General features: G+C 71.7%; 52 protein-coding genes, 1 pseudogene and 1 riboswitch (1 of these 54 running past the window's edge). Of the genes and pseudogenes, 23 read left to right on the top strand and 30 right to left on the bottom strand.

From position 1 onward, the window contains the following. From ACWGE1_RS07875 to ACWGE1_RS07865, 3 genes are all read left to right on the top strand, one after another. Positions 1–230, top strand: partial view of an alpha/beta hydrolase gene (locus ACWGE1_RS07875; protein WP_453419672.1) — the final stretch only. The gene continues 505 nt to the left of window position 1, outside the view; the window shows 230 of its 735 coding nt (coding positions 506–735); its start codon lies beyond the left edge, outside the window; its stop codon occupies positions 228–230. A 71-nt stretch (positions 231–301) separates the two neighbouring features. Beyond that, positions 302–673: a cupin domain-containing protein gene (locus ACWGE1_RS07870; protein WP_453419671.1), complete on the top strand. Its 372-nt coding sequence runs from the start codon at positions 302–304 to the stop codon at positions 671–673. A gap of 291 nt (positions 674–964) precedes the next feature. Then, complete coding sequence (locus tag ACWGE1_RS07865; protein ID WP_453419670.1) at positions 965–2,020, top strand: LuxR C-terminal-related transcriptional regulator; 1,056 nt, start codon at positions 965–967, stop codon at positions 2,018–2,020. On the opposite strand, the gene ACWGE1_RS07860 is transcribed toward ACWGE1_RS07865, so the two are convergent. Beyond that, the gene (locus tag ACWGE1_RS07860; RefSeq protein ID WP_453419693.1) at positions 2,017–3,054 is read right to left on the bottom strand and encodes a hypothetical protein; all 1,038 of its coding nucleotides are present in this window, start codon (positions 3,052–3,054) and stop codon (positions 2,017–2,019) included. The genes ACWGE1_RS07865 and ACWGE1_RS07860 overlap by 4 nt on opposite strands. Before the next feature lie 102 nt (positions 3,055–3,156). Further along, positions 3,157–4,131, bottom strand: coding sequence for a LysR family transcriptional regulator (locus ACWGE1_RS07855; RefSeq protein WP_453419692.1), 975 nt, complete (start codon positions 4,129–4,131; stop codon positions 3,157–3,159). Between the two features lie 62 nt (positions 4,132–4,193). On the opposite strand from ACWGE1_RS07855, the gene ACWGE1_RS07850 reads away from it, so the two are divergent. Next, positions 4,194–5,477 carry an MFS transporter gene (locus tag ACWGE1_RS07850; protein WP_453419669.1) on the top strand — a complete coding sequence of 428 codons (1,284 nt, stop codon included), beginning with the start codon at positions 4,194–4,196 and terminating at the stop codon, positions 5,475–5,477. 90 nt (positions 5,478–5,567) lie between these two features. Further along, a complete protein-coding gene (locus tag ACWGE1_RS07845) occupies positions 5,568–6,260 on the top strand; it encodes a L,D-transpeptidase family protein (protein ID WP_453419668.1) in 693 nt (230 codons plus the stop codon). On the opposite strand, the gene ACWGE1_RS07840 is transcribed toward ACWGE1_RS07845, so the two are convergent. Further along, on the bottom strand, positions 6,257–7,669 hold the full coding sequence (locus tag ACWGE1_RS07840) for an MFS transporter (RefSeq protein ID WP_453419667.1): 1,413 nt from the start codon (positions 7,667–7,669) through the stop codon (positions 6,257–6,259). The genes ACWGE1_RS07845 and ACWGE1_RS07840 overlap by 4 nt on opposite strands. 142 nt (positions 7,670–7,811) lie before the next feature. Between ACWGE1_RS07840 and ACWGE1_RS07835 the strand changes: the two genes are divergently transcribed. Beyond that, positions 7,812–8,810, top strand: a complete 999-nt coding sequence (locus ACWGE1_RS07835) for a sigma-70 family RNA polymerase sigma factor (protein WP_453419666.1) — start codon at positions 7,812–7,814, stop codon at positions 8,808–8,810. Here ACWGE1_RS07835 and ACWGE1_RS07830 read toward each other — a convergent pair. The 12 genes and pseudogenes from ACWGE1_RS07830 to ACWGE1_RS07775 all read right to left on the bottom strand — a co-directional run bounded on the left by ACWGE1_RS07830 (position 8,706) and on the right by ACWGE1_RS07775 (position 22,175). After that, a complete protein-coding gene (locus tag ACWGE1_RS07830) occupies positions 8,706–9,044 on the bottom strand; it encodes an STAS domain-containing protein (RefSeq protein ID WP_453419665.1) in 339 nt (112 codons plus the stop codon). The genes ACWGE1_RS07835 and ACWGE1_RS07830 overlap by 105 nt on opposite strands. A gap of 138 nt (positions 9,045–9,182) precedes the next feature. Continuing rightward, positions 9,183–10,460 (bottom strand): thymidine phosphorylase, encoded by a 1,278-nt coding sequence (locus tag ACWGE1_RS07825; RefSeq protein WP_030009876.1) that lies wholly within the window; start codon positions 10,458–10,460, stop codon positions 9,183–9,185. 104 nt (positions 10,461–10,564) lie between these two features. Further along, on the bottom strand, positions 10,565–10,963 hold the full coding sequence (locus tag ACWGE1_RS07820; RefSeq protein WP_453419664.1) for a cytidine deaminase: 399 nt from the start codon (positions 10,961–10,963) through the stop codon (positions 10,565–10,567). Further along, on the bottom strand, positions 10,960–12,222 hold the full coding sequence (locus ACWGE1_RS07815; protein WP_453419663.1) for an ABC transporter permease: 1,263 nt from the start codon (positions 12,220–12,222) through the stop codon (positions 10,960–10,962). Before ACWGE1_RS07815 ends, ACWGE1_RS07820 begins: the two co-directional genes overlap by 4 nt. Then, positions 12,219–13,334, bottom strand: coding sequence for an ABC transporter permease (locus ACWGE1_RS07810; RefSeq protein WP_453419662.1), 1,116 nt, complete (start codon positions 13,332–13,334; stop codon positions 12,219–12,221). Before ACWGE1_RS07810 ends, ACWGE1_RS07815 begins: the two co-directional genes overlap by 4 nt. After that, entirely contained in the window at positions 13,331–14,989 is a 1,659-nt protein-coding gene (locus ACWGE1_RS07805; RefSeq protein WP_453419691.1) for an ABC transporter ATP-binding protein, read from the bottom strand. The genes ACWGE1_RS07810 and ACWGE1_RS07805 overlap by 4 nt, the downstream gene beginning before the upstream one ends. A gap of 232 nt (positions 14,990–15,221) precedes the next feature. After that, positions 15,222–16,283 (bottom strand): BMP family lipoprotein, encoded by a 1,062-nt coding sequence (locus ACWGE1_RS07800; RefSeq protein ID WP_453419661.1) that lies wholly within the window; start codon positions 16,281–16,283, stop codon positions 15,222–15,224. A 230-nt stretch (positions 16,284–16,513) separates the two neighbouring features. After that, positions 16,514–17,758, bottom strand: a complete 1,245-nt coding sequence (locus ACWGE1_RS07795) for an amidohydrolase (RefSeq protein WP_453419690.1) — start codon at positions 17,756–17,758, stop codon at positions 16,514–16,516. A 137-nt stretch (positions 17,759–17,895) separates the two neighbouring features. Continuing rightward, positions 17,896–19,071: a hypothetical protein gene (locus ACWGE1_RS07790; protein WP_453419660.1), complete on the bottom strand. Its 1,176-nt coding sequence runs from the start codon at positions 19,069–19,071 to the stop codon at positions 17,896–17,898. Between the two features lie 54 nt (positions 19,072–19,125). Next, positions 19,126–20,034 (bottom strand): N-acetylneuraminate synthase family protein, encoded by a 909-nt coding sequence (locus tag ACWGE1_RS07785; RefSeq protein WP_453419689.1) that lies wholly within the window; start codon positions 20,032–20,034, stop codon positions 19,126–19,128. A gap of 438 nt (positions 20,035–20,472) precedes the next feature. Beyond that, positions 20,473–20,841 (bottom strand): annotated as a pseudogene (locus tag ACWGE1_RS07780) (acylneuraminate cytidylyltransferase family protein); the annotation flags it as partial. Further along, positions 20,838–22,175 carry a DUF6716 putative glycosyltransferase gene (locus tag ACWGE1_RS07775; protein ID WP_453419659.1) on the bottom strand — a complete coding sequence of 446 codons (1,338 nt, stop codon included), beginning with the start codon at positions 22,173–22,175 and terminating at the stop codon, positions 20,838–20,840. The gene ACWGE1_RS07775 and the pseudogene ACWGE1_RS07780, both read right to left, overlap by 4 nt. A gap of 176 nt (positions 22,176–22,351) precedes the next feature. Here ACWGE1_RS07775 and ACWGE1_RS07770 point away from each other — a divergent pair, with 176 nt between their 5' ends. Together ACWGE1_RS07770 and ACWGE1_RS07765 are read left to right on the top strand one after the other, a co-directional pair. Beyond that, on the top strand, positions 22,352–23,347 hold the full coding sequence (locus ACWGE1_RS07770) for a glycosyltransferase family 2 protein (protein WP_453419658.1): 996 nt from the start codon (positions 22,352–22,354) through the stop codon (positions 23,345–23,347). Next, positions 23,347–24,732, top strand: a complete 1,386-nt coding sequence (locus tag ACWGE1_RS07765) for a polysialyltransferase family glycosyltransferase (protein ID WP_453419657.1) — start codon at positions 23,347–23,349, stop codon at positions 24,730–24,732. The genes ACWGE1_RS07770 and ACWGE1_RS07765 overlap by 1 nt, the downstream gene beginning before the upstream one ends. 76 nt (positions 24,733–24,808) lie before the next feature. Here ACWGE1_RS07765 and leuE read toward each other — a convergent pair whose 3' ends face one another. Together leuE and ACWGE1_RS07755 are read right to left on the bottom strand one after the other, a co-directional pair. Continuing rightward, positions 24,809–25,459: a leucine efflux protein LeuE gene (leuE, locus tag ACWGE1_RS07760; protein ID WP_453419656.1), complete on the bottom strand. Its 651-nt coding sequence runs from the start codon at positions 25,457–25,459 to the stop codon at positions 24,809–24,811. A 45-nt stretch (positions 25,460–25,504) separates the two neighbouring features. Further along, complete coding sequence (locus tag ACWGE1_RS07755) at positions 25,505–27,085, bottom strand: acyl-CoA mutase large subunit family protein (protein ID WP_453419655.1); 1,581 nt, start codon at positions 27,083–27,085, stop codon at positions 25,505–25,507. A 182-nt stretch (positions 27,086–27,267) separates the two neighbouring features. On the opposite strand from ACWGE1_RS07755, the gene ACWGE1_RS07750 reads away from it, so the two are divergent. Continuing rightward, positions 27,268–28,146 (top strand): L,D-transpeptidase family protein, encoded by an 879-nt coding sequence (locus tag ACWGE1_RS07750; protein WP_453419654.1) that lies wholly within the window; start codon positions 27,268–27,270, stop codon positions 28,144–28,146. A 282-nt stretch (positions 28,147–28,428) separates the two neighbouring features. On the opposite strand, the gene ACWGE1_RS07745 is transcribed toward ACWGE1_RS07750, so the two are convergent. Both ACWGE1_RS07745 and ACWGE1_RS07740 read right to left on the bottom strand, forming a co-directional pair. Continuing rightward, the gene (locus ACWGE1_RS07745) at positions 28,429–29,430 is read right to left on the bottom strand and encodes a hypothetical protein (RefSeq protein ID WP_453419653.1); all 1,002 of its coding nucleotides are present in this window, start codon (positions 29,428–29,430) and stop codon (positions 28,429–28,431) included. After that, positions 29,430–30,173, bottom strand: coding sequence for an RNA polymerase sigma factor (locus tag ACWGE1_RS07740; RefSeq protein WP_453419688.1), 744 nt, complete (start codon positions 30,171–30,173; stop codon positions 29,430–29,432). Before ACWGE1_RS07740 ends, ACWGE1_RS07745 begins: the two co-directional genes overlap by 1 nt. Before the next feature lie 340 nt (positions 30,174–30,513). Here ACWGE1_RS07740 and ACWGE1_RS07735 point away from each other — a divergent pair, with 340 nt between their 5' ends. From ACWGE1_RS07735 to ACWGE1_RS07715, 5 genes are all read left to right on the top strand, one after another. Beyond that, positions 30,514–31,146 (top strand): 2-oxo-4-hydroxy-4-carboxy-5-ureidoimidazoline decarboxylase, encoded by a 633-nt coding sequence (locus ACWGE1_RS07735; RefSeq protein WP_453419652.1) that lies wholly within the window; start codon positions 30,514–30,516, stop codon positions 31,144–31,146. 152 nt (positions 31,147–31,298) lie between these two features. Then, on the top strand, positions 31,299–31,679 hold the full coding sequence (sdhC, locus tag ACWGE1_RS07730; RefSeq protein ID WP_384534635.1) for a succinate dehydrogenase, cytochrome b556 subunit: 381 nt from the start codon (positions 31,299–31,301) through the stop codon (positions 31,677–31,679). Positions 31,680–31,684: 5 nt separating this feature from the next. Next, entirely contained in the window at positions 31,685–32,167 is a 483-nt protein-coding gene (locus tag ACWGE1_RS07725) for a succinate dehydrogenase hydrophobic membrane anchor subunit (RefSeq protein WP_030663932.1), read from the top strand. Positions 32,168–32,190: 23 nt separating this feature from the next. Then, on the top strand, positions 32,191–33,945 hold the full coding sequence (sdhA, locus tag ACWGE1_RS07720; protein WP_314248350.1) for a succinate dehydrogenase flavoprotein subunit: 1,755 nt from the start codon (positions 32,191–32,193) through the stop codon (positions 33,943–33,945). Further along, the gene (locus ACWGE1_RS07715) at positions 33,945–34,703 is read left to right on the top strand and encodes a succinate dehydrogenase iron-sulfur subunit (RefSeq protein WP_189733159.1); all 759 of its coding nucleotides are present in this window, start codon (positions 33,945–33,947) and stop codon (positions 34,701–34,703) included. Before sdhA ends, ACWGE1_RS07715 begins: the two co-directional genes overlap by 1 nt. 84 nt (positions 34,704–34,787) lie before the next feature. Here ACWGE1_RS07715 and ACWGE1_RS07710 read toward each other — a convergent pair whose 3' ends face one another. Continuing rightward, positions 34,788–37,208 carry a DUF4132 domain-containing protein gene (locus ACWGE1_RS07710; protein ID WP_453419651.1) on the bottom strand — a complete coding sequence of 807 codons (2,421 nt, stop codon included), beginning with the start codon at positions 37,206–37,208 and terminating at the stop codon, positions 34,788–34,790. Further along, positions 37,208–37,600, bottom strand: coding sequence for a hypothetical protein (locus ACWGE1_RS07705; RefSeq protein WP_453419650.1), 393 nt, complete (start codon positions 37,598–37,600; stop codon positions 37,208–37,210). Before ACWGE1_RS07705 ends, ACWGE1_RS07710 begins: the two co-directional genes overlap by 1 nt. Before the next feature lie 226 nt (positions 37,601–37,826). On the opposite strand from ACWGE1_RS07705, the gene ACWGE1_RS07700 reads away from it, so the two are divergent. The 4 genes from ACWGE1_RS07700 (at position 37,827) to ACWGE1_RS07685 (ending at position 40,473) form a co-directional block, all read left to right on the top strand. Next, complete coding sequence (locus tag ACWGE1_RS07700) at positions 37,827–38,405, top strand: hypothetical protein (RefSeq protein ID WP_453419649.1); 579 nt, start codon at positions 37,827–37,829, stop codon at positions 38,403–38,405. A 482-nt stretch (positions 38,406–38,887) separates the two neighbouring features. After that, entirely contained in the window at positions 38,888–39,292 is a 405-nt protein-coding gene (locus ACWGE1_RS07695) for a hypothetical protein (protein WP_453419648.1), read from the top strand. Between the two features lie 24 nt (positions 39,293–39,316). Continuing rightward, on the top strand, positions 39,317–39,733 hold the full coding sequence (locus ACWGE1_RS07690) for a thiol-disulfide oxidoreductase DCC family protein (RefSeq protein WP_453419647.1): 417 nt from the start codon (positions 39,317–39,319) through the stop codon (positions 39,731–39,733). Between the two features lie 11 nt (positions 39,734–39,744). Next, positions 39,745–40,473 carry a TetR family transcriptional regulator gene (locus tag ACWGE1_RS07685; RefSeq protein ID WP_453419646.1) on the top strand — a complete coding sequence of 243 codons (729 nt, stop codon included), beginning with the start codon at positions 39,745–39,747 and terminating at the stop codon, positions 40,471–40,473. A 27-nt stretch (positions 40,474–40,500) separates the two neighbouring features. Here the strand turns inward: ACWGE1_RS07685 and ACWGE1_RS07680 are convergent, their stop codons facing one another. The 3 genes from ACWGE1_RS07680 to ACWGE1_RS07670 all read right to left on the bottom strand — a co-directional run bounded on the left by ACWGE1_RS07680 (position 40,501) and on the right by ACWGE1_RS07670 (position 43,730). Next, positions 40,501–42,057, bottom strand: coding sequence for an ABC transporter substrate-binding protein (locus ACWGE1_RS07680; RefSeq protein ID WP_453419645.1), 1,557 nt, complete (start codon positions 42,055–42,057; stop codon positions 40,501–40,503). A gap of 123 nt (positions 42,058–42,180) precedes the next feature. Then, positions 42,181–43,440: a metallophosphoesterase gene (locus tag ACWGE1_RS07675; RefSeq protein WP_453419644.1), complete on the bottom strand. Its 1,260-nt coding sequence runs from the start codon at positions 43,438–43,440 to the stop codon at positions 42,181–42,183. Continuing rightward, positions 43,437–43,730, bottom strand: coding sequence for an SCO4848 family membrane protein (locus tag ACWGE1_RS07670; RefSeq protein WP_453419643.1), 294 nt, complete (start codon positions 43,728–43,730; stop codon positions 43,437–43,439). Before ACWGE1_RS07670 ends, ACWGE1_RS07675 begins: the two co-directional genes overlap by 4 nt. Between ACWGE1_RS07670 and ACWGE1_RS07665 the strand changes: the two genes are divergently transcribed. From ACWGE1_RS07665 to ACWGE1_RS07655, 3 genes are all read left to right on the top strand, one after another. Further along, positions 43,669–45,087: a D-alanyl-D-alanine carboxypeptidase gene (locus ACWGE1_RS07665; RefSeq protein WP_453419642.1), complete on the top strand. Its 1,419-nt coding sequence runs from the start codon at positions 43,669–43,671 to the stop codon at positions 45,085–45,087. The two genes, ACWGE1_RS07670 and ACWGE1_RS07665, sit on opposite strands and share 62 nt — an antisense overlap. 507 nt (positions 45,088–45,594) lie before the next feature. Further along, a complete protein-coding gene (locus tag ACWGE1_RS07660; RefSeq protein WP_453419641.1) occupies positions 45,595–46,503 on the top strand; it encodes a hypothetical protein in 909 nt (302 codons plus the stop codon). A 57-nt stretch (positions 46,504–46,560) separates the two neighbouring features. After that, on the top strand, positions 46,561–46,989 hold the full coding sequence (locus tag ACWGE1_RS07655) for a hypothetical protein (protein WP_453419640.1): 429 nt from the start codon (positions 46,561–46,563) through the stop codon (positions 46,987–46,989). Between the two features lie 75 nt (positions 46,990–47,064). On the opposite strand, the gene ACWGE1_RS07650 is transcribed toward ACWGE1_RS07655, so the two are convergent. The 4 genes from ACWGE1_RS07650 to ACWGE1_RS07635 form a co-directional block, all read right to left on the bottom strand. Further along, entirely contained in the window at positions 47,065–48,000 is a 936-nt protein-coding gene (locus tag ACWGE1_RS07650) for a YihY/virulence factor BrkB family protein (protein WP_453419639.1), read from the bottom strand. A gap of 190 nt (positions 48,001–48,190) precedes the next feature. Next, on the bottom strand, positions 48,191–48,823 hold the full coding sequence (locus ACWGE1_RS07645; RefSeq protein ID WP_453419638.1) for a 2'-5' RNA ligase family protein: 633 nt from the start codon (positions 48,821–48,823) through the stop codon (positions 48,191–48,193). A gap of 97 nt (positions 48,824–48,920) precedes the next feature. Continuing rightward, positions 48,921–49,934, bottom strand: coding sequence for a tryptophan--tRNA ligase (gene trpS, locus ACWGE1_RS07640; protein WP_453419637.1), 1,014 nt, complete (start codon positions 49,932–49,934; stop codon positions 48,921–48,923). 199 nt (positions 49,935–50,133) lie between these two features. After that, positions 50,134–51,402 carry a serine hydroxymethyltransferase gene (locus ACWGE1_RS07635; protein ID WP_453419636.1) on the bottom strand — a complete coding sequence of 423 codons (1,269 nt, stop codon included), beginning with the start codon at positions 51,400–51,402 and terminating at the stop codon, positions 50,134–50,136. 34 nt (positions 51,403–51,436) lie between these two features. Next, a riboswitch (ZMP/ZTP riboswitch) is annotated at positions 51,437–51,527 on the bottom strand. Between the two features lie 131 nt (positions 51,528–51,658). Here ACWGE1_RS07635 and rocD point away from each other — a divergent pair. Further along, positions 51,659–52,864 (top strand): ornithine--oxo-acid transaminase, encoded by a 1,206-nt coding sequence (gene rocD / locus ACWGE1_RS07630; RefSeq protein WP_453419635.1) that lies wholly within the window; start codon positions 51,659–51,661, stop codon positions 52,862–52,864. An 82-nt stretch (positions 52,865–52,946) separates the two neighbouring features. Here rocD and ACWGE1_RS07625 read toward each other — a convergent pair whose 3' ends face one another. Together ACWGE1_RS07625 and ACWGE1_RS07620 are read right to left on the bottom strand one after the other, a co-directional pair. After that, positions 52,947–54,149: a glutathionylspermidine synthase family protein gene (locus ACWGE1_RS07625; RefSeq protein ID WP_453419634.1), complete on the bottom strand. Its 1,203-nt coding sequence runs from the start codon at positions 54,147–54,149 to the stop codon at positions 52,947–52,949. 8 nt (positions 54,150–54,157) lie between these two features. Continuing rightward, positions 54,158–54,460, bottom strand: coding sequence for a hypothetical protein (locus ACWGE1_RS07620; RefSeq protein ID WP_030712669.1), 303 nt, complete (start codon positions 54,458–54,460; stop codon positions 54,158–54,160). Between the two features lie 104 nt (positions 54,461–54,564). Between ACWGE1_RS07620 and ACWGE1_RS07615 the strand changes: the two genes are divergently transcribed. Continuing rightward, complete coding sequence (locus ACWGE1_RS07615; protein ID WP_453419633.1) at positions 54,565–55,398, top strand: hypothetical protein; 834 nt, start codon at positions 54,565–54,567, stop codon at positions 55,396–55,398. Positions 55,399–55,493 lie beyond the last annotated feature (95 nt).

Below are 55,493 nucleotides of genomic sequence, written 5' to 3'. Positions count from 1 at the left end.
CGCGGGCGAAGAAGGCGAACCGGTCGACGTGCCGGTTCGAGGTGCATTCGGACGGGCACGGGCTGCGCGAGCACCAGCCCGAAGTGGTGGCGCTGGCCGTGGACTTCGTCCTCGGCGCGGTGTTCTCGGGGCGGTACTCACGGCCGGTGACGGACGCCCTGGCCGCGCCCCCGCCGCTGGGCCTGCGGATGCCGCTGGCCTCGGGCTTCGGGAGGTCGCTGAGGAGGTGAGCCGCGGGCGCGGCGCGCGTACCGTGGGGAGTGGACTCGGGATGTCGCTCTTCCTCCGGAGGCGACCGGTCATGGGCGGATTGGTGCACAGGAATTTCGACGAGCCCGACGAGACACGCCCCTTCGAGGCCAGGACGGGCCGGCTGGACGTGCTCAACACCGAGGGCGGGGCAGTGGGGCGCGCGGTCTTCGAGCCGGGCTGGCGCTGGTCGCTGCACATCAAGCCGCTGGCCGGCACGGACAGCTGCCAGGCCTCTCACACCGGGTACGTGGTGAGCGGCCGGATGAAGGTGGTCATGGACGACGGGGAGAGCGCCGAGATCGGCGCGGGCGAGTTCATCCGGATCGCACCGGGGCACGACGCCTCGGTCGTGGGTGACGAGCCGTGCGTCGTGCTGGACTGGACTGGCTACGGCGATTTCGCGAAGCCGGGCTCCGGCTGACGGGCCCGGGCTCCGGGGTCGCGCCAGTCCGTCCGTACCTGCCGCTCCGCCCCCTCACGGTCGGACGGCACCGATGGATCTGGCGCGACCACCACGGCGGGCGCGGGCTCAGCAGGACACGGGCCCCCGTTCTCGCCTGGGTGTCCGCTGCTGCACCGCGCTCCCCCTCTCGCGCCGTGCAGCCACTGTGCCCGGCCGCCGGGTGCCGAGGGGGCCGTTCAGGCGTCGTCTTGCCGCCTTGCGGGAACCCGAGGGGTTTACGAATCGGGGCAACCCGGGACGGATATGCCTATGCCTGCCGAGGAAGCCGGGGCCGCCGGAGCTGCCGGAGCTGTCGGGGAGCTGAGTCCCGCCGCCCGGCGCCTGTACGCGTACGCCGTCGAGCGGCACGCCTTCGACACGGCCGAGGCCACCGCGGCCCTGGGCGTGCGGGCGGCCGCCGCCATCACCGAGCTGGCCGCCGCACACCTGGTCCAGCGGGCCCCGGGCGACGACCCGGACCACTGGAGCGCCGTGGCGCCCCGGGCCGCGGCGGCCCGGGCCCTGGCCCCGCTGGCCCTGCTCGCACGGGAGACCCACGACGAGATGGACCGGCTGCGCGGGCGGCTGGAGGCGCTGGTGCCCGCGTACGAGGCCGGGACCGCGCACCGGGACCTGAGCGGGTCGGGCCGTCTGGAGCTGGTCACGGACCTCGGCGCGGTACGGGCGCTGATCGCGGAGCTGGCCGAGGCGTGCGAGCGGGAGCTGCTGACCTCGCAGCCCGGCGGGGGCCGCCCGGTGGAGACGCTGGAGGAATCGATCGGGCGGGACGAGTCGCTGCTGGCGCGCGGGGTCCGGATGCGCACGATCTACCAGCACACGGCGCGCTACTCACGGCCCACGGCCGCGTACGTCGAGCGGGTGACGGCACTGGGCGCGCAGGTGCGGACCCTGGGCGACGGGCTGATGCGCATGCTGATCTTCGACGACCACACGGGCCTGATGGCGGTGCCGGACCGCAGCGGGGCGGCGCTGGTGGTGCGGGAGCCGAGCGTCGTGCACTTCATGACGGCGACCTTCGAGCGCTCCTGGCTGGGCGCGGAGCCCTTCCCCACGTCGGTGGGCCCGGAAGCGGCCCGGTCGATCTCGGACGAGCTGCGGCAGACGATCGTCCGGCTGCTGTCGGAGGGGCTGGAGGACAGGGTGATCGCCCGCCGCCTGGGCATGTCGGAACGGACCTGCCAGCGCCACATCGCCGAGATCATGCGCGCGGTGGGCGCCAAGTCCCGCTTCCAGGCGGGCTACTTGCTCTCCTCGCACCCGGCCCCGGACCCGGCCCCGGACCCGGCCCCGCCGGACACCACCTAGGTCCTGGCGTACCGGTCGTAGTAGGCGCGCAGCTCCGGACGGCGGATGCCGGGGAGGTGCGCCAGGGTGTCCCTGAACGCCCCGGCGTGGGGCCGGAACCCGCGCCACGGGCGCAGCGGCAGGGGGTAGTCGTCGCGCAGGACCCCTTCCGGCAGCCTGCCGGAGGCGGGCAGCGGCGAGGTCTCCCGCGGGAGTACGAGGTGGGCCCAGACCCCGATGTCCAGCGGTACCACGGGCGCCGCGCCGTGCGGGGGCCGCCACGGCTCCCCCGTGACCGGGTGGCGGGGTACGACGAGGACGTCGGCGCCGGACCGGAGCACGGGCGTCCCCGGCCCGGCCAGGATCGTGGTGAGGACCGGGGGTCCGGCGGGCAGGCAGCCGGCGACGGCGTCGCCGAGCAGTTCGGAAAGGGGGCCGGGCAGCGCCACCGGGCGGCCCTCGCAGGCCACCACCAGGTGGGCGAGCGCCACGGGGACCGCGGCCTCCCAGCGGCGGCTCCAGGACCCGTCGAGCTCGACGGGCGGCACGGCGTACGACTCCAGCTCCAGCTCGTCCCAGCCGGGGACCGGGACGGCGGGCAGGCCCGAGGGCACGCGCCGCACGGCGTCGGGCTGCAGCCACACCGCCTGCCACAGCCCGCAGTCGTCCATCCGCGTCGCCACGGCGCGCCCGCAGCCCTCGCAGGCCAGATTGGGTCCGTCCCTGCCGTCGATGCCCATGCAGTAGCCCGCACACTTCTCGGGGATCAGGGCCATGCCCCGGGAGTCGCCGGGCGCGATGACGACCGCGCCCCGCGGCCCGAAGGACACGGAGTGCTGGGGCAGGTACACCCCCTGCCCGGCCGCCAGTTCCTCCCCCACCTCGTCCCACGGCCGCCGGGGCAGTCCGGTGGGCCGGGGTTCGACGGCGTACGTCGCCGGTTCCATCAGCGGGGGGTGCAGTTGCTCCCACGCCCCGTAGTGGGTGTGGACGGGGAGGGCGACCCGGGAGACCGGGGCCGTCAGCTCCGCACCGCACCCGGCGCACGCGAACACGTCCAAACAGCATCCCCCTCGACCCCGGCAACCTCGGTGATTCTGCTCGCCGGAGCTGCGGACGGCCATCGGTTTTCGCTTGGCGGACCGGCAGGACGCCCCCTAGGGCAGTGGCTCCAGTTCGGGGATCAGACGGCCGCGGCGGGAGAGGAGGAAGCGCTTGAACTCGGCGACCGGCGGGGTGTCGGGGTGGCCGTCGAGCCAGGCGACGCCGATCTCGCGGACGGCGCGCGGGGCGGTGACCGTCAGCTCGACGACCCCGGGGCGGGCCACGGCCGGGGGTGGCAGGAGAGCCACGCCGAGGCCGGCGGCGACCAGGCCGCGCAGGGTTTCGGCCTCCTCGCCCTCGAAGGCGACCTTCGGGGTGAACCCGGCCTCCGCGCACAGGTCGTCGGTGATGCGGCGCATGCCGTAGCCGGGCTCCAGGGTGACGAAGGTTTCCTCGGCGGCCTCGGCCAGGCGGATGCGCTTGCGGGTCGCGAGCCGGTGGTCGTCTGGAACCACCAGCCGCAGCCGCTGTTCGTCGAGGCGGCGGGCGACCAGGTCGGGGGCGTCGGGCAGCGGGGAGGTCAGGCACAGGTCGAGTTCGCCGGCCCGGAGCTTCTCCAGCATGGCCTCGCCGTAGTTCTGGACGAGAGAGAACCGGATCCGCGGGTGGTCGGCGCGAAAGGCCCGGATGAGGCCGGGTACGGTCTCGGACCCCAGGGTGTGCAGGAAGCCGAAGGCCACCTTGCCGGCGGTCGGATCGGCGTCCTGCTGTACGGATTCGGCGGCGCGGCCGATCTCCGTCAGGGCCTGCTCGGCCGAGGCGAGGAAGGTGCGGCCCGCCGTGGTGAGGGCGACCGTACGGCCCTTGCGGGCGAACAGCGTGACGCCGAGGTCCTGTTCGAGCCGGACCATGGCGCGGGAGAGGGTGGACTGCGGGACGCCCAGCTCGTGGGCGGCGCGGGTGACGTGCTCGTGGCGGGCCACGGCGGCGAAGTACGCCAGCCGCGGGGCCAGCAAAGTTGTCACGGCCATGTCTTCTACGTAACGGTTCATCGACATCCACGCTTCTGAGCTGGGTTGATGCATCAGTGGATCGATTATCGCGATTCTGTGCATTGGACGCATGAAAAAGCGGGGCCTACCGTCGAAGCATGCCTCCCGTTCATACCGGGGCACCCGTCATCCCGGGTGCCTCCACCCCGTCGTCCCCCGCACCGCAGCCGCTCTCCCCCGGCCGGCCCGGCTACCGCCGGATGAGCCTCGCGCTCTTCGCCGCCGGACTCGCGACGTTCGCCCTCCTCTACTCCACCCAGGCGCTGTTGCCCGCGATCTCCGCCGGCTTCGGAGTGACGGCGGGTCAGGCCAGCTGGACGGTGTCCGCGGCCACCGGCGCGCTCGCGCTGTTCGTCCTGCCGCTGAGCGCACTGTCCGAGCGGTTCGGCCGCACCCGGATGATGACCTGCTCGATGGTGATCGCCGTCGGCGTGGGCCTGCTGGTGCCGTTCGCGCCGAGCGTGGAGTGGCTGGTGGCGCTGCGCGCCGTGCAGGGCGCGGCGATCGCCGGGATCCCGGCCTCGGCGATGGCGTACCTGGCGGAGGAGGTCAGGCCGAAGGCCCTGGTGGGTGCGATCGGCCTGTTCGTGGCGGGGAACTCCATCGGCGGTATGAGCGGCCGGCTCGTCACCGGCTGGGCCGCGCAGCTGTGGGGCTGGCGGGCGGGCCTGCTGGCCGTCGCCCTGATGTCGCTGGCGTGTGCGGTGGCCTTCCTGGTGCTGCTGCCCCGGGCGCGGTTCTTCCGCCCCGCGTCGCTGAACCCGCGCGCGGTGGGCCGTACCGTCGCCGGTCATCTGCGCGATCCGCTGCTGCTGCGGCTGTACGGGATCGGCGCGCTGTTCATGACGGTGTTCGGCGCGGTCTACACCGTGATCGGCTACCGCCTGGTCGACGAGCCGTTCTCGCTCGGGCAGGGCGTGATCGGGTCGATCTTCCTGATCTACCTGGTCGGTACGGTCTCCTCCGCCGCCGCGGGCAAGCTGGTGGCCCGGGCGGGGCGGCGCGGCGCGCTGTACCTGGCCGTGACCACCACGGCGCTGGGCCTGCTGCTGTCGCTCTCCGATTCCCTGGCGGCGATCGTGCTCGGCCTGGTCCTGATCACCGCGGGCTTCTTCGCGGGGCACGCGGTGGCCTCCGCCGCGGTCAGCCGGACGGCGAAGACGGGCCGGGCGCAGGCCTCCGCGCTCTACCAGTCGGCGTACTACCTCGGCTCCAGCGCCGGCGGCACCCTGGGCGCCCTCGCCTACCACGGGGCCGGGTGGGCCGCCACGGTGGGCATCGCCCTGCTGGCGGTGCTCGGCGTCGTGTCGATCACCCTGTACGGGTCGCACGCGGCGCGCGCGGAGCGGCGGATGCCGGCATCGGCCGTGGGCGCGCGCTGACGAAATCTACGCTCCCGCAGGAGGCAACCCCTGCTTGTTTTCCGGGCATTGAACACGGAGAACAACGCATGCCGAGCAGGGGAGGACCGGATGGGGATCGGGACGCGGGCGGCGGTACTGGGCGGGGCGGCGGCGCTGGCCCTGCCGCTGGTGGTCGCGGGCGGCGGGGCGGCGCAGGCCGCCGCCCCCTGCAACCTCACCACCGGGCCGTACCAGCGGCAGGTCGAGCAGTTCCTCGGGCGGCCGGTGGACGGGAAGCAGTCGGCGGCCGACTGCACGGCGATACGGTCGTTCCAGGCGAGCCACGGGATCACCCCCACCCAGGGCTACGCCGGGCCGCTGACCTGGCAGACGATGAGCACGATGCTGGCCCAGCGGGCCGCCGGCACCACCCCGAACAAGGCGGGCGACTGCCCGGTGAACCGGGGGCGGATCGCCTGCGTCGACCTGACGCGCCAGCTCAGCTGGATCCAGGACGGGGCCACCCTGAAGTACGGGCCCGTCCCGGTCCGCACCGGGAAGGACGGCACGGAGACCCGGACCGGCCTGAAGAAGATCTACTACCGGAACATCGACCACTGGTCGACGCTCTACAACGTCTCGATGCCGTACGCGCAGTTCTTCGACGGCGGCATCGCCTTCCACTCGACCACCAAGAGCATGTGGAACCCGCCCGGTTCGGGAGGCTGCGTGAACATGCGGCCCGCCGACGCCAAGGCGTACTGGAACATGCTGGGCAACGGCGAGGACGTCTACGTGTACGGCCGCAAGCCCGGCACCTAGCCGGTGCGGGCGGCGCCCTCGGCCGGGGCCGCGGATGCGGCACGCAGGTCGTCCAACCTCCGCAGGCTGGAGCGGCGTTGGACGAGGGACAGTCCCGCCACCCCCACCCCGAGGACCAGCCAGCCCGCCGGGCCGGCCGCCATCACCGCGCCGGTGAGCAGCAGCGGGCCCGCGGACTTCTGGACGGACTGGGCCATGCCGGCCACCCCCAGGTACGAGGCGCGCGCCTCCTGGGGTGCGAGGGAGACGGCCAGTTCCCAGGAGCTGACCGAGCGCATCAGTTCCGCCGCGGTGGCCAGCACCGCCGCGGCGAGCAGGGCGGCCGAGGCGGCCCATGCCCCGCCCCCGGGCGCTGCGGCGAGGAGGACGCAGCAGGCGAGCGTCAGCAGCCCGTACAGGGCGACCGCGCCGGTCGCCCCGCGGGCGTCGCGGACCCGCGCCGAGACCCGTAGCTGCAGGGCGACGACGAGCACGGTGTTGATGACGAGGAAGGCCGGGATCAGGGCGTGCGGGGCCGCGGTGTGGCTGACCAGCCACAGCGGCAGGCCGATGCCGAGGATCGAGTCGTCGAGGTTCATGGGGATGTCCAGCAGGACGAACCGGAGGTAGCCGCGGTCCCGCCAGGGGCTCCGCCCGGCGGCACCGGCATCCCCGGCCGCATCGCCCTCCCCGGCCGCCGGATCGCACTCCTGCGCGCCGGGCGGCGCGGCCACCAGTCCGTGGCCGCGCGGCTCGCGGGTGCGCCACACCAGGACCGCGGCCACGAGGAACGACAGCGCGTTGGCGAGGATCAGCACGTGGTAGGCGCCCCGGGTGCCGACGGCGAGCCCGATGGCGGCGAGGCCCGCGCCCAGCGCGTAGCCGGCGTTCGCCGAACTGCGCGACAGCGCCTGGTAGGTGGAACGGCGCTCGCCCGCGACGCGGGTGGCGAAGAGCATCTCCAGCGTCTTGGCGGCCCGGTCTCCCAGGTGGGTGACGGCGAACAGGAGCAGCAGCACGCCGAAGTCGGTGACCACCAGCAGCACGCAGAGGGCCCCGAGGCGGATGAGGTGGCAGCCGATCAGCAGGGCGCGCACCTGGAAGCGGTCCGCGAGGTGGCCCGCCAGCGGCGATCCGGCGATGCCCGCCACCCCGGCCGCGCCCAGCAGCAGGCCCAGCCGTCCGGCGTCGAGGCCGACGACGAAGGTGAAGTAGAGCACGGAGGACGCGGCCCACACGCCGGTACCCGCGCGGTCCAGCGCCTGGGTGAGCAGCATGATCCGCGCGTCACGGCCGCCGGGCGGCCGGCGCAGCTGCGCCAGCAGTCCGGCTTCCCCCTGCCGCGTCTTCCGGATCTTCGCGCCGCTCCGCATCCCAGTCCCCCGTATCGACCGCGCCCACCGTCCATATATCTCGACGTCGAGATACATGACGGAAGCCTGCCGCAAATTAATCTTGACGTCAAGAAACTTGATATCGACATACATGGGTGTTCCGGCGCTTCCGGCTGCCGTTGTCGGACCCCTCGGGTAGGTTCCGAAGGAGCGGGAACCACCAGGGGGATGAACGGACATGAGCGACCTCGTCACTGATGTGGACCTCGACACGGCGATGGACCGGTACCGGGTCGAGCTCACCGGCTACTGCTACCGGATGCTCGGCTCGTCCTTCGACGCCGAGGACGCGGTGCAGGACACGTACATCCGCGCCTGGCGCAGCTACGACAAGTTCGAGGGCCGCTCCTCGCTGCGGTCGTGGCTGTACCGGATCGCCACCAACGTCTGCCTGGACCTGCTGAACGCCGGGAACAGGCGGGCCCGCCCGATGGACCTGACCGCCCCGCAGCACCAGGCCTCCGCCGTGCTGAACGAGCGCCCCGAGGTGACCTGGCTGGAGCCGGTCCCGGACGGCCGCGTGCTGCCGCAGACCGCCGACCCCGCGGAGATGGCGCTGGCGAAGGAGTCCGTACGGCTGGCCTTCGTCGCGGCGCTCCAGCACCTGCCGGCGAAGCAGCGGGCGGTGCTGATCCTGCGCGAGGTGCTGGCCTGGAAGGCCGACGAGGTGGCCCGGCTCCTGGAGACCACGACCGCCTCGGTGAACAGCGCCCTCCAGCGGGCGCGGGCCACCCTGGCCGGGCAGTCGCTGCGCGAGAGCGACCCGGTGGATCCGCTCGACGCGGACCAGGCGAAGCTGTTGGAGCAGTACGTCTCCGCCTTCGAGGCCTACGACATCACGCGGCTCACCACGCTCCTGCACGAGGACGCGGTGCTGTCGATGCCGCCGTTCGACCTGTGGCTGCGGGGCCACGAGGACATCGCGGCCTGGCACCTGGGCCAGGGCATCGGCTGCAAGGGCTCCCGGCTGGTTGCGACCACGGCGAACGGCATGCCGGCCTTCGGCCAGTACCGGCCGCGCGAGGACGGGCGGCCCGGGCACACCCCGTGGGCGCTCCAGGTCCTGGAGATCTCAGACGGCAGGATCGTCGGGCTCAACGCCTTCCTCGACACCGCGCGGTGGTTCCCGCTGTTCAGGCTCCCCGAGCAGCTCGACGAGGCCCACGAGGTGCAGTAGGGCCCGCAGGGCGGGCGGCGCCCCGGTCACCCGCAGCGGCCGCCCCCGGGCGGCCAGCCGCAGCCTGGCCAGCACCTGCACGTCGGCCAGCCCGGGCGCCGTCACCGCGGCGGCGTCGCAGACCACCGCGCCCGCCCCGCCGTCGTACAGCCGGGCCAGCCGGGCGCACAGCAGCGCGGCATCCTGCGGGGCGGCCGGTCCGGGACCGGGCAGCACGAGTCGTCGGATCTCCACGAGGGGGTGACTCCCCCGCCCGCCGGAACTCATCGGCGGACCCGCACGCACCATGAACGGCTCGTCACCGGTCCCGGCATGCGGAACGGGACCGGCGGGGGTCCGCCGGTCCCGTTCGCGCGAAAGGGAAGCCGCAGGTCAGGCGATGCGGTCCAGGACGATCGGCGTGGCGGAGAAGGCCGTGCCCGCCGGGGCGATGTCGTACGTGCCCGCCAGGGAGGCGAGGGCGTAGTCGAACTTCTCCGGGGTGTCCGTGTGCAGGGTCATCAGCGGCTGGCCCGCCGTCACCGTGTCGCCCGGCTTCGCGTGCAGCTCGACGCCGGCGCCCGCCTGCACCGGGTCCTCCTTGCGCGCACGGCCGGCGCCCAGACGCCAGGCGGCGACGCCGACCCCGTACGCGTCCAGGCGGGTCAGGACGCCCGACTCGGGGGCGGTGACCACGTGCTGCTCGCGGGCGACCGGGAGGGTCGCGTCCGGGTCGCCGCCCTGGGCCGCGATCATCCGGCGCCAGTGGTCCATCGCGGAGCCGTCGGCCAGGGCCTTCGCCGGGTCGGCGTCCTTGATGCCCGCCGCGTCCAGCATCTCCTTGGCCAGCGCGATGGTCAGCTCGACCACGTCGGCGGGGCCGCCGCCGGCCAGGACCTCGACGGACTCGCGGACTTCGAGGGCGTTTCCGGCGGTCAGGCCCAGCGGGGTGGACATGTCCGTCAGGAGCGCGACGGTCTTGACGCCGCTGTCGGTGCCGAGGCCGACCATGGTGCGGGCCAGCTCGCGGGCGTCCTCGATGTTCTTCATGAAGGCGCCGGTGCCGACCTTGACGTCCAGGACGAGCGAACCGGTGCCCTCGGCGATCTTCTTCGACATGATCGAGGAGGCGATCAGCGGGATGGCCTCGACCGTGCCGGTGACGTCGCGCAGCGCGTAGAGCTTCTTGTCCGCCGGGGCCAGGCCGTCGCCCGCCGCACAGATGACCGCGCCGGTGGTGTCCAGGACGTGCAGCATCTCCTCGTTGGAGAGCAGCGCGCGCCAGCCGGGGATGGACTCCAGCTTGTCGAGGGTGCCGCCGGTGTGGCCGAGGCCGCGGCCCGACAGCTGGGGCACGGCCGCGCCGCACGCGGCGACGAGCGGGGCGAGCGGGAGGGTGATCTTGTCGCCGACGCCGCCCGTGGAGTGCTTGTCGGCGGTCGGGCGGGAGAGGGAGTCGAAGTTCATGCGCTCGCCGGACGCGATCATCGCCGCGGTCCAGCGGGCGATCTCGGTCCGGTTCATGCCGTTGAGCAGGATGGCCATCGCCAGCGCCGACATCTGCTCGTCGGCCACGACACCGCGGGTGTACGCGTCGATGACCCAGTCGATCTGCTCGGGGCTCAGCTCACCGCGGTCCCGCTTGGTCCGGATGACGGAGATGACGTCCATGAGGTGCTTCCTTCTACGCGCATAGAGAGAGGGAGGAGAGGGGATCAGGGAACGGAAGTGCGACGGCCCTCCGCCCCGGCAGGGGCGAAGGGCCGTCGGCACGGCTATCTCAGGTGGTCGGGCCCGAAGGCCTGCGGCAGCATCGCCGCCAGCGGGAGGACCCCGTCCGGGGTCTCCACCAGCAGCTCGTCGCCGCCGAATTCGTACAGCAGCTGGCGACAGCGGCCGCACGGGACGAGGATCTCGCCCTTGCCGTCCACGCACGTGAAGTGCGTGAGACGGCCGCCGCCGGTGGCCTGGAGGGAGGAGACCAGTCCGCACTCGGCGCACAGGCCCAGCCCGTAGCTGGCGTTCTCGACGTTGCAGCCGGTCACGACGCGGCCGTCGTCCACCAGGGCGGCGACCCCGACCGGGAAGCCCGAGTACGGGGCGTACGCCCGGGTCATCGCGTCCCGGGCGGCCGTCCGCAGGGCTTCCCAGTCCACCGTCTGGCCGGAGGTCACTTGCCCTGACCCTTGCGGTACGGCATGCCGTCCGCCTTGGGCATGCGCAGGCGCTGCGCCGACAGGGCGAGCACGAGCAGCGTGGTCAGGTACGGTGCGGCGTCCACGAACTGGCTCGGCACCGAGTCCGTCGTCGCGTACCAGAGGAAGAGCAGCGCGGCGAAGGCGGCAGAGATGCCGGCCTGGATGTACTTCTTCTTGTACAGCTGCCAGACGCAGACGAGCACCAGCAGGATCGCGATCAGCAGCAGCATCGCGTGGACGTTCTCGGCGCCACCGCGCAGCTTGAGGCTGTCGATGAAGCCGAACAGGCCCGCACCCAGCGCCATGCCGCCCGGCATCCAGTTACCGAAGATCATCGCGGCGAGACCGATGTAGCCGCGGCCGCCGGTCTGGCCCTCCTGGTAGATGGGGCTGGCGACCTCGGACAGGTACACGCCGCCGAGGCCCGCGAGGGCGCCCGAGACGATCACGGCGATGTACTTGTACTTGTAGACGTTGACGCCGAGCGACTCGGCGGCGATCGGGTTCTCACCGCAGGAGCGCAGGCGCAGACCGAAGGAGGTCCGCCACAGCACCCACCAGGTGGCGGGGATCAGCAGCAGGGCCACGATGGTCAGCAGCGAGATCTCGGTGACCAGACCGCCGATGACACCGGCGAGGTCCGAGACGAAGAACCAGTGCTTGCCCTGGAGGTCGGCCATCCAGTCCGAGAGCCCCGGGACTGTGATCTTGGCGATCGGTTCGACCTGCGGGGACTGCTTGGAGGAGCCGCCCGGGGCCTCGGCGAACGTGAAGTTCGACAGGTACTGGGTGAAGCCCAGCGCCAGGATGTTCACGGCCACACCGGAGACGATGTGGTTGACGTTGAAGGTCACCGTGATGATCGCGTGCAGCAGGCCGCCGACGGCGCCGCCGGCGATGCCGACGAGCACACCGGTCCAGGGGCCCCACTGGTAACCGGCCCAGGCACCGAACCAGGTGCCGAGGATCATCATGCCTTCGAGGCCGATGTTGACGACGCCCGCGCGCTCGGCCCACAGACCGCCGAGACCGGCGAGGCCGATCGGCACGGCGAGGGAGAGGGCGCCGGAGACCTGGCCGACGGAGGTCAGGTCATTGGCCCCGGAGATCAGGCGGACCATCGAGACCAGTGCGAGGCCACCCGCGATGATCAGCAGGATCCAGGGCAGGGTGAGCTTCTTGCGGCCGCCCCTGGCGGGTGCCGCCTTCTTCGTGGAAACGGTGCTGGCGCTCACGCCGCGACCTCCTTCTCGGTCTTCATGGCGTGGCCCGCGGCCAGCTCCTCGCCGACCTTCTGCTGCTGGCGCCGGATGCCGTAACGACGGACGAGCTCGTAGGAGACGACGACCGCGATCACGATCAGGCCCTTCATGATCGTGCCGATCTCCTTGGCGTAGCCGGCCGTGTCGAGACCGGCGGACGCCTTGTCGATGAAGGCCATCAGGAGAGCGGCGAAGAAGATGCCGATGGGGCTGTTGCGGCCGAGCAGGGCGATGGTGATGCCGGTGAAGCCGACACCCACGGGGAAGACGAGGGTGTACGTGTGGCTCTCACCCAGCAGCACCGGCATGCCGGACAGACCGGCGACGGCACCGGAGATGAGCATCGCGGTGATGATCATCTTCTTGGAGTCGACACCGGAGGCCGCGGCGGCGGACTCGCTCGCGCCGCTGGCGCGCAGGTCGAAGCCGAAGCGGGTGCGGTTGAGCACGAACCAGTAGACGATGCCGAGCGCGAAGGCCACGAACGTGAAGCCGTAGATCTCGCCCGAGTCGCCCAGGGAGAGGGCCGGGAACCAGCCGGACTGGGCGATCTCGCCGGTGGTGAGGTCGTTGGAGCCCTCCACCTGGACACCGAGGTTCTTCGGCAGGATCAGCCAGGCGATCAGGCTCGTCGCGATGGCGTTGAGCATGATCGTCGAGACGACCTCGCTCACCCCGCGCTTGGCCTTCAGGACGCCCGCGATACCGGCCCAGAAGGCACCGGTCAGCATCGCGACGACGACGATCAGCAGGATGTGCAGCGGGCCGGGCAGCGCGATGGCGCCACCGACCACGGCGGAGATCATCGCGGCGAGGCGGTACTGGCCGTCGACGCCGATGTTGAAGAGGTTCATCCGGAAGCCGATGGCGACGGCCAGGGCTGCCAGGTAGTACGTGCCCGCCTGGTTGACGATGAGGACCTGGATGTCCTCGTAGCCACCGTTCTCCACCATGATGCGCAGCGGCTCGATCGGGTTGATGCCCGTCGCCCCCAGCACGATCATGGTCAGCACGAAGGCGGCCACCAGGGCGAGCACCGGCCCGGCGATGGCGAGCAGCAGCCGGTCCTTGTCGAATTTCTTCATCGGGCCTCGTCCTCCGTCGTGTCACCGTCGGCAGCGGCGGAGTGGTTGTCGGTTGCTTCCAGGTGCCCCGAAGCGGCGCCCGTCATGGCGGTGCCGAGCTCCTCGGGGGTCACGGTCGCGGGGTCGGCGTCCGCGACCAGGCGGCCGCGGTAGATCACGCGCAGGGTGTCGGACAGGCCGATGAGCTCGTCCAGGTCGGCGGAGATCAGCAGCACGGCCAGGCCCTCGCGGCGGGCCTCGCGGATCGCGTCCCAGATCTGCGCCTGCGCGCCGACGTCCACACCGCGGGTGGGGTGGGCGGCGATGAGGAACTTCGGGTTGTGGCTCATCTCGCGGCCGACGATCAGCTTCTGCTGGTTGCCGCCGGAGAGCGAGGCCGCGGTGACGTCGATGCCGGGCGTGCGCACGTCGTACTCGCGCACGATCCGCTCGGTGTCCTTGCGGGCGGCCTTCGGGTCGAGGATGCCCCTCTTGGAGTTGGGCGCCTCGGTGACGTGGCCGAGGATCCGGTTCTCCCAGAGCGGGGACTCCAGCAGCAGGCCGTGGCGGTGGCGGTCCTCGGGGATGTACCCGATGCCGCCCTCGCGGCGCTTGCGCACCGAGGTCCTGGTGATGTCCTTGCCGTCCAGCGTGATCACGCCGGTGTCGGCCGAGGCCATGCCCATGAGGGCTTCGATCAGCTCGGTCTGGCCGTTGCCCTCGACACCGGCGATGCCGAGGATCTCACCCTTGTGGATCGTGAGGCTGATGTTGTCCAGCAGGAGCCGGCCGACCTCGACGTTCTCCACGACCGCGGAGTCCGCGGCGGGCGCGGGCACCAGGACCTCCGGCTCGGCCACGACGACGTCGCTCGCGGCGACGGTCAGGCCCGTCACCTGGAGCATCGGGACGTCGGTCACGGTCGACTCGCGGGTCTCCGGCGAGGGCAGCTCCGCACCGACCATCAGCTCGGCGAGCTGCTTGGGGGTGGCGGTCTTCGGGTCGGCGGTGCCGACCGTGGTGCCGCGCCGGATGACGGTGATGTCGTCGGCGACCTTCAGCACCTCGCCCAGCTTGTGCGAGATGAAGATGACGGTCAGGCCCTCGGCCTTGAGCTCGCGCAGGTTGTCGAAGAGCGCGTCCACCTCCTGCGGCACGAGCACTGCGGTCGGCTCGTCGAGGATGAGGATCTGCGCGCCGCGGTAGAGGACCTTGAGGATCTCCACGCGCTGCCGGTCGGCGACACCGAGGTCCTCGACGAGGGCGTCGGGGCGCACGCCGAGGCCGTACGCGTCCGAGATCTCCTTGATCTTCTTACGGGCCTTGGCGCCGATGCCGTAGAGCTTCTCGCCGCCGAGAACCACGTTCTCCAGGACGGTGAGGTTGTCGGCGAGCATGAAGTGCTGGTGCACCATGCCGATGCCGCGGGCGATGGCGTCGCCGGGGGTGCTGAAGGAGACCTGCTCCCCGTCGATGGCGATGGTGCCCTCGTCCGGCTTCTGCATGCCGTAGAGGATCTTCATCAGAGTCGACTTGCCGGCGCCGTTCTCACCGATCAAGGCATGGACCGTGCCCTTGCGGACGGTGATCGCGATGTCCTTGTTGGCGACGACGCCGGGGAAGCGCTTTGTGATGCCGTGCAGTTCTACGGCGGGGGGCGGGCTGGACGCGTTGATGACGCACTCTCCTTGGCGCGGAAGGAGCGGAAGGCAGGGGGGACAGGGCGGGGAGTGAAAGTATCGCGTCCACGATGCTTCTACGCGCGTAGCACTGTCGGAAGTGAAAACTTGCGGCCAGGCTGGCCGCTTGGTCACAGACTAGTGATCACAGAACGTGGCTCGGGGCCCGGGAGGCGATCGTGACCGCTTCCCGGACCCCGGAGACCAGGACTACATGTCAGGAGCGGCCTTACGGCGCGGTCTTGACGGTGATCTTCTTGGCGATGATGTCGGCCTTGGCCTTCTCCACCGCGGCGATGACGTCAGCCATCTCCTTGTACTTCGGGTTGGAGTCGGCCAGGCCGACGCCGTCCTTGTCCAGGCCGTAGCGGATCTCACCGGTGGTCGGCTTGCCGTCCTCGACCGACTTGATCAGGTTGAAGACGGAGTCCGAGACGTCCTTGGTGACCGAGGTCAGGATGGAGTCCTTGTACTTCGCCAGACCGGCCTGGTTGTACTGGTCGGAGTCGACGCCGATGGCCCACTTGCCCTTGGAGGAAGCGGCCTCGATGGCACCGGAACCGGCCAGACCGGCGGCGGCGTAGACCACGTCGGCACCGCCCGCGTCGAGCTGGCCCAGCGCGGCGGCCTTGCCGAGGTCGGGCTTGGCGAAACCGTCGAAGTTCGGCGGCTGCGTCAGGTACGCGGAGAGCACCTTGGCGTTCGGGTTGGTGTCCTTGACGCCCTGGGTGAAGCCCGCCTCGAACTTCTTGATCAGCGGAACCTCGACACCGCCGATGAAGCCGACCGTGCCGGTCTTGGACACCTTGGCGGCGGCGACGCCGGCCAGGTAGGAGCCCTGCTCCTCGTTGAAGACGAGGTTGGCGATGTTCGGGCCCGTGACCGAGGTGTCGTCGATGATGCCGAACGTGGTCTCCGGGAACTTCGGCGCGACCTTCTTGATGGCCGGGGCGTAGGCGAAGCCGACACCGATGACCGGGTTGTTGCCCTTGCGGGCGAGCTCGGTGAGGCGCTGGACCTTGTCGGCCTCGCCCTCACCGTCGGTGGGCTCGGCCTCGGCGCCCTTGATCTTCAGATCGGCTTCCGCCTTCTTCAGACCGGCGTAGGCGGCGTCGTTGAACGACTGGTCGCCGCGGCCACCGATGTCGTATGCGATGGCTGCGGACTTCTGACCCGACTCCGAGGGGGAGGCGGAGGCGTCCGACGACTTCTTTCCGCCACAGGCGGTGGCCGAGAGGGCCAGCGCCGCGGACGCGATGCCCACGGTGGCGATCCTGGTGATCCGGCGCAAGGGGAGGCTCCTTCAAAACCTGACCGAAGCGCCACGACCGGCGCTGGTTTCGCGGCGATCGTAACGCGCGTAGATGTCAGTTAAAGGCCCGTTCATGAGTCGTTATCGGATCGTCGCGAACCGGACAGTGACCGATTGGTGACTCCTCACGCGCCCAACCCTTGTGTACCAAGGGCTGGACACGCCTGCCGGGAACCCGGCCGATCCTGTAAGGAGATATGCCCGGCCGGCTACCTGGCGGGCCCGGAACGGCGTCCGTCGAGCAGCGCGGCGGCCGTGAAGAACTCCACGCCGACGGCGATCGCGGACTCGTCCACGTCGAAGTCCCCGCGGTGCAGATCACGCTTGGCGGTGTCGCCCGGCGTACGGACCCCCAGCCGCGCCATCGCGCCCGGAACGTGCTCCAGGTACCAGGAGAAGTCCTCCCCGCCCAGGCTCTGCTCGGTGTCCTCGACCGACTCCGCTCCGCAGCGGACCCCCATCGCCTCACGCAGCAGTTCGGTGATCACCGGGTCGTTGACCACCGGAGGCACGCCGCGCACGTGGTTGATCTCGAACTTGGCCCCGTGCATCGTCGCGATCTCGTCGATCGCCGCGTGGATCATGTCCGGCGCCTCGTGCCAGGCGTTCAGGTCCAGGCAGCGCACGGTTCCGGACAGCTCGGCGTGCATCGGGATGACGTTGCAGGCGTGCCCGGCCTCGATCCGGCCCCAGGTGACCGACATGCCCGAGCGGGCGTCCATCCGGCGGGCCAGCAGGGCCGGGGCGTCGACGGCCACCCGGGCGGCGGCCGTCACCAGGTCGGTGGTCAGGTGCGGCCGCGCGGTGTGCCCGCCGGAGCCGGAGAGGCTGACCTCCAGCCGGTCGCAGGCGGAGGTGATGGGGCCGGCCCGCAGCCCGATGCGCCCCGCGTCGACCCGGGGGTCGCAGTGCACGGCGACGATCCGGCCCACCCCGTCCAGGACCCCGGACTCGATGGCGTCGGTGGCCCCGCCCGGGAGCACCTCCTCGGCGGGCTGGAAGAGCAGGCGCACGGGGCGGGGCAGCAGCCCCTGCCGGTCCAGCTCGGCGAGGACCAGGCCGGCGCCGAGGACGACCGCGGTGTGCACGTCGTGGCCGCAGGCGTGGGCGCGGTCCGGGAAGGTCGAGCGGTACGAGACGTGCGTCTTGGCGTCGGGGATGGGCAGGGCGTCGATGTCCGCGCGCAGGGCCAGCATCGGCCGGCCCCCGTCCCAGGTGCCGACGTCACAGATCAGGCCCGTGCCGGACTTCAGTACCCGTGGTCGCAGGCCGGCTTTCTCCAGCCGGGCCTTGATCGCCGCGGTGGTACGGAATTCCTGGTGTCCGAGCTCCGGGTGCATGTGCAAGTCCCGGCGGAAGGCGATCAGTTCGGTACGCAGGTGGTCCGGAAGCTTGCCGGGCAGCTCGGGCCGGTCGGACGCGGCGGGCTGGGCGGTCTGGGACTCGCGGGACATCAACTGGTTCACCCGTTGAAGGGTAGGCCCACGGACGGGTCAACTGGCCGGGGATCACGAAAAGTTCATGCCGTTAGGGGAAAGAAACCCGGCCTCTGGACGCATGACCGGATGCGCCGGGGGGTAAACTCGCGCGCTCATCCGGCCGTCGGAGCCGCCTGGGCAGGCAGTCTGCGCACATCACGAGCGGTGTCGGTGACCCCTGCGAGGAAGCTGCGGGCGCGCGGGGAGGCGGACCCGGTGAGCCAGCCGGGGTCCACATCGCATACGGCGACCGTGACACCGGTACCGGTCAGTGCGTACGGCAGCGTGTGGACGACGGTGGACGGAAAGCTGACGATCGTCCGGCCGACGGGACCGCGCCGGGCGATCAGCTCCAGCGGCAGGTCCGGGCGGACGATCTCCAGCCCGGTCGCCCGGCTCAGCGCGCGCAGCTTCTCGGGCGACTCGCGCCGGTGGGCGAAGTAGCGGGTGGCGCCGTGCTCCAGGGCCAGGGCGCGCACCGCGTCCAGATAGCGGTCCGGGTCCACCACCCCGGTCTCCACGAGCGAGGTGCCGACCAGGTCGGTGCCCCGGGTCAGGCGGGGCGGGCCGAACCGGGCGCGGGTCCAGGCGAAGTCGTTGACCCGCAGCGTCATCCCGCCGTGGGCGGTGACCGGCATCGAGCTGAACACCTCGACGCGGTGGCCGCGGCCCGCGGCCGGGGTGAAGCGGCGGCGCGCGCTCGCCGAGACGGGTGCGTACGCCAGCTCGCGGACCCGGCCGGGCAGGCCGCCCCCGCCGGCCCGGTGCCAGCGTACGAGCCGTTCGCCGCGGGCGGTCTGGGCCATGAACTCCATGGTGGCGGTGCCGTCGTCGACCACCACCAGCTCCTCGGCGCGCACGAGGGTGAGCAGCAGCTGGACGTAGCGCGAGAAGGGGTCGCCGACCACGACCGTGCGCGCCGCGCGCACGTCGCCCGCCAGGGCGGCGAGCGCCTTCAGCGGTGCGAACCGGCTGCCGCGCGCCTCCTGCCACCGCACCGCGTGCCCCTCGTCGCGCGCCAGCGCGGCCACCCGGCGCAGCTGGCCGCGGGACATCGGGTCGGTGGGCGGCAGGACGACGATGCTCAGGGGTGACGCGGCGCCCGCCGGCCGGTCGGCGGGGACGGGCCGGTCCCCTCCGTCGGCGCGGCGCCCCCGCTGGCGCGGGACACCGTCCAGCTGCGGCTGCTGCGGTCCGGTGCGCGCGTACGCCCACTCCAGCACGTTCAGGAGCTGGACCGGACTCTCGACGAACGCCAGGGTGGAGGCGGAGGGGGCGGAGGGGGTCACCACGTACTCCTTGTCGGGGGCGGAACGGGCGGAACTCGTACGCGCCGGACCGGATCAGACGGCTGCCAGCTCGCCCTGGACGCGGCGGAGCTTCTTCATGGGGCCGAGCTCGGACTCGTAGACCCGCTTGATGCCGTCGCCGAGGGCGGTTTCGATGGTGCGGATGTCGCGGACCAGGCGGGCGAGGCCGCCGGGCTCGACGGAGGCGGCCTGGTCGGAGCCCCACATGGCGCGGTCGAGGGTGATGTGGCGCTCGACGAAGGTGGCACCGAGGGCGACGGCGGCGAGGGTGGTCTGCAGGCCCGTCTCGTGGCCGGAGTAGCCGATCGGGACGTTGGGGTACTCGTCGCGCAGGGTGTTGATGACCCGGAGGTTGAGCTCCTCGGCCTTGGCCGGGTACGTCGAAGTCGCGTGGCAGAGAAGGATGTTGGCGCTGCCGAGCACCTCCACCGCGTGGCGGATCTGCTGCGGGGTGGACATGCCGGTGGACAGGACGACGGTGCGGCCGGTGGCGCGCAGGGCGCGCAGCAGCTCGTCGTCGGTGAGGGAGGCGGAGGCCACCTTGTGGGCGGGGACGTCGAACTTCTCCAGGAAGGCGACGGCCTCGGTGTCCCACGGGGAGGCGAACCAGTCGATGCCGCGCTTGGCGCAGTGGTCGTCGATGGCGCGGTACTCGTCCTCGCCGAACTCGACCTTGTGGCGGTAGTCGATGTAGGTCATCCGGCCCCAGGGGGTGTCGCGTTCGATGTCCCACTGGTCGCGCGGGGTGCAGATCTCCGGGGTGCGCTTCTGGAACTTCACGGCGTCGCAGCCGGCTTCGGCGGCGGCGTCGATGAGGGCGAAGGCGTTGCCGAGGTCGCCGTTGTGGTTGATGCCGATCTCGCCGACGACGTAGACGGGGCGGCCGGGGCCCGCGGTGCGGGAGCCGAAGGTGCGCAGGCGGGAGTCGGGAGTGTTCGTCATGACAGGGGGCGTCCTTCGGTGCGGGGGTGTGCGGGGTGCGGGCTGCGGGTCGCTGTACGGGTCGGGTTGCGGGGAGAGGTGCGCGCCGGGCTCCGGGGCGGGCGGTGCGGGGTGCGCCCCGGGGCGCGGGTCGAGCAGGGGTGCGAGGAGTCGGGCGCGGGCCAGGTCGTGCGGGTCGTCGATCTCCAGGACCCGTGCGGGATCGGTGGCGACGGGGAGGGTGCGGCCGAAGAACCGGTGCCGGGCGGTGCGGAAGCCCGCGGCGTCCATGGCGTAGGCGGCGCCCGTCTCCAGCAGGTCCTGCGGCCGGTCCTGGCGCCGGGGGCGGTACGCCGCGTCGTGGTTGACCCCGGTCCCGGAGCCGTCGGCCGCATCGCGCCAGAGGAACCCGTGGAAGGGGGCGACGGTCAGGGCCGAGTCGGCCGCGCCGGAGGCGACGGCCACGGCGACCGCCTCGACGTCGGAGGTGGCGAGGAAGGGGCTGGTGCACTGGACGAGGAGGACCACGTCCACGACGAGGGAGTGCAGTTCCTCGAAGGCGGCCAGCGCGTGCAGGACTGCGGCTTCGCTGCTCGCGGTGTCGCCGGAGATCGCGGTGGGGCGGGCGATCACGTCGGCTCCGGCGGCGCGGGCGGCGGCGGCGATCTCCTCGGAGTCGGTGGAGACCACCACGTCGGTGACGGTCGGCGCGGTCCGGCAGGCCAGGACGGCGCGGGCGACGAGCGGGAGCCCGGCGACCTCGGCGAGGTTCTTGCCCGGTACTCCCTTGGAGCCCCCGCGGGCCGGGACGACGGCGAGGACCCTCACAGCTCCCCCAGCCTGCGGATCACCGGGGCCACGCGCTGCACGCCATGCCGGTAGGCGCCGCGGGCGGCCTCGCGCAGGTGGCCGCGGAGCCGGCGGCGCAGCCGGGACTCCCCCGCCTCCGGGCGGACCGCGCCGGGCAGGGGGGTGCCGTCGGGCGCGAGGTGGTGCCGGGCGAGGATCCCGGGGAGGTATCCGGGAGCGGTGGTGCGCGTGTAGTACGGGGCGGGCGAGGGCAGCCGGGCCGCCGCCACCAGTCCGGCGACCTTGGCCCGGGCCACGGCGTAGGCGTCCGCACCCGTGTCCGCGGCTGCGCCGGTGTCCGCGTGCGCGGCGGGCAGGACGCCCTGCGCCGCCAGCCAGGCCGGGTCCCCCACCGGGAGGAGCCCGGAGTCGATCTGGTCCCAGGAGGCCAGGCAGCCCGATCCCAGGAAGTGGTGGTTGCCGAGGGCCTCGCGGATGCCGAGGTCGGTGAGGACCGCCGTCGGGATCGACCGGTGCAGGGACTCCAGGGCGGCCGTGGAGGAGACGGTGACCAGCAGGTCGGTGCCGTCCAGGACCTCGCCCATGTTCCCGTACACCAGGCGGCAGTTGGCGGGCAGTCCGCCGGGGAGCCGCTCCGCGAGCCGCTGGTACGGCTGCTCCTCCAGGTGCGTGGTGTGCTCCCCGGGCTTGCTGCGGAGTTTGATCAGGACCTCGCGCTCGGGGTGCAGTCGCGCGTGCCCGGCGGCCCGCTCCAGCAGGTAGGCGCGGTCGGCGCGGCTGTCGGGCACGGAGGGCTGGACGGCGAAGACCACCGTGTGGGCCCGGCTCCCGGCCTGCTCGTAGGGCGCCCCGCCCAGGAAGGGCAGTGCGGTCTCGGTGACGGCGGCGGCGTCCGCGCCGACGCCCTCGTAGACGGCGCGGAACCGCTGGGCGTCGTGGCGGGAGTTGGCGAGGACGAGGTCGGCGCCGTGCCGCAGCAGCAGCCCGTCGGCGAGCTTCTCGTACACGACACCCACGTAGCCGGTGACGAGAACGGGACGCCGGGCCGGGGCGGGCCACAGGGCGCGGGCCCCGTGCAGCACGGCCTGGACGGCCCCGCCGACGAGCGCGAGGACGACCACGTCGTAGCGCTCGCGTTCGATCTCGGCGAGGAACTCGGCGCAGGTCACCTCGGACAGCCGCTCGGCCCGCACCCCCACCTCGCCGAGCTGGCGCGCGGTGGGTGTGGCGCGGCCGCGCAGCAGGAATCCGGTGAGCTGGTGGTCGGGTACGAGACGGCGGGCGGTGAGTGCGCCCCATTTCCATCGCGTATCGGAATCGGCGAGTACGGCGACGCGTTTGCGTTCTGGCACGCGGCAGAAGCTATTTGGCGAATTGGCCGATCGGCCCAACGAGCGCACAACAGCGGGTTAACAACGCGTCGACTGAATGCGAAAGCGCACGGGTTAACTCGCCCGCCCCGCGCCGTTCACATGGAATCCGTGTCCGGGCCACAGTGAATGCCGGGCGGCGCCCTAATGTCTCGCGGGTGCCCCAGCCCTCTGCGCCCAAGCTCTCTGTTGTCGTGCCGTTCTACAACGTGCAGACATACGCACCGGATGCCCTGAAGAGTCTCGAACTCAACGCCCGGGACGATTTCGAGTTCCTGCTCGTCGACGACTGCTCGACGGACGGGACGCCCGACCTGCTGGAGCGGGCGGCGCGCGAGCTGCCGGGGGCGGTGCACCTCAGACACGAGCGCAACGGCGGCCTGGCCACCGCGCGGAACACCGGTCTGGACGCGGCCCGCGGCGAGTACCTGGCCTTCCTGGACGGGGACGACTGGCTGGCGCCCGGCCACCTGGCCCGGACGCTGGCCGCCATAGAAGCTCTGAGCTGCGATTTCGTCCGTACCGACCATGTACGGTGCACCGGCCGCTCGCGGAGCGTGCAGCGCGTTCCCTACGGCCCGGAGTCGGTGGTCGCCGATCCGCGCACCGCGATCCTGCCCGCAGACCGGGCCACCTCGGTGGACTATCCGTACGCCTGGGCCGGCATGTACCACCGGCGGCTGCTGGACCGCGGGCTGCTGCACTTCACCGACGGGCTGCGGACCGCGGAGGACCGGCCGTGGATCTGGCGGCTGCACCGGGGGGCGGAGTCCTTCGCCGCGGTCGGGCTGCCCGGAATCTTCTACCGGCGCGGGGTTTCCACCTCATTGACGCAAGTGGGGGACGAACGGCAGCTCGATTTCATCCGCGCATTCGATCAAGTACTCGCGGACGTGCACGCGGACCGGGAATCCGGTCGGCTGCTCCCGAAAGCCGTCCGGACTTATTGTGCAATTATCGCCCACCATTTCGGATCCATCGAAAGGTTCGAGCCGGACGTGGCCAGGAAACTCCGCCTCATGAGCTCGGCCGCGCTCGGCCGCATGCCCCAGGACGTACTGGACCAGGTCCTGGACTCGATGGACGCGGAACGCTCCACGGTGCTGCGCCGCCTGCGCGGCGGCCGCCGCGCCCCGTCGGGAGCGAGCGTCTGATGCCCACCCAGATCTTCCTGGCCTCCACCCTCTACGGAGCGGCCACGCTCGCGGCGGGCATCGACGCGGGGGGCTTCCCGCCCGCCGGCCGCCGCATCCTGCTGACCAGCAACCACGCCGTCACCGCCGAGGTCACCCCGGGGGTCGCGGACATGCCGGGCTTCGCCGCCCTGCGCTCCCGCTTCGACGAGGTCCTCGACTGGAACCGCGTCATCGAGCCGCAGCACCCGAGCACCTGGGCCCCGCGCGCGGAGGACGTCCCGATCTGGGAACGGCAGCTGCGCACCCTGTGGGACCTCGGCGACGACCGGGTCGAGCTGATCGTGGAGTCCCTCCAGGTCCCGCCGGCCCAGACCCTGTGCCGGCTCTTCCCCGGCGCGGCCGTCGACGTCTACGCCGACGGGCTCATGAGTTACGGGCCCACCCGCTTCCGCCTCGACCCGCAACTGGGGATGCGGGTGCGGCGGGTGCTCCACCTGGACCTGGTGCCCGGGCTGGAGCCCCTGCTGCTGACGGAGTTCGGGGTGCGGGTGGAGCTGGTGCCGTCGGAGCCGTTCCTCAAGGTCCTCGCGGAGCTCGCCGAAGCCACCGGGGCCCAGGAGCCGGCCGGGGCGCTGCAGCCGGCGGGACCGACCGGGGCGGCGGAGCCCGCCGAGCCCCCGGCCCTCCTGCTGGGCCAGTACCTCTCCGCGCTCGACCTGATGACCCTGGCCGAGGAGGAGGAGCTCCACGTGTCGATGGTCCGGGGGGCCCACGCCCTGGGCCACCGGGAGCTGGTCTTCAAACCGCACCCCGGCGCCCCGGCCGCGTACGCCCGCCGGGCCGCGGAGGAGGCCGAACGGCTCGGCGCCCGACTGACCGTCGTCGCCGCCCCGGTCCTGGCGGAGACCCTCTACCAGCGGCTGCGCCCCGCGCTGGTCGTCGGCTGCTTCTCCACCGGGCTGCTCACCGCTGCCACGCTGTACGGACTCCCGGTGGCCCGGACCGGCACCGACGCGGTCCTGGCCGCTCTCACCCCGTACCCGAACAGCAACCGCGTCCCGCTGGCCCTGGTCGACGCCCTGCTCCCGGACCTCGCCGATGCCGAGGCCGTCCGCTCCTGGACGCCCCCGACGCCGGAGCAGGTCCGGGCGGAACCGGCCGCGCTGCTGACCGCCGTCGGGTTCACCATGCAGCCGCAGATCCTGGCCGCGCGCCGGCCGGCCGCCGAGGCATACCTGGCCAAGCACCTGACCCCGCGCACCTGGCGGTACTTCACCCGGCGCCGGCTGACCTCCCTGGGTCTGCCGGGCGGCATCCCCGCGCAGCTGTCGTTCCTGCCGCGCAGCCGGACGGTGCGCCGTGCCGTGCGGCGGATGGGGTGGCTGCGCCGCGCCCTCGACTGAGCGGACCGGGCCCGCTGGGCCCGGCCGGCGGCGCCCGGCCTGCGGATCCCGGCCGAGGTGTCCCGGCCGAGGTTCCTCAGCCCGTGGCGAGCTTGGCCGCGAAGCCGAGGAAGAGGACGCCCACCGCCGAGGTGGCCCCGGCCGACAGCCGCTTGCGGCGCCGGAAGGCCCCCGCGAGGCGGGTGCCGCCGAAGATCAGCAGCGTCAGGTAGAGGAAGCTGCCGGCCTGCAGCAGAGCGCCCAGGAGCAGGAACGACAGCGCCGGGTAGGCGTAGGACGGGTCCACGAACTGCACGAAGAAGGACATCAGGAAGAGGATGGCCTTCGGGTTGAGCAGGCTGATCAGCAGCGCCCGCCGGTAGGGCCGCTCGTTCTCGGCCGGGTCGGCCGGGACGTCGGGCTCCGCCTCGGCCCGCTCCGCGCGCGTGCGCCACAGCGCCCAGGCGCCCCGCATCATCCCCACGGCCAGCCACGCCAGGTAGCCGGCCCCGAGGAACTTGACCACGGTGAACGCCAGCGGGCTCGCCCGGAGCAGCGCACCGGCGCCCACGGCGGTCAGCAGCATGAGCACGGCGTCGCCGGTGAACACCCCGGCGGCGGCCTTGTACCCGGTGCGCACCCCGCGGCGGGCCGCCACGGAGAGCACGTAGAACGAGTTCGGCCCCGGCAGCAGAATGATCAGCACCAGGCCGGCGAGATACGTCGGAAGATCGGTCACACCCAGCATGGGCAGGAGTGTCCCATAGGGTCACACCTGTCGCGCCAGTCCGTTTCACCAGGTGGAACCGGTGGGCTCGTACGTCCCCCAGACCTCCCGCAGCGCGCCGCACACCTCGCCCACCGTGGCCCGGGCCCGTAGCGCCTGTTTCATCGGGTACAGCACGTTCGCCGTCCCCGCCGCCGCCTCCTTCAGGTCCGCGAGCGCGGCCGTCACCGCCGCCGCGTTGCGCTCCGCCCGCAGCCGCTCCAGCGCCGCGCACTGCCGCGCCTCGATCGCCGGGTCCACGCGCAGCGGCTCGTACGGTTCCTCGCGGTCCAGGGCGAAGCGGTTCACACCGACCACCACCCGCTCCCCGCTCTCGGTCTCCTGCGCGATGCGGTAGGCGTTCCGCTCGATCTCGGCCTTCTGGAACCCGGCCTCGATGGCGGCGACCGCCCCGCCCTGGTCCTCGACCCGGCGCATCAGCGCGAGCGCCGCCGCCTCCAGTTCGTCCGTCATCCGCTCCACCGCGTACGACCCGGCGAACGGGTCCACGGTCTGCGGCACGTCCGTCTCGTACGCGAGGACCTGCTGGGTGCGCAGCGCGAGGCGGGCGGACTTCTCGGTGGGCAGCGCGATCGCCTCGTCGAAGGAGTTGGTGTGCAGCGACTGGGTGCCGCCGAGCACGGCGGCCAGGGCCTGGACGGCCACCCGTACGAGATTCAGCTCCGGCTGCTGCGCGGTCAGCTGGACCCCGGCCGTCTGGGTGTGGAAGCGCAGCATCAGCGATTTCGGATCCCGTGCCCCGAAGTCGTCCCGCATGACGCGGGCCCAGATCCGCCGGGCCGCGCGGAACTTCGCTACCTCCTCCAGCAGGGTGGTGCGGGCGACGAAGAAGAAGGAGAGCCGGGGCGCGAACTCGTCGACCGCCATCCCCGCCGCCAGGGCCGTACGGACGTAGGCGATGCCGTCGGCGAGGGTGAAGGCCACCTCCTGCGCGGGCGAGGCGCCGGCTTCGGCCATGTGGTAGCCGGAGATGGAAATGGTGTTCCAGCGGGGGATCTCGGCCCGGCAGTAGCGGAAGGTGTCGGCCGTCAGCCGCAGCGAGGGACCGGGCGGGAAGATGTACGTCCCGCGCGCGATGTACTCCTTCAGCACGTCGTTCTGGACCGTCCCCGTCAGCTGCGTGCCCGGGATGCCCTGTTCCTCCGCCACCAGCTGATAGAGCAGCAGGAGCAGCGCGGCGGGCGCGTTGATCGTCATCGAGGTGGAGACCCGGTCGAGGGGAATCCCATCGAACAGCGTCCGCATGTCGTCGAGCGAGTCGACGGCGACGCCGACCTTGCCCACCTCGCCCTGCGCGAGGGGGGCGTCGGAGTCGTGCCCCATCTGGGTCGGCAGGTCGAAGGCGACGGACAGTCCGGTGCCGCCGCCCTCGATGAGCTGCCGGTAGCGGGCGTTGGACTCGGTGGCCGTACCGAAGCCGGCGTACTGCCGCATGGTCCACGGCCGACCGGTGTACATATTCGGATAAATCCCCCGAGTGTAGGGGAAGTCGCCCGGCTGCCCGAGCTCGGCCGCCGGGTCCCACCCCGTCAGGTCACCGGGCCCGTAGACCGGTTCGATGGGGATTCCGCTCTCGGTGTGTGCCATGTGACGTAGTCCTCCGTGGAGCAACCGGGCCCGGGGCTGGTACAACCGTGCCCGCACGTATCGCTTCGTAAGGCTGCGGACGACTGCCGGTCACAATGGCGCAACATCCCGGAGCCGCGTGCAACTCTCCACGCGCGCGGAGCATCACCTAGATACACGACGTAGAGACCGGGGGGACTGCAATGCAGCGCCAGAGAGTCATAATCCGCACGATCGGGGTGGCAACCGCCGTCGCGCTCGCCGCGACCGCCTGCGGGCCGCAGAAGACGGAGTCCGCCGGCTCCGCCTCCTCGGCTCCGTCCTCGCCCGCGGCGGGCGCCTCCCCCGAAGCCTCTCCGACCACCGACAACAAGCCCGGTGAGGCCTCGCCGTCGGCCTCCGCCTCCGCCTCCGCATCGCCCTCCGCGTCGGCCTCCTCTTCCCCCTCGGTGAAGCAGATCATGGCCAACGGCGACGAGAGCGAGCAGGTCCGCGAGCTCCAGGCCCGGCTGAGGCAGCTCAAGCTGATGACGGTCGCACCGACCGGCTTCTACGGCTCGAAGACCACGGCCGCGGTCAAGTCCTTCCAGTCGAAGAACGCCCTGAACGCCACCGGGTCGGTCGACGAGGCCACCTGGACGAAGATCCAGAGCTCCAGCAAGAAGCCCACCGCCGACGAGCTGCGCCCGCCGACCGTCAACGAGGTCGCCGCACCGGACCCGCGCTGCATGCAGGGCCGCGTCATGTGCATCAGCAAGGAGAGCCGCACCCTCGCCTGGATGATCGACGGCAAGGTCGTCTCGACGATGGACGTGCGCTTCGGCTCCGAGAACACCCCGACCCGCGAGGGCGTGTTCAACGTGGGCTGGAAGGCGAAGGAGTGGACGTCGACGATCTACCACACGCCGATGCCGTACGCGATGTTCTTCAGCGGCGGCCAGGCAGTGCACTACTCGGCCGACTTCGCGGCCCGCGGCTACAACGGCGCCTCGCACGGCTGCGTGAACGTCCGGGACAAGGGCAAGCTGTCGAAGCTCTTCAACGAGGTCCAGGTCGGCGACAAGGTCGTCGTCTACTGGTGATGCCGGCGTGGGACCGGGACCGGAGATCCGGTCCGGTGCGGCCCGGGGCAGGAGGCGGGGGGCCTCACGCCTCGGGCTTTTCGCTGTGTCCCGCGTCCTGCGGCAGAAGGGTCCGAAGTAATGGGCGCGGGCAGGGCCGGGGGAACGTGCCCCGCCCGCGCCGGTTGCGCAGAGCCCAGGGGTACGGGGGGAACCCCGGCTCATGCGCGGCCGATGACCAGTCGGCTCGATATGTACTGCGCCACCGGTTCGAAAAGTGTTACAGGCAGGTCAGCACATGTGTCAGCCGCCGACGCGCAGGCCGATCGAGCCGCGCGGAACGGCCGGCGAAAGGGTCGGGGCCCGGAGCGTTCCACCCTCCAGCGGGGCGTCGCTGCGCTTGCCGCCGCCGGAGCTTTCGCGGTCCAGCACCGACTTGCAGTAGTCCGGGATCCGGGTGAGGCCGTTGGCCAGGCGCGAGAGCCGCTCACGGCGCGCGTCGTCGAGCCGGCCCGCCTTGAACTCCTCGCAGAGGTCCACGGCCCTGAGCCGGCTCTCCCCGTCGCGGTCGCGGTCCTTGTCCGCGTCCCCGCCGCCGAAGGTGTTCCGGTCGTCGTCCCGGGCGTCCTTGCCGCCCGTCGCGCCCTGGAGGTCCTTGCCCGAGCCGCCGGTCGCCGACGTGCCGGAGGAGGTTCCGGCGCCCGCGCCGGTCCCGGGTGTCGCGCGCCCGTCCGTGCCCGGCGGCACGGGCGTGCCCGCGGCGGCCGTCGGAACCGAGCCGTCCGGCAGCCGGGTGGGCGTCGGCTTCGGGCCGGCGGTCGGGGCTCCGCTGCCGATGCCCGGGACCTGCTCCTCGCCGACGCTGACCGACATCGCCGGACCGGGTCCCGCACTGTCGTGCCGGGGCCGTTCCAGCAGCCCGGCGCCCGCCGCGGCGGCCAGTCCGCCGACGGCGACACTGGCCAGGGCCGCCGCGAGGCCGAAGCTCACGGTCCGGCCGCGCCGCGGAGCGGGCGCGGGGATGATGCGGCCGAGGTCGACCAGGGGTTCTGCGGACACGGCGGAGGGACGCGCGGCGCCGCGCGCCGTACGGAAGGCGGCCACCGCCGCGGCTTCGCCGGGAAGTTCCGTGCTCGCGGGCAGCGGCCCGGTCGCGGCGCCCAGCGCGTCCAGTGCGGCACGCAGCCGGGCGGCCTCGGTCCGGGCACGCCGATCGGCGGCCGGCCCCACAGGTTCCACCGGTTCACCGCGCAGCAGTCTGTCCGCCGCGGCTTTGTCCAGCCACCTGTTGCGCTCGTCGGCCATCACATGTCCTTCTGCGTCCGCCAACGTGAATCCGTCACACCGGTTTGCTCTGCGAAGCCCCCGCTCCGGCCCCGCTGTGCGGGTACGGCGTCGAGATCCCTCCCGCCCCCGCCGTCCCATGCCTGGCCACTGGCATTATGGCCGACCGCTGCGCGCGGGCCCGAGCCGGTGTCCGGGTCGGGCTCGAAGCCGCCCTCCGCACCGAGCAGCTCGGCCAGCTTCTTCAGGCCCCGGTGGGCCGCGGTCCGTACCGCGCCGGGCCGCTTGCCCAGGGTCTCGGCCGCGCTCTTGGCGTCCAGGCCGACCACGACGCGCAGCACGACGGCCTCGGCCTGGTCCTGCGGAAGCTGCGCGATGAGCGCCATGGTGCGCCCGGTGTCCAGGGACTCCATCGCCGCGCCGGCGGTGTCGCACTCGGCGGCCCAGCTCGTCAGCTCGGTGTCGTCGCCGCCGATGGCGGGGCGCCGGCCGCGCATGCGGATGTGGTCGAGGGCCCGGTTGCGGGCGATGCGGGCGGCCCACCCGCGGAAGCGGTCGGCGTCTCCGGTGAAGGAATCGAGGTCGCGGGCGATCTGCAGCCATGCCTCCGAGGTCACGTCCTCCGCGTCGCCGTCCCCGACGAGCGTGCGTACGTAACCGAGCAGGCGTGGATGCACGGCGCGGTACACAGCACGGAACGCGTTCTCGTCGCCATCCTGTGCCGCGAGTACCGCGGCGGTCAGCTCCGCGTCGTCCCCCAGCAAAGTCCCCAACCCGTTCACTGTCCTGTACGTGTGGCGCAAATCAGCACGTTACGGCTTTCAAGCACCTCTCGTCCACGAGTGATACAACGTGCAACCAATCCTGTGCGGAGCGAGGTGTGACACAAAACGCACCCGAGGCGCTGACATGGGTACGGGCTTGTCGCACGAGCCCGTGACGGATGGCGGCCGGGGCCTCTCCTGTGGGGGGTGGCGGCCTCGGTCGCCCTCCCCTTCCCGGGGCACTCACCATGCCTGTCCGTGGCGCTCACGTCATCCTTTCGGCTCACTTCCGGGTGAAATCCCCGAATCGGTACGACACACCCTGCCCTGCATCGATAGCGTGGCGGCACACCCCCGCCGCGCCCCGAGGAGCCCCCTGCTGTCCAGCCACCTTCCGGCACAGGCCCCGGGGGGCATTTCCCGGACCGGTTCCCGGGGAAGCTCCGGCCCGTCCCACGGCTCCGGCCTGGCCCGGTTCAACACACTGTCCCCCGAAGCCGCCCGGGCCGTCCTGCTGCACTGCTGCGGAAGCCGGCGCTGGGCGCACCGGGTGGCGGCGCACCGCCCCTACCCGGATCCCGGGGCCCTGCTCGCCGCCGCCGACGAGGCCTCGTACGACCTCTCGCAGGGCGACCTGACCGAGGCGCTGGCCTCGGAGAACTCGGCGGAGCTGGATCACGGGGCTCCGTACGCCGCACTGCTGGCCCTCGACGCGGCCCACGCGGAGTACGAACGAAAGTTCGGCCACGCCTTCGTGATCTGCCTCGACGGACATCCTCCGGAGGAGCAGGCCGACCAGCTGCTGGGCGCGATCCGGCGGCGGATGGGCCACGAGGTGGACGAGGAGCGCTCGATCTCCGCGGACGAGCTGCGCCGTGTCGCGCAGGCCCGGCTGAGGGATCTGACACGCTGGCTGACCTCGCCCGATGGGCTGACTGCCACGGAAATCGGGCTATTCGCCCCTGTGGGATAGTCCGTACGTGCCTGTTTGATCACACCGATGGACCCCGCGCGAGGGAACCGACAAAGCGTCGCTACGATGTCCGGGGCCGGTGGACCGTACCCGGCCGGGCCCGACCGACAAAGAAGCCGGCTGGCCCCCGCCCCGCTTCCGGAGGGTTTTCCGTGCCGGCTGGAACGTTGTACCGCGGCCGGGAAGGAATGTGGTCCTGGGTGGCTCATCGAGTCACCGGCGTCCTCATTTTCTTCTTCCTGTTCGTACACGTCCTCGACACCGCTCTCGTCCGCGTCTCCCCCGAGGCGTACGACGATGTCGTGGCTACCTACAAGACTCCGATCGTCGCGCTGCTGGAGTACGGCCTCGTGGCCGCCATCCTCTTCCACGCGCTCAACGGTCTTCGTGTCATCGCCGTGGACTTCTGGTCCAAGGGCCCGCGCTACCAGAAGCAGATGCTCTGGACTGTCGTGAGCATCTGGATCGTGCTGATGGTCGGGGCTCTCTACCCCGTCCTGGGCCACGCCTACCTCGAACTGTTCGGGAAGTGACACGCATGTCTTCTGACACTTCTTCCGCCAAGGTCATCGGCGACGTGGAGGGCGTTTCCCTCTACGACGTGGACAACCCGGCGCCCTACATCGAGGCCCCGCGCAAGCGGACCGGCAAGACCCCGCGCTCGACCCGCGGGAACTTCGAGATGGTCGCATGGCTCTTCATGCGCCTCTCGGGCATCGTGCTCGTCGTCCTGGTCATCGGTCACCTGCTGATCCAGCTGGTGCTCGACGGCGGCGTGTCCAAGATCGGTTTCGCCTTCGTGGCCGGCCGCTGGGCGTCCCCGTTCTGGCAGGTCTGGGACCTGCTGATGCTGTGGCTGGCCATGCTGCACGGCGCCAACGGTCTGCGTACCGTCATCAACGACTACGCGGAGCGTGCCAACACGCGGCTGTGGCTGAAGGGCCTGCTCTACACCGCCACGGTGTTCACCATCCTTCTGGGCACGCTGGTGATCTTCACCTTCGACCCGAACATCCGCTAGGCAACGGGGCTGAGGCGAACCAAATGAAGATCCACAAGTACGACACCGTCATCGTCGGCGCCGGTGGCGCGGGCATGCGCGCCGCCATCGAGTCGACGAAGCGCAGCCGCACCGCCGTGCTGACGAAGCTCTACCCGACCCGCTCCCACACGGGCGCCGCGCAGGGCGGCATGGCCGCCGCGCTGGCCAACGTGGAAGAGGACAACTGGGAGTGGCACACCTTCGACACGGTCAAGGGTGGTGACTACCTGGTCGACCAGGACGCCGCCGAGATCCTGGCGAAGGAGGCCATCGACGCGGTCCTCGACCTGGAGAAGATGGGCCTGCCGTTCAACCGCACCCCGGACGGCACCATCGACCAGCGCCGCTTCGGCGGTCACTCGCGCAACCACGGCGAGGCCCCGGTCCGCCGGTCCTGCTACGCCGCTGACCGCACCGGTCACATGATCCTCCAGACGCTCTACCAGAACTGCGTCAAGGAGGGCGTGGAGTTCTTCAACGAGTTCTACGTCCTGGACCAGCTCCTGGTCGAGGAGGACGGCGTCAAGAAGTCGGCCGGTGTGGTCGCGTACGAGCTCGCCACCGGCGAGATCCACGTGTTCCAGGCCAAGGCCGTCATCTACGCCTCCGGCGGCACCGGCAAGTTCTTCAAGGTGACCTCCAACGCGCACACCCTCACGGGTGACGGCCAGGCGGCCTGCTACCGCCGCGGCCTGCCGCTGGAGGACATGGAGTTCTTCCAGTTCCACCCGACGGGCATCTGGCGCATGGGCATCCTGCTGACGGAGGGCGCCCGCGGTGAGGGCGGCATCCTCCGCAACAAGGACGGCGAGCGCTTCATGGAGAAGTACGCGCCGGTCATGAAGGACCTCGCGTCCCGTGACGTCGTCTCGCGCTCCATCTACACCGAGATCCGTGAGGGCCGCGGCTGCGGTCCGGCCGGTGACCACGTGTACCTGGACCTCACGCACCTCCCGCCGGAGCAGCTCGACGCGAAGCTCCCGGACATCACCGAGTTCGCGCGCACCTACCTGGGCATCGAGCCGTACACGGACCCGATCCCGATCCAGCCCACCGCGCACTACGCCATGGGCGGCATCCCGACCAACGTCGAGGGTGAGGTCCTGGCCGACAACACCACCGTCGTCCCGGGTCTGTACGCGGCCGGCGAGGTCGCGTGCGTGTCGGTGCACGGCGCGAACCGCCTGGGCACCAACTCGCTGCTGGACATCAACGTCTTCGGCAAGCGCTCCGGTATCGCCGCGGCCAGGTACTCGCAGGAGAACGACTACGTCGAGCTCCCGGAGAACCCGGCGCAGCAGGTCGCCGACCTCGTCGAGCACCTGCGCAACTCCACGGGCAACGAGCGGGTCGCCGACCTGCGTCTGGAGCTCCAGGAGACGATGGACGCGTGCGTGATGGTGTTCCGTACGGAGCAGACCATCAAGACCGCGGTCGAGAAGATCGCGGAACTGCGCGAGCGCTACAAGAACGTGTCCGTCCAGGACAAGGGCAAGCGCTTCAACACGGACCTGCTGGAGGCCATCGAGCTGGGCAACCTGCTCGACCTGGCCGAGGTCATGGCCGTGTCCGCGCTGGCGCGCAAGGAGTCCCGCGGCGGTCACTACCGCGAGGACTACCCGAACCGCGACGACGTCAACTTCATGCGCCACACCATGGCGTACCGCGAGGTCGGCGACGACGGCAAGGACTCCGTCCGGCTGGACTACAAGCCCGTCGTCGTCACCCGCTACCAGCCGATGGAGCGTAAGTACTGATGGCCACCCCCACCCTGGACAAGATGGAGGCGGCGGCCGCCGCCTCGCCGTTCATCACGGTCACCTTCCGGATCCGCCGCTTCAACCCGGAGATCTCCGAGGAGTCGACCTGGCAGGACTTCCAGGTCGAGATCGACCCGAAGGAGCGCGTGCTCGACGGTCTCCACAAGATCAAGTGGGACCTCGACGGCACGCTGACCTTCCGCCGCTCCTGCGCGCACGGCATCTGCGGCTCCGACGCGATGCGGATCAACGGCAAGAACAGGCTCGCCTGCAAGACGCTGATCAAGGACATCAACCCGGAGAAGCCGATCACCGTCGAGGCCATCAAGGGCCTCACGGTGATGAAGGACCTTGTCGTCGACATGGAGCCCTTCTTCCAGGCGTACCGCGACGTCATGCCGTTCCTGGTCACCAAGGGCAACGAGCCGACGCGCGAGCGTCTGCAGTCCGCCGAGGACCGCGAGCGCTTCGACGACACCACCAAGTGCATCCTGTGCGCCGCGTGCACGTCCTCGTGCCCGGTGTTCTGGAACGACGGCCAGTACTTCGGCCCGGCGGCGATCGTCAACGCGCACCGCTTCATCTTCGACTCGCGTGACGAGGCCGGCGAGCAGCGGCTGGAGATCCTGAACGACAAGGACGGCGTGTGGCGCTGCCGCACGACCTTCAACTGCACCGACGCGTGCCCGCGTGGCATCGAGGTCACGAAGGCCATCCAGGAAGTCAAGCGTGCGCTGATCACGCGCCGCTTCTGACCTTCCGGTCCGCGTGTGCGAGGGCCCCGTCCCCGGTTCGTCCGGGGGCGGGGCCCTCGTCCGTTCCCCCCTCCCGAGGACCCGTCAGCGGCGGAGCTGGGCGGTGATCATCGGGTCGGTGATCTCCGTGTCCTTCGCGAGCAGCATGGCCTTGGAGAGGATCACGGCCAGCGTCCGGTCCCCCTCGAAGGGCAGATAGCCGGTTTCGGGGGCGCCGGAGCCGCCCGGCACGATGCACAGGTACTGGTCGTTCGGCGTCATCAGGACGTTCCCCGAGCCGAGGTGGATCTTGTACGTGCGCAGCTCGCCCCGCACGTGGAGGAAGCGGCCCTGGACGGTGCAGCGCTCCGCGATGGCCAGCCGCGGCACGAGCCGCTCCAGCAGCACCCGCCGGGTCTCGGCGCTCTGGTTCAGCTCGCCGAAACCGTAGCCGGTCCAGTACTCGCGGAAGCGGCCCTCGGGCCCGCCGTCGGACCAGGTCGGATCGTTGCCGACGCTGGCCACGCCGACGAAGAGGTCGATGTCCCGCAGCACCTCGCTCAGCACCAGCGCGGGTATGCCGGAAAGCGGCAGCGGGTCGACCGGGTCCCGGCCGTCGCGCAGCCGCATCGTGTACTCGCCGCCGTACGTGTCGGCCTCGTTCTGCGGGGCGTCGATCGGGTAGAAGCGCACCTGGTCCGTCCGCAGCCGCAGGTAGCTGCCCGACTCGGTGGTGTCCACGCCGTCCTCGTGCCCCTCGCCCTCGATCCAGTACTCGGCGCGCAGCCCCCACTGCGGCAGCTCACGGACGGCCGGCGGGGCGCAGTCGTCGAAGTTGAGGCGGAGCCTGTTGCGCCAGCCCCGGGCCGCGGCGAGCGAGTGGAACTGGTGCTGACGCAGGATGTGCGCGGCGAACCGGTTGGAGTAGGTCCTCGTGTTCCGCTCGGCCCCGGTCAGCAGGTACACCTCGCGGTGGGCCTGTTTGAAGGGCTGCGTCACTGCGTACCGCTCCAGCCACTTCCGCCAGGCGACCACCTCGGCGGGCTCCCTGCCGACGGGATGCCACAGCTCGACGACGGCCCGCGCGGTGTCCTGGTCCAGGGGTGCGCCCGTCAGGGTGCGCAACTCTCCGTCCGCGAAGCCCACGGCCGTGCCGTCCACGGTCCAGATCAGGCGCCGGGCCAGAGTCCCGAGCAGCGGGTGGTCGAGGTACCGCTCGCGCCACCGCCCGTAGGCCCACCGGCGCCGGGCCAGGAACTGCCCGTCGAGCCGCTCCGCCTGCGCGGACAGCGACTTGTCGATGTCCTTGACCGTGGCCCTGAGCTCCTTGAGCTCCTCGGCGTGGTCCCGCCGCACGGTGGCGGGCACGCTCTTGACCTGCCTGCCCGCTGCATTGCGCCAGCCGAGCACGGCCCTGTTCCCGCGCACCTCCAGCAGTGCGGTGGCCTCCCCGAGGCGGAACCCGGCCCGGCCCACCTCCGTCAACCCGTGAGCGGGAACGGCCAGTTCCTCGATCTCCTCGCGGCTCATGCCGAGCGCCGCGGCGCGCGCCTCCAGGGCCGCGTCGACGAGCTTGGCGGTGCCCTTGTACGTCACCCTGGTGCCCAGGCGGGCCAGTTCGGCGAGGGCGCCGCCATCCTCCATCCGGGCCAGGGAGTTGACGGCGGCGTTGGCCACCTTGGGGTTGCGCGGCCCGATCCCGGCGGCCTTGCGCAGCGCGCTCTCCACCAGCGCGCCGAGCACGCGGACCGTGTCGGGGTGCGGCGGGAGGAAGGACAGCAGCCAGGTCAGACCGCGCAGGGCGTTGGCGTTGAAGGGGTCGAAGGCGTCGTTGAAGTCCGATTCGTACGCGCCCTGCTCCAGCCGGATGGTCCGGGGCCGCCCGACGAGGGCCAGCCACTCCACCCCGGCAGCACGCACCGCTTCGCCGCCGAGGCGGCCGAGGAGCGCCCGGCCGCGCTTCTCCCACGCGGCGGAGGGCTTGGCGGCCCTGGCGGTCAGCGCGTACCCGAGCAGCTCGTGCCACCGCTCGTCCGCCATGGCCTGCTCCGCCCATTCCTCACCGACGTTGAGCACGGGCGCGGTGAGCCTTCGGGCGGACTCGGCGAAGGCGCTGTCGCCGTACGCGTCCATGGCGCTGCGCCGGACGGTCGCGACGAGGGCGGGGGCGAGCGGGTGCCCGGCGGCGATCTCGGCCATGACGAAGGCCCCGTGGTACCGGTGGGGGTGCCAGTAGGAGTGGGTGCGGGAGATGATCTCCAGCCTGTCGGTCCTCTCCTGCTCCAGGGGCAGACCGTCCAGGCCCCGGCCGACGAGCACGATCAGCGTCAGCAGCCCAGCCCGCACCTGCTCCGTGCCGGCCTCGCGCCGATGGCGGTCGGCGAACTCCTCGATCAGCCGTCGCCGGTCCCCGGCCGGAAGACGCCGTATCCCGTCGAGCTGCTCCTCGACGGCGGGAGGGTGGACCATGGCGTCCACGACCGTGCGGAGCAGGCCGTCCGCCACCACCCCGACGTCCTGCCCCATCAGCCGCCCACCAGCGCGACGAGCTTCAGGAAGGTGACCTCGACACCGGCCGGAAGGGCGATCTCCTCGTCCAGGGCGACGATCTGACGGTCCCCCACCAGCACCAGGAAGCCGTTGCGCTCGAACGCCTTCAGGGCCAGCTCGGTCTGCTTCTGCGGGTCGAGGCGGCGCGGCGTCCGCAGTGCGTACCCGTTCAGGGTCCGCTCGGCCCCCTCCGGCCGCACCAGCCCCTGGAAGACCTCGGACCGCCGGGCGTGGTACTCCGCGACCTCCTGGAACACCCTGCGCCGGATCAGCTCGCGCAGCGCGAGCCGCTCCTCGGCCATGTCGAGCGCCCAGCCGTCGCCACGGCCTCCGGCGGTCGTCTCGTCGACGAAGGTCACCATTCCCATGCGGCCGACAGTAGGGGCGAGCACCGACAACGGGCCTCGCGGGGCCCGGGCACGGTCGGGGGGCCCGGGCGCGGACCGGACGCGGTACGGCCGCACGCCCTGCCTCCCGGCAAGCGGGGAAAGGGAGTTGGCGCGCGCACCGGGCGGCTCCGGTCGGCGCGGGCCCCTGACCTGGGTTGCGGGACCCGGGGTACGGGACGGGAGCCCCTGTGGAAGGATCGGCAGCATGAGCGAGCAGCAGCCGAATCCGTACGCGAGCGACCCCGCCGGCCAGGGCGGTCTGCCCGGCACGCCCGCCACACCCGACCAGGGCGACTACAAGTGGGGCCCCGGCGAAGCCAGTTACGGCTACCCGCAGCCCTACCCGGCGGCCCCGGCCTATCCGGCGGCCCCCGCCTACCAGCCGACCATCGGCGGGGCCGGCATGGCGACCCCCGCCTATCCGACCGCCGCCCCCGTCGGCGGGGCCGGCCTGTCGCTCGGCGACATCACCGTGGCCGGGGACCAGATCATCACCCCGTCGGGCACGATGCCGCTCAAGGGCGCGATGTGGAACGCGACCGACTTCTCGCGCACCGAGGAGAAGATCCCGCCGCACGCGATCGTGCTCGCGATCGTCTTCTTCCTCTTCTGCCTGCTCGGCCTGCTCTTCCTCCTGATGAAGGAGAAGACCACCACCGGCTACATCCAGATCACGGTCACCAGCGGCGGCCGCCACCACTCCACGATGATCCCGGCGGCCGGCCCGCACACCTACCAGTGGGTGATGTCCCAGATCAACTACGCGCGGTCGCTGAGCATCTGAGAGACGACCGCCGTTCCGGGGCGGCGCAGACCATAGCCGCGGGCCCGGCCGGTCGGCAGCCCCGGCGGTAGCCGGGCCATTCCCGACGGCCGGGGCGGTCCCGGCCCACCGCTCCGGCCCGGCCGCGAGCTCGCCCGGGCCGCCGCGCACACCTCCGCGACCGCCCCGGCCGTCGGGGACGTCGGCTCCCGGCCGGGCCAAGGCCCGCCCGCGGCCCGTACGCCATCCCGAGCGCCACCGCCCGGTCGAGCCTGACCACGGCACCGGCAGGGCGGGCACCCCGCCCCGGGCCGTCGGCGCGATCACCGTGATGCTCCGGGGCTCCTGGTCGCGAACCGCCGCCGCGCGCCCGCACCCCTCGGCCGCCCCCCCATCTCCACCCCACCGTCCGGGAGTTCCCGGACGGTCACTTGAACTTGTTCAAAAAGAGCCCTACAGTCATGCCTGTCAGCAGTTGAACACGTTCAAAGGGGCTGGGGACAATGGACCTCACCGTCGTCACGTACGTCATCTACCTGCTCATCAGCATCGGCCTCACCGTCTGGGTGGCCCGTACCCTCAGCCGTAACGGCCGGGTCTTCATCGGTGACGTCCTGCACGGGAACGAGAAGCTCGCGGATGCCGTCAACCAGCTCCTCGTGGTCGGCTTCTACCTCGTGAACATCGGCTTCGTGACCCTCTACCTCCGCTCGGACGAGGAGATCGCAAGCGCCCGCGGCCTCTTCGAGGCGCTCTCGGTCAAGCTCGGCGTCGTCCTGCTGGTCCTCGGCATCATGCACCTCGGCAACGTGTGGGTCCTGAACAGGATGCGCCGCCGGGGGATCATGGAGCGCCAGCAGACGCCGCCCGTCGCCCCGCAGGGGTGGACCGCGCCGGTCGGGGCCTGAACCGTGCCGACCGCCATCGCGCCCGTGCGGAAACTGACCGTCCTCTACGACGCCGACTGCCCGCTCTGCGTACACATCCGGCACTGGCTGCTCGCGCAGCGGTGGCTGGTCCCGCTCGCCCTCGTCCCCGCCGCGTCCTGGGAGGCGCGGCGGCGGTTCCCCCGCCTCGACCACGCGTCGACGCTCCGGGAGATCACCGTCGTCGGGGACTCGGGGCAGGTGTGGACCGGGACCGACGCCTTCATCGTGTGCCTGTGGGCGCTGGTCGACCACCGGCCGAAGGCGAACTGGCTGGCCACCGCGGCCGGCCGGCCCTTCGCCCGGGCGGCCATGTACACGGCCTCCGCATGGCGTCAGGCCGTGCGGACGGAGGGTCACCCCGGGGGCGCCGAGGAGGTCGAAGGACCGGCCTGTGACGACCACTGCTCCGTCCCCGGATAGGCTCATACACCGTGACTGATCAGAAGGCTCCCAAGAGCGAGCAGACCCGCACGCTCATCCTCGAAACCGCGCTCCGTCTCTTCCAGGAGCGCGGTTTCGACAAGACGACGATGCGGGCTGTCGCAAAGGAGGCCGGCGTCTCGGTCGGCAACGCCTACTACTACTTCGAGTCGAAGGAACACCTGGTCCAGGGGTTCTACGACCGGATCAGCGCCGCCCACCAGGCGGCGGTCCGTCCCATCCTGGACAACGAGACCGATCTGCAGAAGCGGCTCGCGGGCGTACTGACGAGCTGGCTGGACATCGGCGCTCCGTACCACGAGTTCGCCTCGCAGTTCTTCAAGAACGCGGCCGACCCCGAGAGTCCGCTCAGCCCGTTCTCACCGGAATCGGAACCGGCGCGTCAGGCCGCGATCGACATCCACCGCGAGGTGCTGGCGGGGGCGAAGACCAAGGTGCCGGCCGAGCTCGCCGACGTACTGCCGGAGCTGATGTGGCTCTCGCAGATGGGCCTGGTCCTGTACTGGGTCTTCGACCGCTCCCCGAACAGCGCGAAGTCGCGCGGGCTCGCCGAGCGCGGTGCGCAGCTGACGACGCGTGGCATCGTGCTGGCCCGGTTCCGGGTGCTGCGGCCGCTGGTGCGCGAAGTGCACGAGCTGTTCGCGGACTTCCTGCCGGGCATGGCCCAGACGGCCACGGCCGGGGGTCGCCGCAAGGCGTCCGACCCCGACCCCGCGTAGCCGAGGCGGAGCCGGAGTCGGCGGCGGTTACAGCCAGTCGAGTTCCCACAGGCGCCAGACGCCGGTGCCGTCGGACAGGTTCTGGGCTCCGGTGACGTCCTCGCGGGACATCACGTAGTCCTTCTTCTGCCAGATCGGCACCATAGGGGCCTGCTGGGCGACCACCTTCTGGAGGTCGCGGAACTCGGCGGCGGCGTCGCCCCGCTCCGAGTGGGACTGGGTGCGGGTGATCAGCTCGTCGACCTGCTTGTCGGAGAAGCCGTTGTTCATGGACGAGTCGGCGCCGACGAGCGGGGCGAGGAAGTTGTCCGCGTCGGGGAAGTCCGCGATCCAGCCGATGGTGTAGGCGTCGAACTCGCCCGCGGCGTACTTCTTCTGGAAGTCGCTCCACTGCTCGACCGGCTTGAGCGTCAGCTGGAAGAGGCCGGTGGACTCCAGCTGGCGCTTGAGCTCCTCGGCCTCGGCCACGTTCGCGCCGCGCACGTTCACGCCGAGGGTGAGGCGGACGGGCGCGGTGATCCCGGCGTCCTTGAGGAGCTTCTTGGCGGTGGCCGCGTTGGGCGTGGGGTAGGCGTCGAAGAACGGCGTGCTGTGGCCGGCGATGCCCGCCGGGACCAGCGAGTACAGCGGGGTGACGGTGCCGAGGTGGACTTCGGAGGCCACCTTGGAGCGGTCGAGCACGGCGGCGACGGCCTGGCGGACGGCGAGCGGGGCCGCGGCGGCGCCGGGGCGGACGTTGAAGACGACGGAGCGGATCTCGCTGCCGCCGGATGCCTGGTAGCGGGTGTCCTTCATGCCCGGGTTGAGGCCGGCGAGCACGGACGGCGGCATGTCCCGGTGGGCGACCTCGATCCGGCGGGCGTTCCAGGCATGGTCGAGCTGGTCCGCGTCCTTGTAGTACTTGACGGTGACGGGCCTGCGGGCGGGCTTTCCCTGCCCCTTGTACGAGGTGTTGGGCCTCAGCTCGACGCTCGTACCGGCCTTGTACGCGGCCAGCGCGTACGGGCCGGAGCCGTCCGCCTTGCCGTCCTCGCGCAGGGCCTTCGCCGGGTACTTGTCCTTGTCGACGATCGAGGCGGCACCCGTCGCGATCTTGAACGGGAAGGTGGCGTCGCGGGCGGAGAGGTTGAAGGTGACCGTGCGCCCCTCGGCCTTGACCGACTCCAGGGTGTTGAAGAGGGGAGCCGGACCCTGGTCGGAATTGATCGCCTTGATGCGGTCGAACGAGTGCTTGACGTCCTCGGCGGTGATCGTGCGGCCGCCCGCGAACTTCACGTCGGGGCGCAGCTCGCACTGGTAGGTGGTGAGCTTCTGGCCCACGAAGTTGCAGGAGGCGGCGGCGTCCGGCACAGGGGCGTCGGAACCGGGCTTGATGGTCAGCAGTGACTGGTAGATGTTGCTGAACAGGGCCCAGGAACCGGCGTCGTACGCCCCGGCGGGGTCGAGGGAGGAGACGACGTCGCTCGTGCCGACCCGGACGGCACCGCGGCCGTTGCCGTCCTCGGGCAGCAACTGCCAGGCCCCCACGCCGGCCACGCCGAGGACCAGCCCGGCCGCGATAATTTTCGAGCGGACAGACCGCATCCCCTGAACCCCACCCCATGACCCGATGACAGCGACGTGCTGTCCGATTAACGGTCATCCCATCACGGAATATCAGCCACCGGAAGGCTGGTTCGGGGGCGGCCCGTCAGCGGTTGGGGCCAATCAGGCCTGATATGAGGCGAGTTCGACGACCGTGATGTCGGACGGCGCCCCGACGCGCACCGGCGGCCCCCATGCCCCGGCCCCGCGGGAGACGTAGAGCTGGGTGTCGCCGTAGCGCTCCAGACCGGCGACGGTGGGGTTGGCGAGCTCGGCCAGATAGTTGCCGGGCCAGAGCTGGCCGCCGTGGGTGTGGCCGGAGAGCTGGAGGTCGACGCCGTGGCGGACGGCGTCGTGGATGACGACCGGCTGGTGCGCGAGGAGCACGGCGGCCCGCGTCCGGTCGCGGTCGCCGAGCGCCGCCCCGAAGTCGGGGCCGCTCCCCTCCAGCTCCCCCTGGATGTCGTTGACCCCCGCGAGGTCGAAGTGCGGCAGCTCGCGGCGGGCGTTCTCCAGCGGGGTCAGTCCCAGCTCGCGGACGTGGTCGATCCACTGCTGGGCGCCGGAGAAGTACTCGTGGTTCCCGGTGACGAAGTACGCGCCGTGGCGTGCGGCGAGCCGGCGCAGCGGCTCCGCGGCCGACCCGAGGTCGGGGACGCTTCCGTCGACGAGGTCGCCGACGATGGCGATGAGGTCGGGCTGGGTGCGGTTGACGGTGTCGACGATGCGCTGGGCGTGGGCGCGGCCGAGCACCGGGCCGAGGTGGACGTCGCTGACGACGGCGATCCGGAATCCGTGTGCCGCGCGCGGCAGTTTGGCGAGGGGGACCTGCACCCGCTTCACACTGGGCCCGCGCAGGACTCCGTGCGTACCGGCCCCGACCGTCCCGAGGGCCACGGCGGCGGCCGCCCCGCCGACCGTCCGGGCCACGAACCGGCGGCGGCTCAGCCCGTCGCCCGTGGCGGGCTGCTCGGTGGTGACGGTGGTGGTGGCCGCGGGCGCCGCCGCGGCGGGCACCTCCACGGGCCCGGGCCGGCCGGCTACCGCCCCGGAGGGGTCACGGTGGGCCAGACGGCGGAGCAACAGCGCGCGGATCGGCTCCGCGACCAGCATCGTCAGGGTCAGGTACAGGAGTACCGCGAGCCAGAGGTACCCGGGCCAGGCCACCGTCTGCTGGAGCCAGAAGGGGGCACCCGCACGGCCCGTGGTCAGCGCGGCCACAGAGAGGAGGGGCAGGGCGATGATCGAGGCCGTGCCGATGCGGCGGGGCAGGCCGCCGGGGGTCGTGGTGTCGCGGACGAGGCGGATCCAGAGCCAGCGGTGGACGAGGACCAGCAGGGCGCAGACCGCCAGTGCGACGAGCGCGAAGATCAGGATCGTCATGCCTGGTTCCCCGAATCCGTGCGGCCCGCACCGTCGGCACCGTCCGTGCGTGACCCCCGCCTCAGGGCGAGGACGGCACGCAACCCGATCAGACCGACCGCCGTCCCCAGGAGAAAGGACGTCACCGCGAGCGTCAGGTGCACCCAGAAGTAGGAAGTGGGATCGCCCGCCGCATCGAAGGCAAGACCACTGCCGTTCTTCCACAGGTTCCGGACGAAAGACACCCAGATGAACCAGCTCCACACTCCGAAGGCGAGCAGGAACCAGGAGGCGGTACGGCTGAGTCTCATGCCTTCAGTATCGGATTCATCCCCAGGACGGACGCGCCGGGGTGGGCTGTCCCGGGGTTGGTTGCCTCGAATTGGCCGGTCCGTGACGCCCGCCAGCTCATCGGGATGTACTTTCACCTGCGTGTCTGCCAAGACGACCGCGCTGACGGTCCTATCCACCGCGTTGCTGGTGCCCACCATGCTGGTGGCCCCCGCGCACGCCGCGCCGACCCCGCCGGCCGACGGAAAGGGCCAGCCGGCCAAGGCCCCGGCCGCGCCGCCCGTCTCGATGTCCACGGTCGGCGGATCCCTGCTCGGCCAGCCGGGCACCCAGGTGAGCCTGCTGCCGGGCGCGCCGGCGCTGCCGGCGAACCTCACCGGGCGGTCGTGGATCGTGGCGGACGCCGAGACGGGCGAGGTCCTGGCCGCGCACAACGCGCACTGGCGGCTGCCCCCGGCCTCGACCATGAAGATGCTCTTCGCGGACACCGTGCTACCGAGCCTGCCCAAGGACCAGGTCCACAAGGTCACCGACAAGGACATGGAGGGCGTGGGCTCGGGCAGCAGCCTGGTCGGGGTCAAGGAGGACCACGAGTACTCCGTCCACGACCTGTGGCTCGGGGTGTTCCTGCGGTCCGGCAACGACGCCGTCCACGTGCTCTCGGCCATGAACGGCGGCGTCGAGAAGACCGTCAAGGACATGCAGGCCCACGCCGAGGAGCTCCAGGCCCTCGACACGCACGTCGTGTCCCCCGACGGGTACGACGCCCCGGAACAGGTGTCGAGCGCGTACGACCTGACGCTCATCGCCCGCTCCGGACTGCAGAAGCAGGACTTCCGGGAGTACTGCGGCACCGTGAGCGCGAAGTTCCCGGGACTGCAGGAGCCCGGGAAGCCGCGGGACTACTTCGAGATCCAGAACACGAACCGGCTGATGACCGGCGCGGGCGGCATCCCTCCCTACAAGGGCATCGCCGGGGTGAAGAACGGCAACACCACGATGGCCGGCTCCACCTTCACCGGCGCCGCGCAGCAGGGCGCCAGGAAGCTGCTGGTCACGGTGATGAACCCGGGTGCGGCCGGTGCGAACTCGGTCTACGAGGAGACCGCCGCGCTCTTCGACTGGGGTTTCGCGGCGGCCGGCAAGGTCAAGCCGGTGGGTGAGCTGGTACCGCCGAAGAGCGAGGACACCTCCTCGCACGGCTCTCCGGCCCAGTCGCACGAGAACAACCCGTCGGCCGGCAAGGACTCGGGCGGCGGTGCGGGCACCGCGCTGGGCGTCGCGGGCGGCGCGCTGGCCGTACTGGCGGGCGGCGCCTTCGTGGTCAACCGCCGCTGGCCCCGCGGCCGCCGCGGCCGGGGCGAGGACCTGGTCTGAAGCGCTCGCCGCAGCACCCGGCACACACCGTTCACGCGGTCCGCACCGCCCCCCGGCCGCTCCTCCGGCCGGGGGGCGCTCGTGTGCCGTCGTCCCGGACGGGCGTCCCGGGACCCTCCCCTAACCGGCTTCCCGGGCCCGCACCACCTCTCAACTCACAGGTTCTGCGGAGGGCTTCGGCAGGGTTTGCTCACTCCCGTCGGTAGGGCGCAGGCGGGAAGGGGGTCCTCCCATGAGGGGGAGATGGTCGGCCGTCGTCACGGCGGGCTGTGCAGTGGCGGTGGGGAACCGGGCCGCGTACGCGGACGGCACGGCGCAGCAGGGGCCCGCGACCCGGCGGCGGGTGCAGCCGGATTCGTCCGCCACCGGGCAGAACGACGTCATCCGCACGGGGGTCGGGTCGACGCCGGCGGACGGGGGCCCTGCCCGCCTGCGCCCTTCCGGCGGGATCGGCCGCGCCGGCGGGATCCGCCCCGGGGGCAACGGGACCGGGGGTGTGAGCACCCCGTGCTGAACGGCGCCCGGCGGAGCTGGATCTCCGCCTCCCTCGCGGCCGGTGTCGCGCTGCTCGCCGTGGCGGCCTGGACCGGTCTCCCCTCGGACGGCGCCCGGCAGCCGGCCCCGGTGCGGGCGGTGGACAGCGCCGAGCTGGACCTTCTGCAGAGCGCCGGGGAACTTCTCGTACAGGACTGCATGCGGGCGCAGGGATTCTCGTACTGGCCCGTCCCCCGCGTGCCGCACCCGGACCTGCGGGACTTCCCGTACGGCGTGGACGACGTGGACTGGGCCCGCAGTCACGGCTACGGACGCGGGATCGAGCGGTCGCTGGACGAGCAGGCGGCCTCGGGCCCGGCCCGGCAGTACGAACGGGGGCTCTCCGCGGAACAGCGCGATGCCCTGGGCGTGGCCCTCCTGGGGCCGGATTCCCGGGGGCTGGAGTTCGCGAGCCCCCTCGGCGGCACCCTCAGCCACAGCGACCGCGGCTGCGTCACCGAGTCCTGGCGCCGGCTCTACGGGGACGTGCGGGCCTGGTACCGCGCCAGCGAGACGGCGAACCAGCTCACCGCGGTGCGCACCGGCCTGGTCAACCAGGATCCCGCCTTCCGCAAGGCGCTGACCGCGTGGAGCGGGTGCGTCGGCGGGCGCGGTTTCCCGGCCGCGCACCCGGTCCGCCAGCGCGAGGAACAACTGGAACGGACCGGCCCGGAGGCCGAGGCGCAGGACGTGCCGATGGCGACCGCCCAGGCCGAGTGCGCCCGCTCGACCGGCCTCGCCGTCACCGCGCAGGACCTGCACCGACGCTATTCGGACAAGATCCGCTCCGAGAACCGGGCCGCCTTCGACGCCATGCGGCGGATGCAGGTGGCGGCCCTGCCCACAGCTCGCGATGTGGTCGCCCGGCACTCCGGGACCTGACATCGCGTACCGCCGACCGGCGGTGAACCACGCACAGCACAACTGGGAGGGAACACCATGAACAAGCTCAGGACGCTCCTCGCGGGGATCGCGATCGCCGGTGCGGCGGTCGTGGCCGTTCCGACCGCGGCGCAGGCCGACGGCGGCTGCGGCAGCGGCAACTTCTGTGCCTACTCGGACGACGCCAACTACCTCTACCAGGAGGGCGGCAACTCGTCCTCGTGGCCGGGCCAGGTCAAGAACAAGGCCGACTGGGTCCGCAATTCCGGCATCCCTTCCGGCCGCCACCACGTCAACATCTACTGGGGTGACAACCACACCGGCGCCTACGCCTGCATCGGCTACGGCACGGAGTGGAACCTGCGCGGCAACGCGCAGAAGTACAGCTGGACCCGCAACGGGGACAACCGCGGTCTGGGCGACAAGGTCCACGACAACTCCGCCTCGCACCGCTGGGTGTACGGCTGCGGCAACGGCACCTGGTAGGGCGTCCCGTCACCCGGGATCCAGTGGCGCACCGGGCCCCACACCGGTGCGCCACCGGCGCGGCCGGCCGTCGCTTCAGCGGCTGCCGGAGGCTTCCGGTGCGACGGCCGGAGGGGCGGCGGGAGGGGCGGCCGGCGGGTCTTCCGTCCCGTCGCCGTCCGCGTCGTCGCGGGTCGCCGTCCAGGAGGAGACGAACAGCAGCAGTTTCGCCATGAAGTTGATCCAGAGCAGCAGGGCGATCGGCACGCCGAAGGCCCCGTACATGCTCTTCGCCGCGACCTCGCGCATATAGCCGCTGAGCAGCAGTTTCAGCAGTTCGAAGCCCGCCGCCCCGATGAGGGCCGCCTGGATCAGGCGGCCGCGCGGCGGTTCCACGCCCGGGAGCAGGGTCAGGACGTAGAGGAGCAGCAGGAAGGCGGCGACGACGCCGATGAGGAAGGCGAAGGAGCGCAGCAGCGCACCGCCCGCGCCCTCGCGCGGGATGCCCAGCCAGTCGGCGGACTTGCCGACCGCGCTCGATCCGAGGATGGAGGCGGCGGCGGAGGCCAGGCCCACGCCGCCGAGGCCGAGCAGGACGAGCGTGTCCTTGCCCTTGCGGACGATGGGGTTCCCGTCGTCCTCGTCGTCCTTCTCCCAGACCGCGCGCAGGCAGTCCCGCATGGAGCCGACCCAGCCGATGCCGGTGAGCAGCAGGAGGGCGCCGGCGACGAGACCGACCGTGCCGGCGTTGGCGACGAGCCCCTCGATGTTGAGCTGGTCGGCGATGCCCGGGACCTGTTCGGAGAGGCTCTTCTCCAGCCGGTCCAGCTGCTCCGGGCTGAGCAGCGCCGCGCCGATCGCGGCGGCCACGGTGATCAGCGGGAAGAGCGCGATGAAGCTGATGAAGGTGATCGCGGCGGCGAGGCGGGTCCAGTGCACGCGGTCGAGGCGCTGGTACGAACGCCACGCGTGCGTCCGCATGAGGCGGGCCGCGAGCGGCCCGATCACCGGGAGTTTCGTCAGCCAGTCCATGGGGTCACCGTAATTCAGCCGCCGGAAATAGCCGGGATTGTCGCTTCTGGCGGCTACGGTCGTCGATTGTGACTTTTCCCGAAACGCGCCCTGCGGGTCGCCCGTTCCACACCCTGGTCCTGCGAAGGCTGAGATTCCGTGCCCGGCGCATCGCCCGGCTCCCCCTGCCCCCGGCCCCGCGCCCGCGCCGTCAGGACGGCGGTACGGTCGCCCCTGCGGCCCCGGCAGCCCCTGCGGCCCCGGTCACCTCGGCCGCCTGGTCGGCGGGTGAGCCCGCCTGCGCCGGGACGCAGGCCGGTCCGCTCCCGAAGGGGTACTCGCGCAGCTTGCGCCAGACCCCGTCCGAGCCCTGCTCGTAGAGCGCGAAGCCCTCGCAGACCCACTCCGCGGCGTACTCGGCGAGGGTCGTGAAGGCCAGGTCCATCGCCTCCTCGGAGATCCCGTGGGCGACCGTGACGTGCGGGTGGTACGGGAACGCCAGCTCGCGGTCGATCGGCCCCTGGGGATCGCGGACCTCGCTCTGCAGACGCGTGCAGCCCGCGGCGCCCTCGACGATTTTGACGAAGACGACCGGGGAGAGGGGACGGAAGGTTCCCGTGCCGTCCAGCCGCATCCGGAAGGACCGGAAGGCGGCCGCGACCTCGACCAGGTGGGCCCTGATCGCGGGGAGCCGGTCCGCCTCCACCTCGGTGGGCGGTACGAGGGTGACGTGCGTGGGGATGCCGTGCGCGGCGGCGTCCCCGAAGCCCGCGCGCAGCTCCTGGAGCTGGCTGCCGTACGGCTCCGGGACCGCGATCGAAACGCCGAGCGTTACGGTCCCCACGTGTCTCTCCTCCGCTTGTGGCTGTGGACTGCTGCCGCCCCAGTGTGGCGGCAGCACCCCCATTCGTGCCAGGGCTCTCTGTCCGTAGTTGCGTTCGTCAGTGCTTGGCGGGCAGCAGACCGAGGCGGTCGTAGGCCTGCGCGAGGGTCTCGGCGGCGACCGCGCGGGCCTTCTCCGCGCCCTTGGCCAGGAGGGAATCGAGCGTCTCGGGGTCGTCCAGGTACTCCTGGGTGCGCTTCTTGAACGGTGTGACGAAATCGACCATCACGCCGGCCAGGTCGGTCTTCAGCGCGCCGTAGCCCTTGCCCTCGTACTTCGCCTCCAGCTCGGTGATCGTCTCGCCCGTGAGGGTGGAGTAGATCGTGAGCAGGTTGCTGACGCCCGGCTTCGCCTCGGAGTCGAAGCGGACCTCCGCCTCGGTGTCGGTGACCGCGCTCTTGATCTTCTTCTCGGTGACCTTGGGCTCGTCGAGGAGGTTGATCAGGCCCTTGGGGGACGACGCGGACTTCGACATCTTGATCGCCGGGTCCTGGAGGTCGTAGATCTTCGCGACCTCCTTGACGATGTGCGCGGCGGGGAGGGTGAAGGTCCGGCCGTAGCGCTGGTTGAAGCGCTCCGCCAGGTCACGAGTCAGCTCGATGTGCTGGCGCTGGTCCTCGCCGACGGGGACCGCGTTCGCCTGGTAGAGCAGGATGTCGGCGACCTGCAGGATCGGGTACGTGAACAGGCCGACGGTGGCGTTGTTGACGCCGCCCTTGGCGGACTTGTCCTTGAACTGGGTCATCCGGCTGGCCTCGCCGAAACCGGTGATGCAGTTCATGACCCAGCCGAGCTGCGCGTGCTCGGGCACGTGGCTCTGGACGAAGAGCGTGCAGCGCTCGGGGTCCAGCCCTGCGGCCAGCAGCTGCGCGGCGGAGAGGCGGGTGTTCGCGCGCAGTTCCTTCGGATCCTGCGGCACGGTGATCGCGTGCAGGTCGACCACCATGTAGAAGGCGTCGTGCGTCTCCTGCAGGGCGACGTACTGGCGGATGGCTCCGAGGTAGTTCCCGAGGTGGAACGAGCCGGAGGTGGGCTGGATGCCGGAGAGCGCGCGAGGACGATCAGAAGCCATGGCTTCATTCTCTCAGGTGCGGGGGCGGGCCCGTGCCCTCCGCTGGCCGGATCCCCGCGGGTCGCGCCGGGTCCGCCCGTACCGCGCCGGGGTACCGGGGGGTAGCGGCGCGTCCGGATACCGCCCCGGCCGAGCGACCGATTTCCGCCGGTTCCGGAGAGATCCGCCGCGCGGAGCCCCCCGGAACCGGCGCCGCAGGTCAGGACAGCGGCAGTCCCGGGGCCGGGAAGGCGGCCATGAGGTCCGTGACCTCGGCGCGGATCGCGGCGAGGGCCTGCTCGTCACCCTTGGCGGCGGCGTCGACCGCGCGCGAGATCCACTCGGCCACGAGCGGCATGTGCTCGGTGGACAGGCCGCGCGAGGTCAGCGACGGCGTGCCGATGCGGATGCCCGACGGGTCGAACGGCTTGCGCGGGTCGAACGGCACCGTGTTGTAGTTCACGACGATGCCGGCCCGGTCCAGGGCCTTGGCGGCGATCTTGCCCGGCACGTCCTTGCCCGTCAGGTCGATCAGCACGAGGTGGTTGTCCGTACCGCCCGAGACCAGGTCGAAGCCCCGCTGCAGGAGCGCCGCGGCCAGCGCCCTGGCATTGGCGACGACCGCGTGGGCGTAGCTGACGAACGACGGCTGCGCGGCCTCGTGCAGCGCCACCGCGATGCCGGCCGTGGTCTGGTTGTGCGGACCGCCCTGCAGGCCCGGGAAGACCGCCTTGTCGATCGCCTTCGCGTGCTCCTCCCGGCACATCAGCATCGCGCCCCGCGGACCGCGCAGGGTCTTGTGCGTGGTGGTGGAGATGACGTCGACGTGGTCCGCCGGGGACGGGTGCGCGCCGCCCGCGATCAGGCCCGCGATGTGGGCCACGTCCGCGACCAGGATCGAGCCGGCCTCCTTCGCGATCTCCGCGAAGGCCGCGAAGTCGATGGTCCTCGGCAGCGCGGTACCGCCGCAGAAGATCAGCTTCGGCCGCTCGGCGAGGGCCTGCTCGCGCACCGCGTCGTAGTCGATGAGGCCGGTGTCCTGCCGGACGCCGTACTGGACGCCCCGGAACCATGAGCCCGTGGCCGAGACGCCCCAGCCGTGCGTCAGGTGCCCGCCCATCGGCAGGGCCATGCCCATCACGGTGTCGCCCGGCTTCGCGAAGGCCAGGTACACGGCCAGGTTGGCCGGCGAGCCGGAGTACGGCTGCACGTTCGCGTGGTCCACGCCGAACAGGCCCTTGGCCCGCTCGATCGCCAGCGCCTCGACGCGGTCGATGTTCTGCTGGCCCTCGTAGTAGCGGCGGCCGGGGTAGCCCTCGCTGTACTTGTTCTGCAGCACGGTGCCGGAGGCTTCCAGGACGGCTGCGGACACGTAGTTCTCGCTGGGGATCAGGCGCAGGGTCTGCGCCTGCAGCACTTCTTCCGCCGCGACGAACGACGCCAGCTCGGGGTCGGTCGCGAAAAGGGCGGGATGGCGGCTCGCGGACATGGCGGGCTCCTCCGGGGTCGATGTGATCGGTACCCCGCGAGGCCCAGGCGAGCGGCCCTGAATGCGGTCGAGCGCGCACGACTCCCCCGGAGTTGGTTCTCCGTACGCCAGTCGCCGTGCGTACCGCCCACCTTAGCGGGCGCGCCGCAGAAGAGGTTTCTGCGTCCGGGATACGAGCGACGATATGAAGGTGACGCCACCCTCGTCACCGCTTCACCCGGCGCTACGCCCGGCCAGACGGACGATCGGAGACCCCGTGTCGACAACTGCTGATGCCATCCGCTCCGCAGACGCGCACAGTGCGCACAACTACCATCCGCTGCCCCTGGTCGTCGCGTCCGCCGAGGGCGCGTGGATGACCGATGTCGAGGGCCGCAGATACCTCGACATGCTCGCCGGGTACTCGGCCCTCAACTTCGGGCACGGCAACCGCCGTCTGATCGACGCCGCCCGTGCCCAGCTGGAACGGGTCACGCTCACCTCGCGCGCCTTCCACCACGACCGCTTCGCCGACTTCTGCACCGAGCTCGCCGCGCTGTGCGGCAAGGAGATGGTGCTGCCCATGAACACGGGCGCGGAGGCCGTGGAGACGGCGGTGAAGACCGCCCGAAAGTGGGGCTACGAGGTCAAGGGCGTTCCGGACGGGCACGCCAAGATCGTGGTCGCCGCCGACAACTTCCACGGCCGGACCACGACCGTCGTCTCCTTCTCCACGGACCACGACGCCCGCGACCACTTCGGGCCGTACACGCCGGGCTTCGAGATCGTGCCGTACGGGGACCTCACCGCGCTGGCCCACGCCGTCACCGAGAACACCGTGGCCGTACTGCTGGAACCGATCCAGGGCGAGGCGGGCGTACTGGTGCCGCCCGCCGGATACCTGAGCGGCGTACGGGAGCTGACCCGCGAGCGGAACGTCCTGTTCATGGCGGACGAGATCCAGTCGGGGCTGGGGCGGACCGGAAGGACGTTCGCGTGCGAACACGAGGGCGTCGTCCCGGACGTCTACATCCTCGGCAAGGCGCTCGGCGGCGGCGTGGTGCCGGTGTCGGCCGTCGTCGCCGACCGGGACGTGCTCGGGGTCTTCCGGCCCGGGCAGCACGGCTCCACCTTCGGCGGGAACCCGCTCGCCTGCGCCGTCGCCCTGGAGGTCATCGCGATGCTCCGGACCGGCGAGTTCCAGCAGCGCGCCACCGAGCTGGGCGAGCACCTGCACCGGGAGCTGAACCTGCTGGTGGGCGGGGGCGCCGTGACCGCCGTACGCGGCCGCGGGCTGTGGGCGGGCGTCGACATCGACCCGTCACGCGGCACGGGCCGGGAGATCTCCGAGAAGCTGATGGAGCTCGGGGTGCTCGTGAAGGACACCCACGGGTCGACGATCCGGATCGCCCCGCCGCTGGTGATCAGCAAGGAGGACCTGGACTGGGGCCTGGACCAGCTCCGATCGGTGCTGGGCGTCTAGGCGGCCCCGTCCGCAGCGGCTAGAGGGGTGTCCGCAAAGCAGCGCCGGCGCCCGGAGCCGGGCGGGACTTTGCGGACACCCCCTAGAGGATGACGTGGGGCAGGAAACGGGCGTACTCGTCCGTGACCGGCCCCGCCGATTCGCGGATGCCGAGCCCCGCCGCCTCGTCCTCGACGACCCACGCGCCGAGCACCACCCGGTTGCCGTCGAAGTCGGGCAGCGGGGCCAGGCCCTGGAAGCAGTACCGCTCCCCCGGCTCCGGTACGAACGGCTCGCCGTCCGGGCCGGGTTCGTGCAGGGTGACGCCCGCGCCCTCGCGGCCGAGGAGGGGCTTGGCCACGTAGCCGGCCGACCCGGGCTCCGCCAGCTCGCGCGGCCCGTCGAGGTAGGCGGGCAGCAGGTTGGGGTGCTCCGGGAAGAGCTCCCACAGGATCGCGAGCAGCGCCTTGTTGGACAGGAGCATCTTCCACAGGGGCTCGATCCAGCAGGTGGTGCCGGAGCCGCCGCCGTGGTCGTACGTGCCGAGCACCTGCGGGCCGAACTCGTCCGTGGCCAGCCACTCCCACGGGTAGAGCTTGAAGCAGGAGCGGATGAAGCGGAGCTTCTCGTCCACGAACCGGCCGGACAGGCTGTCCCAGCCGATCTGCTCGACGGAGAGCGCCTGGGTGTCCAGGCCGGCCTGCTCGGCGGTCTCCTGGAGGTAGGCGACCGTCATCAGGTCCTCGCCGAGCTCGTCGGTCTCGGAGTGCGCGAAGTGCAGCAGGCCGGGCGGGAGCAGCTCGGCCTGGCGCCGCCAGGCGTCGACGAGGCGCTCGTGGAGGGAGTTCCACTGGTCGGCGCCGGGGAAGCGTTCCTCCATCCAGAACCACTGCGGACTGGCCGCCTCCACGAGGGAGGTGGGCGTGTCGGCGTTGTACTCCAGCATCTTGGCCGGGCTGCCGCTGCCGTCGTAGCGCAGGTCGAAACGGCCGTAGAGGGAGGGCTGTTCGGCGCGGCGCCGCCAGGACTCGGCGATCAGCGCGGCCAGCTTCGGATCGGTGATGCCGAGGTCGGCGAAGCGGTCGTGCTCGACGATGTGCGCGGCCGCGGCCAGGCACATGGCGTGCAGCTCCTCGACGACGTTCTCCAGGGCCTCGACCTCGGGGAGCGAGAAGGAGTAGTACGCGCTCTCGTCCCAGTAGGGGCGCAGGGAGTCGTCGGGGAAGCGGGTGAGGGGGTAGATCACCCCCTGCTCCTCGACGGTCTTCTGCCAGTCGGGACGGGGCTCGATGGTGTGCCGCTGCATGGTGTCGGTCAGCCGCCGCTGGAGCCGGAGCTGGAGTGGCCGCCGATGCCGCCGCGGGTGACGGCGGACTTGTCGAAGCTGCCGCCGGAGACCTTGCCGGCGGCCACGTAGCCGCCGTAGTAGTACGAGCCGGTGCCGCCGCTCTTGCACTCCTTGTTGTTCAGGTGCTGCAACGTCGAACGGGAGGCACAGCGCTTGTCCGGTTCGTCGCTGCTGCCGCAGGCCACGAGCGTGGCCGCGAGGAGGCCCATGCCGCCGAGGGCGACCGCGCCGGAGCGCATACGGCGCTGATTGGTGCTGCTGCTGTCCATGTCTGCTGCTCCCCCTGGGGCCCGGCGTACTGCGGACAGACTAGAGCGGGGTCCCCGGCCGATGGAATCCGGCCGCCGTGAGATCCGTGACCTAGAGTCGGTTCGTGCTCATTGGGATGATTTGCGCGCTCGGTGCGGCGGTCTGCTTCGGCACGGCGTCGGTTCTGCAGGCCGTCGCGGCACGGTCGGCGGAGCCGGGCACGGGGTCCGGGGTGGACACGGCACTGTTCCTGCGGGCCGTGCGGCAGTGGCGGTACCTGGCGGGTCTCGGCCTGGACGCGGCCGGCTTCGTGCTCCAGATCATCGCCCTGCGGCACATCCCCATCTACGCGGTGGGGGCCGCGCTGGCGGCCAGTCTGGCGGTGACGGCGGTGGTCGCGGCGCGGCTGCTGCGGGTGCGGCTCTCCCGGACCGAGTGGGCCGCGGTGGCGGTGGTGTGCGCGGGACTGCTGATGCTGGGCCTGTCCGCCGGGGAGGAGGGCACCGGGACCGGGTCGCCTGCGCTGGAGCTGGGACTGCTGGCGGTGGCCGGGCTGGTCCTGCTGGTCGGCGTGGTCGCGGGCCGGCTCCCGGACGGGCCGCGGGCCCTGACCCTCGGTCTCGCGGCGGGCACCGGCTTCGGGGTGGTGGAGGTCTCGGTGCGGCTCATCGACTCCCCCTGGGACCTGCGCGACCCCGCCCTGTATGCACTCCTGCTCGGCGGCGGCGCGGCCTTCCTGCTCCTCACCTCGGCCCTGGCGCGCGGCTCGGTGACGGTGGCCACGGCGGGCATGGTCCTGGGCGAGACGGTCGGCCCGGCGGTGGTGGGCGTGGCCTGGCTCGGCGACAGCACCCGCGAGGGCCTGGCCTGGCTGGCGGTGACGGGCTTCGCGGTGGCGGTCGCCGGCTCCCTGGCCCTGGCCCGCTTCGGCGAACCGTCGGCCCCGGCGGAGCAATGACCGAGGCACGCCGGTGCCGGGGCTCCGCCCCGAACCCCGCGCCTCAAACGCCGGCGGGGCTGGAACTCCAGCCCCGCCGGGCAGTCTTCCAGCCC

This window comes from Streptomyces sp. NPDC054932, assembly GCF_053610205.1.
Note: the sequence above shows the minus strand (reverse complement) of the source record. Positions and strands in the feature narration are given on the sequence as shown.

What these genes read in the sequence shown, in the direction of transcription:
- ACWGE1_RS07700 (WP_453419649.1), top strand. Translation starts at nt 37,827, where the DNA reads ATGAGCGAGCAGCAGCCGAATCCGTACGCGAGCGACCCCGCCGGCCAG.
- ACWGE1_RS07655 (WP_453419640.1), top strand. Translation starts at nt 46,561, where the DNA reads ATGAACAAGCTCAGGACGCTCCTCGCGGGGATCGCGATCGCCGGTGCG.
- ACWGE1_RS07650 (WP_453419639.1), bottom strand. Translation starts at nt 48,000, where the DNA reads ATGGACTGGCTGACGAAACTCCCGGTGATCGGGCCGCTCGCGGCCCGC.
- ACWGE1_RS07745 (WP_453419653.1), bottom strand. Translation starts at nt 29,430, where the DNA reads ATGGCCGACGAGCGCAACAGGTGGCTGGACAAAGCCGCGGCGGACAGA.
- ACWGE1_RS07665 (WP_453419642.1), top strand. Translation starts at nt 43,669, where the DNA reads ATGAACCAGCTCCACACTCCGAAGGCGAGCAGGAACCAGGAGGCGGTA.
- trpS (WP_453419637.1), bottom strand. Translation starts at nt 49,934, where the DNA reads ATGGCTTCTGATCGTCCTCGCGCGCTCTCCGGCATCCAGCCCACCTCC.
- ACWGE1_RS07870 (WP_453419671.1), top strand. Translation starts at nt 302, where the DNA reads ATGGGCGGATTGGTGCACAGGAATTTCGACGAGCCCGACGAGACACGC.
- leuE (WP_453419656.1), bottom strand. Translation starts at nt 25,459, where the DNA reads ATGCTGGGTGTGACCGATCTTCCGACGTATCTCGCCGGCCTGGTGCTG.
- ACWGE1_RS07795 (WP_453419690.1), bottom strand. Translation starts at nt 17,758, where the DNA reads ATGTCCCGCGAGTCCCAGACCGCCCAGCCCGCCGCGTCCGACCGGCCC.
- ACWGE1_RS07635 (WP_453419636.1), bottom strand. Translation starts at nt 51,402, where the DNA reads ATGTCCGCGAGCCGCCATCCCGCCCTTTTCGCGACCGACCCCGAGCTG.
- ACWGE1_RS07810 (WP_453419662.1), bottom strand. Translation starts at nt 13,334, where the DNA reads ATGAAGAAATTCGACAAGGACCGGCTGCTGCTCGCCATCGCCGGGCCG.
- ACWGE1_RS07620 (WP_030712669.1), bottom strand. Translation starts at nt 54,460, where the DNA reads ATGGACAGCAGCAGCACCAATCAGCGCCGTATGCGCTCCGGCGCGGTC.
- ACWGE1_RS07715 (WP_189733159.1), top strand. Translation starts at nt 33,945, where the DNA reads ATGGCCACCCCCACCCTGGACAAGATGGAGGCGGCGGCCGCCGCCTCG.
- ACWGE1_RS07750 (WP_453419654.1), top strand. Translation starts at nt 27,268, where the DNA reads ATGCAGCGCCAGAGAGTCATAATCCGCACGATCGGGGTGGCAACCGCC.
- ACWGE1_RS07710 (WP_453419651.1), bottom strand. Translation starts at nt 37,208, where the DNA reads ATGGGGCAGGACGTCGGGGTGGTGGCGGACGGCCTGCTCCGCACGGTC.
- ACWGE1_RS07680 (WP_453419645.1), bottom strand. Translation starts at nt 42,057, where the DNA reads ATGCGGTCTGTCCGCTCGAAAATTATCGCGGCCGGGCTGGTCCTCGGC.
- ACWGE1_RS07825 (WP_030009876.1), bottom strand. Translation starts at nt 10,460, where the DNA reads ATGGACGTCATCTCCGTCATCCGGACCAAGCGGGACCGCGGTGAGCTG.
- sdhA (WP_314248350.1), top strand. Translation starts at nt 32,191, where the DNA reads ATGAAGATCCACAAGTACGACACCGTCATCGTCGGCGCCGGTGGCGCG.
- ACWGE1_RS07725 (WP_030663932.1), top strand. Translation starts at nt 31,685, where the DNA reads ATGTCTTCTGACACTTCTTCCGCCAAGGTCATCGGCGACGTGGAGGGC.
- ACWGE1_RS07625 (WP_453419634.1), bottom strand. Translation starts at nt 54,149, where the DNA reads ATGCAGCGGCACACCATCGAGCCCCGTCCCGACTGGCAGAAGACCGTC.
- ACWGE1_RS07835 (WP_453419666.1), top strand. Translation starts at nt 7,812, where the DNA reads ATGAGCGACCTCGTCACTGATGTGGACCTCGACACGGCGATGGACCGG.
- ACWGE1_RS07785 (WP_453419689.1), bottom strand. Translation starts at nt 20,034, where the DNA reads ATGACGAACACTCCCGACTCCCGCCTGCGCACCTTCGGCTCCCGCACC.
- ACWGE1_RS07755 (WP_453419655.1), bottom strand. Translation starts at nt 27,085, where the DNA reads ATGGCACACACCGAGAGCGGAATCCCCATCGAACCGGTCTACGGGCCC.
- ACWGE1_RS07845 (WP_453419668.1), top strand. Translation starts at nt 5,568, where the DNA reads ATGGGGATCGGGACGCGGGCGGCGGTACTGGGCGGGGCGGCGGCGCTG.
- ACWGE1_RS07765 (WP_453419657.1), top strand. Translation starts at nt 23,347, where the DNA reads ATGCCCACCCAGATCTTCCTGGCCTCCACCCTCTACGGAGCGGCCACG.
- ACWGE1_RS07850 (WP_453419669.1), top strand. Translation starts at nt 4,194, where the DNA reads ATGCCTCCCGTTCATACCGGGGCACCCGTCATCCCGGGTGCCTCCACC.
- ACWGE1_RS07840 (WP_453419667.1), bottom strand. Translation starts at nt 7,669, where the DNA reads ATGTATCTCGACGTCGAGATATATGGACGGTGGGCGCGGTCGATACGG.
- ACWGE1_RS07865 (WP_453419670.1), top strand. Translation starts at nt 965, where the DNA reads ATGCCTGCCGAGGAAGCCGGGGCCGCCGGAGCTGCCGGAGCTGTCGGG.
- ACWGE1_RS07670 (WP_453419643.1), bottom strand. Translation starts at nt 43,730, where the DNA reads ATGAGACTCAGCCGTACCGCCTCCTGGTTCCTGCTCGCCTTCGGAGTG.
- ACWGE1_RS07705 (WP_453419650.1), bottom strand. Translation starts at nt 37,600, where the DNA reads ATGGGAATGGTGACCTTCGTCGACGAGACGACCGCCGGAGGCCGTGGC.
- ACWGE1_RS07675 (WP_453419644.1), bottom strand. Translation starts at nt 43,440, where the DNA reads ATGACGATCCTGATCTTCGCGCTCGTCGCACTGGCGGTCTGCGCCCTG.
- ACWGE1_RS07695 (WP_453419648.1), top strand. Translation starts at nt 38,888, where the DNA reads ATGGACCTCACCGTCGTCACGTACGTCATCTACCTGCTCATCAGCATC.